At 71.0% G+C, this 57,671-nt stretch carries 47 protein-coding genes and 3 pseudogenes (1 of these 50 running past the window's edge); 25 read left to right on the plus strand and 25 right to left on the minus strand.

Translation table 11 applies throughout. The features are described 5' to 3' along the window. The 3 genes and pseudogenes from C6N75_RS31035 to C6N75_RS00080 form a co-directional block, all read right to left on the minus strand. Positions 1–308, minus strand: a pseudogene (locus C6N75_RS31035) (hypothetical protein); the annotation flags it as partial. A 655-nt stretch (positions 309–963) separates the two neighbouring features. Continuing rightward, on the minus strand, positions 964–1,392 hold the full coding sequence (locus C6N75_RS00075) for a GlcG/HbpS family heme-binding protein (protein ID WP_105866747.1): 429 nt from the start codon (positions 1,390–1,392) through the stop codon (positions 964–966). Between the two features lie 55 nt (positions 1,393–1,447). Next, positions 1,448–2,674 (minus strand): MFS transporter, encoded by a 1,227-nt coding sequence (locus C6N75_RS00080; protein ID WP_105866748.1) that lies wholly within the window; start codon positions 2,672–2,674, stop codon positions 1,448–1,450. A 151-nt stretch (positions 2,675–2,825) separates the two neighbouring features. On the opposite strand from C6N75_RS00080, the gene C6N75_RS00085 reads away from it, so the two are divergent. Beyond that, entirely contained in the window at positions 2,826–3,284 is a 459-nt protein-coding gene (locus C6N75_RS00085) for a MarR family winged helix-turn-helix transcriptional regulator (protein ID WP_105866749.1), read from the plus strand. A 44-nt stretch (positions 3,285–3,328) separates the two neighbouring features. Continuing rightward, positions 3,329–3,781 (plus strand): GNAT family N-acetyltransferase, encoded by a 453-nt coding sequence (locus C6N75_RS00090; protein WP_105866750.1) that lies wholly within the window; start codon positions 3,329–3,331, stop codon positions 3,779–3,781. A gap of 107 nt (positions 3,782–3,888) precedes the next feature. Here C6N75_RS00090 and C6N75_RS00095 read toward each other — a convergent pair whose 3' ends face one another. Continuing rightward, complete coding sequence (locus C6N75_RS00095; protein WP_105866751.1) at positions 3,889–5,298, minus strand: serine hydrolase domain-containing protein; 1,410 nt, start codon at positions 5,296–5,298, stop codon at positions 3,889–3,891. A 367-nt stretch (positions 5,299–5,665) separates the two neighbouring features. Here C6N75_RS00095 and C6N75_RS32015 point away from each other — a divergent pair. Then, positions 5,666–5,959 (plus strand): annotated as a pseudogene (locus tag C6N75_RS32015) (transposase); the annotation flags it as partial. Between the two features lie 309 nt (positions 5,960–6,268). Here C6N75_RS32015 and pdxR read toward each other — a convergent pair. The 5 genes and pseudogenes from pdxR to dnaB form a co-directional block, all read right to left on the minus strand. Beyond that, positions 6,269–7,812 (minus strand): annotated as a pseudogene (pdxR, locus tag C6N75_RS00105) (MocR-like pyridoxine biosynthesis transcription factor PdxR). Between the two features lie 270 nt (positions 7,813–8,082). Continuing rightward, entirely contained in the window at positions 8,083–8,691 is a 609-nt protein-coding gene (locus C6N75_RS00110; RefSeq protein WP_105866753.1) for a LysE family translocator, read from the minus strand. 149 nt (positions 8,692–8,840) lie between these two features. Beyond that, the gene (locus C6N75_RS00115) at positions 8,841–9,215 is read right to left on the minus strand and encodes a helix-turn-helix domain-containing protein (protein WP_105866754.1); all 375 of its coding nucleotides are present in this window, start codon (positions 9,213–9,215) and stop codon (positions 8,841–8,843) included. Positions 9,216–9,255: 40 nt separating this feature from the next. Then, positions 9,256–9,666, minus strand: a complete 411-nt coding sequence (locus C6N75_RS00120; protein WP_105866790.1) for a VOC family protein — start codon at positions 9,664–9,666, stop codon at positions 9,256–9,258. Between the two features lie 104 nt (positions 9,667–9,770). Next, complete coding sequence (gene dnaB, locus C6N75_RS00125; RefSeq protein ID WP_105866755.1) at positions 9,771–11,255, minus strand: replicative DNA helicase; 1,485 nt, start codon at positions 11,253–11,255, stop codon at positions 9,771–9,773. 442 nt (positions 11,256–11,697) lie between these two features. Here dnaB and C6N75_RS00130 point away from each other — a divergent pair, with 442 nt between their 5' ends. Further along, on the plus strand, positions 11,698–13,035 hold the full coding sequence (locus C6N75_RS00130) for an MATE family efflux transporter (RefSeq protein ID WP_105866756.1): 1,338 nt from the start codon (positions 11,698–11,700) through the stop codon (positions 13,033–13,035). Between the two features lie 248 nt (positions 13,036–13,283). Here C6N75_RS00130 and rplI read toward each other — a convergent pair whose 3' ends face one another. The 4 genes from rplI to rpsF form a co-directional block, all read right to left on the minus strand. Further along, positions 13,284–13,730 carry a 50S ribosomal protein L9 gene (gene rplI, locus C6N75_RS00135; protein WP_105866757.1) on the minus strand — a complete coding sequence of 149 codons (447 nt, stop codon included), beginning with the start codon at positions 13,728–13,730 and terminating at the stop codon, positions 13,284–13,286. Between the two features lie 18 nt (positions 13,731–13,748). Beyond that, positions 13,749–13,985, minus strand: a complete 237-nt coding sequence (gene rpsR, locus C6N75_RS00140) for a 30S ribosomal protein S18 (protein WP_005315025.1) — start codon at positions 13,983–13,985, stop codon at positions 13,749–13,751. Positions 13,986–14,051: 66 nt separating this feature from the next. Next, positions 14,052–14,636, minus strand: a complete 585-nt coding sequence (locus C6N75_RS00145; RefSeq protein ID WP_105866758.1) for a single-stranded DNA-binding protein — start codon at positions 14,634–14,636, stop codon at positions 14,052–14,054. A 71-nt stretch (positions 14,637–14,707) separates the two neighbouring features. Further along, entirely contained in the window at positions 14,708–14,998 is a 291-nt protein-coding gene (rpsF, locus tag C6N75_RS00150; RefSeq protein WP_105866759.1) for a 30S ribosomal protein S6, read from the minus strand. Positions 14,999–15,268: 270 nt separating this feature from the next. Between rpsF and C6N75_RS00155 the strand changes: the two genes are divergently transcribed. The 3 genes from C6N75_RS00155 to C6N75_RS00165 all read left to right on the plus strand — a co-directional run bounded on the left by C6N75_RS00155 (position 15,269) and on the right by C6N75_RS00165 (position 17,947). Continuing rightward, the gene (locus C6N75_RS00155) at positions 15,269–15,592 is read left to right on the plus strand and encodes a hypothetical protein (protein WP_105866760.1); all 324 of its coding nucleotides are present in this window, start codon (positions 15,269–15,271) and stop codon (positions 15,590–15,592) included. A gap of 140 nt (positions 15,593–15,732) precedes the next feature. Beyond that, entirely contained in the window at positions 15,733–16,851 is a 1,119-nt protein-coding gene (locus C6N75_RS00160; protein WP_105866761.1) for a lipid II:glycine glycyltransferase FemX, read from the plus strand. Between the two features lie 64 nt (positions 16,852–16,915). Further along, positions 16,916–17,947, plus strand: a complete 1,032-nt coding sequence (locus tag C6N75_RS00165; protein WP_105866762.1) for an alanine racemase — start codon at positions 16,916–16,918, stop codon at positions 17,945–17,947. Between the two features lie 69 nt (positions 17,948–18,016). Here C6N75_RS00165 and C6N75_RS00170 read toward each other — a convergent pair whose 3' ends face one another. Together C6N75_RS00170 and C6N75_RS00175 are read right to left on the minus strand one after the other, a co-directional pair. After that, positions 18,017–19,504 (minus strand): glycosyltransferase family 87 protein, encoded by a 1,488-nt coding sequence (locus C6N75_RS00170; protein ID WP_105866763.1) that lies wholly within the window; start codon positions 19,502–19,504, stop codon positions 18,017–18,019. A gap of 157 nt (positions 19,505–19,661) precedes the next feature. After that, positions 19,662–22,439, minus strand: a complete 2,778-nt coding sequence (locus C6N75_RS00175) for a transglycosylase domain-containing protein (RefSeq protein ID WP_105866764.1) — start codon at positions 22,437–22,439, stop codon at positions 19,662–19,664. Between the two features lie 390 nt (positions 22,440–22,829). Between C6N75_RS00175 and C6N75_RS00180 the strand changes: the two genes are divergently transcribed. From C6N75_RS00180 to C6N75_RS00190, 3 genes are all read left to right on the plus strand, one after another. Then, positions 22,830–23,510, plus strand: a complete 681-nt coding sequence (locus C6N75_RS00180) for a PadR family transcriptional regulator (RefSeq protein ID WP_105866765.1) — start codon at positions 22,830–22,832, stop codon at positions 23,508–23,510. A gap of 47 nt (positions 23,511–23,557) precedes the next feature. Beyond that, the gene (locus tag C6N75_RS00185; RefSeq protein WP_105866766.1) at positions 23,558–24,640 is read left to right on the plus strand and encodes an inositol-3-phosphate synthase; all 1,083 of its coding nucleotides are present in this window, start codon (positions 23,558–23,560) and stop codon (positions 24,638–24,640) included. A gap of 70 nt (positions 24,641–24,710) precedes the next feature. Continuing rightward, positions 24,711–25,976 carry an MFS transporter gene (locus C6N75_RS00190; RefSeq protein WP_105866767.1) on the plus strand — a complete coding sequence of 422 codons (1,266 nt, stop codon included), beginning with the start codon at positions 24,711–24,713 and terminating at the stop codon, positions 25,974–25,976. A gap of 168 nt (positions 25,977–26,144) precedes the next feature. Here C6N75_RS00190 and C6N75_RS00195 read toward each other — a convergent pair whose 3' ends face one another. Next, the gene (locus tag C6N75_RS00195) at positions 26,145–27,587 is read right to left on the minus strand and encodes a CCA tRNA nucleotidyltransferase (protein ID WP_105866768.1); all 1,443 of its coding nucleotides are present in this window, start codon (positions 27,585–27,587) and stop codon (positions 26,145–26,147) included. Between the two features lie 221 nt (positions 27,588–27,808). On the opposite strand from C6N75_RS00195, the gene C6N75_RS00200 reads away from it, so the two are divergent. From C6N75_RS00200 to trxA, 7 genes are all read left to right on the plus strand, one after another. After that, entirely contained in the window at positions 27,809–30,229 is a 2,421-nt protein-coding gene (locus C6N75_RS00200) for a DUF6049 family protein (RefSeq protein ID WP_181160270.1), read from the plus strand. 46 nt (positions 30,230–30,275) lie between these two features. After that, positions 30,276–32,444: a murein biosynthesis integral membrane protein MurJ gene (murJ, locus tag C6N75_RS00205; protein WP_105866769.1), complete on the plus strand. Its 2,169-nt coding sequence runs from the start codon at positions 30,276–30,278 to the stop codon at positions 32,442–32,444. 130 nt (positions 32,445–32,574) lie between these two features. After that, positions 32,575–34,323, plus strand: coding sequence for a protein kinase family protein (locus C6N75_RS00210; RefSeq protein WP_105866770.1), 1,749 nt, complete (start codon positions 32,575–32,577; stop codon positions 34,321–34,323). Positions 34,324–34,333: 10 nt separating this feature from the next. Beyond that, positions 34,334–35,065, plus strand: coding sequence for an RNA polymerase sigma factor SigM (sigM, locus tag C6N75_RS00215; protein ID WP_105866792.1), 732 nt, complete (start codon positions 34,334–34,336; stop codon positions 35,063–35,065). Then, entirely contained in the window at positions 35,062–36,084 is a 1,023-nt protein-coding gene (locus C6N75_RS00220; RefSeq protein WP_105866771.1) for a hypothetical protein, read from the plus strand. Before sigM ends, C6N75_RS00220 begins: the two co-directional genes overlap by 4 nt. A 151-nt stretch (positions 36,085–36,235) precedes the next feature. Then, positions 36,236–37,210, plus strand: a complete 975-nt coding sequence (trxB, locus tag C6N75_RS00225; protein ID WP_105866772.1) for a thioredoxin-disulfide reductase — start codon at positions 36,236–36,238, stop codon at positions 37,208–37,210. Positions 37,211–37,257: 47 nt separating this feature from the next. Further along, complete coding sequence (trxA, locus tag C6N75_RS00230; RefSeq protein WP_105866773.1) at positions 37,258–37,605, plus strand: thioredoxin; 348 nt, start codon at positions 37,258–37,260, stop codon at positions 37,603–37,605. Positions 37,606–37,736: 131 nt separating this feature from the next. Here trxA and C6N75_RS00235 read toward each other — a convergent pair whose 3' ends face one another. The 9 genes from C6N75_RS00235 to rpmH form a co-directional block, all read right to left on the minus strand. Next, positions 37,737–38,354, minus strand: a complete 618-nt coding sequence (locus C6N75_RS00235; protein WP_105866774.1) for a GNAT family N-acetyltransferase — start codon at positions 38,352–38,354, stop codon at positions 37,737–37,739. Between the two features lie 335 nt (positions 38,355–38,689). Beyond that, complete coding sequence (locus tag C6N75_RS00240) at positions 38,690–39,766, minus strand: ParB/RepB/Spo0J family partition protein (protein WP_105866775.1); 1,077 nt, start codon at positions 39,764–39,766, stop codon at positions 38,690–38,692. Continuing rightward, positions 39,763–40,839, minus strand: a complete 1,077-nt coding sequence (locus C6N75_RS00245) for a ParA family protein (RefSeq protein WP_105866776.1) — start codon at positions 40,837–40,839, stop codon at positions 39,763–39,765. The genes C6N75_RS00240 and C6N75_RS00245 overlap by 4 nt, the downstream gene beginning before the upstream one ends. A gap of 267 nt (positions 40,840–41,106) precedes the next feature. Further along, positions 41,107–41,817 (minus strand): 16S rRNA (guanine(527)-N(7))-methyltransferase RsmG, encoded by a 711-nt coding sequence (gene rsmG, locus C6N75_RS00250; RefSeq protein WP_105866777.1) that lies wholly within the window; start codon positions 41,815–41,817, stop codon positions 41,107–41,109. Between the two features lie 110 nt (positions 41,818–41,927). After that, a complete protein-coding gene (locus C6N75_RS00255; protein ID WP_105866778.1) occupies positions 41,928–42,437 on the minus strand; it encodes a Jag family protein in 510 nt (169 codons plus the stop codon). Positions 42,438–42,478: 41 nt separating this feature from the next. Continuing rightward, a complete protein-coding gene (yidC, locus tag C6N75_RS00260; RefSeq protein ID WP_105866779.1) occupies positions 42,479–43,726 on the minus strand; it encodes a membrane protein insertase YidC in 1,248 nt (415 codons plus the stop codon). Between the two features lie 3 nt (positions 43,727–43,729). Further along, positions 43,730–44,056, minus strand: a complete 327-nt coding sequence (gene yidD, locus C6N75_RS00265) for a membrane protein insertion efficiency factor YidD (protein WP_105866780.1) — start codon at positions 44,054–44,056, stop codon at positions 43,730–43,732. Continuing rightward, positions 44,053–44,424, minus strand: coding sequence for a ribonuclease P protein component (rnpA, locus tag C6N75_RS00270; RefSeq protein ID WP_105866781.1), 372 nt, complete (start codon positions 44,422–44,424; stop codon positions 44,053–44,055). The genes yidD and rnpA overlap by 4 nt, the downstream gene beginning before the upstream one ends. 19 nt (positions 44,425–44,443) lie before the next feature. Beyond that, a complete protein-coding gene (gene rpmH, locus C6N75_RS00275) occupies positions 44,444–44,581 on the minus strand; it encodes a 50S ribosomal protein L34 (protein WP_006348049.1) in 138 nt (45 codons plus the stop codon). 381 nt (positions 44,582–44,962) lie between these two features. On the opposite strand from rpmH, the gene dnaA reads away from it, so the two are divergent. The 8 genes from dnaA to C6N75_RS00315 all read left to right on the plus strand — a co-directional run. Beyond that, positions 44,963–46,846: a chromosomal replication initiator protein DnaA gene (dnaA, locus tag C6N75_RS00280; protein ID WP_105866782.1), complete on the plus strand. Its 1,884-nt coding sequence runs from the start codon at positions 44,963–44,965 to the stop codon at positions 46,844–46,846. A gap of 990 nt (positions 46,847–47,836) precedes the next feature. Further along, positions 47,837–48,967 (plus strand): DNA polymerase III subunit beta, encoded by a 1,131-nt coding sequence (gene dnaN, locus C6N75_RS00285; RefSeq protein WP_105866783.1) that lies wholly within the window; start codon positions 47,837–47,839, stop codon positions 48,965–48,967. Positions 48,968–49,148: 181 nt separating this feature from the next. Further along, entirely contained in the window at positions 49,149–50,033 is an 885-nt protein-coding gene (gnd, locus tag C6N75_RS00290) for a phosphogluconate dehydrogenase (NAD(+)-dependent, decarboxylating) (protein ID WP_105866784.1), read from the plus strand. Between the two features lie 96 nt (positions 50,034–50,129). Beyond that, positions 50,130–51,248, plus strand: a complete 1,119-nt coding sequence (gene recF, locus C6N75_RS00295) for a DNA replication/repair protein RecF (protein WP_105866785.1) — start codon at positions 50,130–50,132, stop codon at positions 51,246–51,248. Between the two features lie 14 nt (positions 51,249–51,262). Beyond that, positions 51,263–51,910, plus strand: coding sequence for a DUF721 domain-containing protein (locus tag C6N75_RS00300; protein ID WP_105866793.1), 648 nt, complete (start codon positions 51,263–51,265; stop codon positions 51,908–51,910). A gap of 418 nt (positions 51,911–52,328) precedes the next feature. Beyond that, a complete protein-coding gene (gyrB, locus tag C6N75_RS00305; RefSeq protein ID WP_105866786.1) occupies positions 52,329–54,413 on the plus strand; it encodes a DNA topoisomerase (ATP-hydrolyzing) subunit B in 2,085 nt (694 codons plus the stop codon). Between the two features lie 44 nt (positions 54,414–54,457). Next, positions 54,458–57,214 carry a DNA gyrase subunit A gene (gene gyrA / locus C6N75_RS00310; protein ID WP_105866787.1) on the plus strand — a complete coding sequence of 919 codons (2,757 nt, stop codon included), beginning with the start codon at positions 54,458–54,460 and terminating at the stop codon, positions 57,212–57,214. A 3-nt stretch (positions 57,215–57,217) separates the two neighbouring features. Then, positions 57,218–57,671: the 5' portion of a DUF3566 domain-containing protein gene (locus C6N75_RS00315; protein ID WP_105866788.1), read on the plus strand. The gene runs 146 nt beyond the window's last position; the window shows 454 of its 600 coding nt (coding positions 1–454); the start codon lies at positions 57,218–57,220; the stop codon falls past the right edge of the window.

Consider the following 57,671-nt stretch of genomic DNA (forward strand, 5'->3'; position numbering starts at 1 on the left):
AGGGGCGATAGCGGGGCCGGGTCGGCGGGCGACGCTCGGTGGTGCGGCGTGGCGGCCGACCGGGAGGCTCCATGGCCCACCAGGCGTATGGAGGTCAGCGGGCGACGGGTGGCGGCAGCCCGCTCCGGGCCGGCGGCGTCAGTCGGTTCCTTGGCGGCCTCCGGCTGGTGCGCAGTGGAGGCGGCCGGGTCGGCCGCGTCAGGGTGCGACGGCCCGTTCACCGGCTTGCGCGGGGTGAACCAACCGCCACCCCCGCCGCTGTCACCCGCGGTGCCGTTGTCGGCCGACGTGGTGGTCGGAGCGTCCATAGAGTGCCTCGCCTCGAACATCTTTCGGTCGGCCCGGACGCCTTCCACGGTGGGAAGGGCGCCTCGGTTCGCCGTTGCTGCCTGGTGATCACTGCCTGTCGCTCGCCCACGGTATCGCCCGAGCGTCCGGCGTATACGAGCCGCACGCCCCGAAGGACGCGCGTGGTCGGCCGCCGTGGTCGCAGCATGTCAGTCGTCGCCGGGCTGGTCGGCATGAGCGGGAAAAGCCCGGTATTCCGCCCCTGATTTCGTTAGGCTGCGTGACCGCCGTGTCCCCGGACGCGCCGTGTGGTCCTGTCAGTTCCCGGGACCCTTCCGTTGTCGGACGTGCGTGCGGACCAGCGCGGCCTGCCGGCGGGCAAGGGCCCGCACCCCGGTCAAGCAGGCGGCAGTCAAGCGATCACCGCGTCGCACATCGAATCACTGGGCCTGCCCTGGGCGTCCCCCTTCCTCGCGATCTCTGCACAAAGCCCGTTCCCGATCTTCACGCGCCAACGCCTGTAGCCGTCAGCGATCCTTCGACCGGGCCGGACGATGTTTCACGTGAAACCTCGAACGGATGCCGGGTGATGTTTCACGTGAAACATCACCATCGAACGCACCGCGTCCCCCGACCGAAGTGCCGTCGGGGGACGCGGTGGACGGGCTGCGGGCCCTAGGCGAGGGCGCGGACCGCTGCCTCGGCGAAGCCGTGGTCCTGCTCGGGTACTCCGCCGCCGACGCCGATCGCTCCGATCAGCCGGCCGTCGCGGTGGACGGGAACACCGCCCGCGATGAACAGCAGCGGCCGGTCCAGCGCCGTCGGCAGGGTGTGGAAGAGCCCGCCCGGCTGGACCGCGTCCACGAGGTCGGCGGTCGGCGCGTTGAGCTGGAGGGCGGTGTACGCCTTGCGGGTGCTGGTCTCGCCGGCGATCAGCACGGCACGGTCGTCACGGCGGAAGGCCAGTAGATGGCCGCCCGCGTCCAGGACGGTCACCGCGACGGCGACCCCGGCCTCCTCAGCCGTGCGGCGGGCGGTGTCGAGCAGGATCTCGGCATCGTGCGTGGTGAGCGGACGGACGGCGGTGGCGGTGGCGGTGGTCATGGGTGGCTCCTTGCTGCGGTAGGGGGAAGTACTGCCGGCGATACGGGAGTGGCGGTCAGGACCGGCCCGCGGGGACGGCTGCCTGCTCGGGTGCCAGCGTGCTGACGGTGACGGCGGCGGCCTGCTCCGACCGGCGGGTCTGGTCTCGCTCCAATGCCGAGGAGAGGACGGCCAGGCCCAGGGCGGCGGCGGCCAGGAGGGCGCCGACCCAGTTGGGGGCGGTGATGCCGAGCCCGGCCGCGATCACCATGCCGCCCAGCCAGGCGGCGATCGCGTTGCCCAGGTTGAAGGCGCCGATGTTCATGGCGGAGGCCAGAGTGGGCGCTGCGGCCGCCTGGTCGAGGACTCGCTTCTGCAGCGGCGGCACGGTGGCGAAGCCGAACGCCCCGACCAGCACGATGGTCACGGCTGCGGCGATCTTGTTGTCGGCGGTGAAGGTGAAGGCGACGAGCGTCAGGGCCAGCGCGGACAGCGAGACGTACAGCATCGGCATCAGCCGCCGGTCGGCGAACCTCCCGCCGATGAGGTTGCCCGCGACCATGCCCAGACCGAAGAGGACCAGCAGCCAGGTCACGGAGGACTCGGCGAAGCCGGCGGCCTCGGTCATCATCGGCGTGATGTAGGTGATGGCGGCGAAGACCCCGCCGAAGCCGAGGACCGTCATCGCCATGGCGAGCAGCACCTGGACGTTGCGGAAGGCGGCCAGTTCCTGGCTCAGCCGGGTGCCCTCGGCCCTGCGCTGCTCCGGGATCAGCTTGGCGACGCCCAGCAGACCGAGCACGCCGAGGGCGGCGACGGCGAAGAAGGTGGTCCGCCAGTCGGCGGCCTGCCCGAGGAAGGTGCCGGCCGGCACGCCGACCACATTGGCGACGGTGAGTCCGGTGAACATCATGGCGATGGCACCGGCCTTCTTCTCCGGGGCGACGAGATCGGCGGCGACGATCGCGCCGATGCCGAAGAACGCGCCGTGGGCGAGGGACGCGACGACCCGGCCGGTGAGCATCAGCCCGAAGACAGGGGCCATGGCGGACAGCAGGTTGCCCGCGATGAACAGCCCCATCAGCAGCATCAGCATGCGCTTGCGGGAGACGCGGGTGCCCAGTGCGGTCATCAGAGGGGCGCCGAGGACGACACCGATGGCATAGCCGCTGACGAGGTAGCCGGCGGTGGGGATCGACACCTGGTAGTCCGCCGCGACCTGCGGCAGCAGGCCCATGATCACGAACTCGGTGGTCCCGATACCGAAGGCCCCGATGGCCAGGGCGAGGAGCGCGAGCGGCATGGGGTAACACCTTCCATAGATTGCGACTGCGCCTTACGAGCGCCCACAATAATTGCAGACGCCGGTTAATTGCAAGCGCGGGCTATTGCGGCGGTCGTCTATCCTGGGAGCACGCCGCTCCGGACGTCCGGCGGATGGAGGAGACAGAGAGATGACAGCGACAGACCCGGCCCTCACCGCCCTCTCCCAGGGCTGGTGCGCTCTCTCGCTGCTGCACGGACGGATCGAGGCGCACATCGAGCGGGCTCTGGAGAGCGGCCATGGACTGAGCGTGCGCGAGTTCTCGCTCCTCGACGTGCTCAGCCGCCAGCACAACGGCCCCGGAGGACACCTCCAGATGAAGCAGGTGGCCGATGCCGTGGTGCTCAGCCAGAGCGCCACCACCCGCCTAGTGACCCGCCTGGAGGACCGGGGGCTGCTCACCCGGTACCTGTGCGACACCGACCGGCGGGGCATCTACACCGATGTCACCGAGGCCGGGCTGACCCTGCTCGCCGAAGCCCGCCCCACCAACGCGACGGCGCTGCGCGAGGCGTTGGACGAGGCGGCCCGGAATCCCGAGCTGGCCCCCCTGGTCAAGGCCGTCGAGGAATTGCGCGTACCGGCCTGAGAACGGCCCTGGGTGCGCCGCTCGGACAGGGCTACTCTGCGGCCATGAGTGATCTTGACATCAGGGCGGCCCGCCCGGCCGATCTGCCGGCCATCGTGGCCATGCTCGCGGACGACCCGCTGGGTGCGCAGCGCGAGTCGCTCGACGATCTCACGCCGTACAGCGTCGCGTACGAACGTCTGGCCGCCGACCCACACCAGCACCTGGTGGTCGCGGTCCAGGGGGGCCAGGTCGTCGGCACGCTCCAGCTCACCGTCATACCCGGCCTCTCCCGGCGCGGCGCTCTGCGGTCGGTGATCGAGGCGGTTCGCGTACATGCCGACGCCCGGGGGAGCGGCCTCGGCACCCAGCTCATCGAGTGGGCGGTGGCCGAGTCCCGCCGGCAGGGCTGCCGGCTGGTCCAGCTCACCTCGGACGCCACCCGCACCGACGCCCACCGGTTCTACGAGCGGCTCGGCTTCGCTGCGTCGCATGTCGGCTTCAAGCGGGCATTGTAAGGCGGGAGCGCTGACGCCGCGCCCCTCCCAGGAACACGGTGACGATGTTCACGTGCAACCGTGTGTTTCACGTGAAACATCGTCACTCGGCACCTTGAGGAACGGCGTCAGGGCTGCCCGCGCCACCCGTCCGCGTCCACTCCGCCCGGTACCGCGTCTCCCTGCTCATAGGGCTCCCGGGTGAAGACGAAGGAACCGACGTCCAGGTGGCTCACCCGGCCGTCCGGCGCGCGCACCACCCGCAGGGTCTCACCGGTGAAGTAGTCGTCCAGGCCGGTCCAGGTGCCGCCCGGTTCGGCACGGAAGCGGGCGGCGCGGCCCTTGCCCCGCAGGGGCCGCAGCTCCACCCCGCCGTCGGCGACGACCGCGAGGCCATAGGCGTAGGTGCCCCAGTACCACGGCCCGGTGAGCGCCAGCAGCTCCTGGTCCACGGCCGGCAGCGGCTGCCAAGGGGCGGGGATGCGAGGTTCGGTGTCGGCGACGATGCCCAGCAGATCGGCGGCGACCGCGCCCGGCTGGGGACCCGAGGTGGCGTTCGTCAGCACCGCGGCGGCGACCCCGTCCACCACGCTGAAGCGAAGCCCCGCCAGGAAGCCCGGCAGTGACCCGCCGTGGCCCACCAGGGTGCGTCCGGCCACCCGCTCGATCTGGAGACCGAGGCCGTAGGCCCCGTCCCACTCCCCCTCCGGCGCTGGGACGGCGGGGGCGCGCATCTCGCGTACCGTCTCGGCCCGCAGCACCCGGTCGTCGCCCTCTGCGAGGAAGAGGGCGAACCGGCACAGGTCGCCGACCGTCGACCAGAGCTGTCCGGCGGGCGCCATGATCCCCAGGTCCTGCGCGGGCTCCGGAAGGAGCACATCGGCCCAGGGATGCACCGCCCAGCCCTCTGCGTGCGGGGCGGAAGGGCGTACACCGGTCCGCAGCAGTCCCAGCGGCTCCAGGATCTCCGCGCGCAGGACGTCCTCCCAGCTCGTCCCGCGCACCGCCGCGACCAGCGAACCGAGCAGGGTGTAGCCGGTGTTGGAGTAGTGGAACCGCCGGCCGGCCGGGTGCAGGACGGGTGCGTCCCCGAGCACGTCGCCCAATCCGGGGCGCAGGGTCCCCGGGGTCCGCTCCCACCAGGGGGCGGGCGACTCGGCTGCCAGGCCCGAAGAGTGGGCGAGCAACTGCGCGACCGTCACCTCGCCGACGCCCGTACCGGGCAGGTGCTTCTCCAGCGGATCGGCCAGATCCAGCAGGCCCTCGTCGCGCAGCCGCATCACCAGCACGCCTGTGAACGGCTTGGTGATCGAGCCGATCCGGTACTGGGTGTCGGCGTCCGGTACGGGCGTCCCCTCGGCGGCGCGGCCGCCCGACCACACCACGGCGCCGTCCCGGGCCACCGCCCCCACCAGGGAAGGGGTGCGCCCCTCCGACTGGGCACGGGCGACCCTGTGCAACAGGGCGCGCTCCGTGCCGGGCAGCAGGGGTACGGGGGCCGGGAAGGGCGCCGAGGGCGAAGTGGAAGAAGTGGTCATGCGGCAGGTCTATCCGGCACGCCATGCGCCTGTCGACCGCGATACACCGGCACGCGGTGCGGTTGTCGAGCGCGATCCACCCGGCGCGCCATGCGGCTGCCCACCCGCCGCGATAGACCGGGCAGCCCGCCCTGCGCCTGTCGACCGCCGCGATACACCGTGCGCACCGCACGGCCGTCGACCGCCGCGATACACCGGGCACGCCGTGCGGCTGTCGACCGCGGTGCGTCGCCGGGACCCCCCGGGCGGAGTCACTCCCCCGCCGCCTCCCGGTGCTCGTCGCGCACCGGCATCGCCAGCGAGGTGCAGCTGCCCTGGTCGGCCGAGCGGACGAGTACCGGCTGGGTGGCATCGGCGACGTCCAGCAGTCCTCCTGGACGACGGCTGCCTCGGCCTGAGCCGCGACCTCCGCGGGCGAGCGATCACACCGCCGAGAAAATCTCGGCCGGGAGCACTTCCCAGCAGAGTCGAACAGTGGGAACGCGACCGCCACGGCCACTCTTCCGACCGCATCACCGTGGAACACGCCCTCGCCGACCACAAACGCTGGAAGCAGCAACTGACACACTGCACCCATCGCCGAGACCGCTTGCCCGACTCCTACCGCGCCATCGCCGGCCTCGTCTTTCACCTCACGGCCAATATCCGAAGACGGCTGTGAGCAAGGCAAACACACCTCACCCGCTATCACGCCGCAACTTGTACCTGTTCGTTTCAGAATGCGATTCGTTCCGGCGGTCGCGGTGACGACATCACGCAGCTTCTGTCTCTCCTCGCCAAGGTCCCGTCCGTCGCGGGCTTGGTGGGGCGGCCGCGGCGGCGACCCGACGTCCTCGATCGACGGGCCGCGCCCCGCCCCGCTCCGCCGACATGGCCCTGACCTTCTTGCGGCTGCCGCGACCCTGAGACCGGTGCGGGGCCTGGCCGCCCGCCGGCCTTCCGTGCCGGTGACGCGAGGCGAGGCGAGGCCTCAGCCCAGTGCGCGCAGCGACTCGCCGAGGACCTTCGCGCCCGCGGCGGCGACACCGGGGGGGAACGGCCGCATACCCCAGCACCAGGCCGGGCGGGCCGGGCAGCTGCCGGTACCTACCAGGACAGCGGGTGGCACTTCACGCCGCGGGCCAGCGCGGCCGCGGCCAGCTCGGTGTCCGGCACGTCCGACGCGTAACCGACGGTCAGGTGCAGCCCCGCCGCCGCGCCGTGGACGACGGCGCCCGGCAGCTGCTCGGCGAGCGCGGCGATCATCGCGTCCCGGCGTCGCCGGTGGCGTGCGCGCACTGTGCGCAGATGCCGCTCCAGCGCGCCCGACTCCATCAGGCGGGCCAGCACCAACTGCGGCAGCACGGGGTTGCCCAGGTCGGTGAAGCGTTTCGCTTCCAGGAGCCGCTCCCGCCAGCGCGGCGGCGGAACCATCCAGCCGGTCCGCAGCGCGGGCGCGAGCAGCTTGGACACGCTGCCCAGGTAGTAGACCCGCTCCGACAGCAGCGCGCGCAGCGCGGGTGCCGGCGGCCGGTCGTAGCGGTGCTCCGCGTCGTAGTCGTCCTCCAGGATCAGCCCGTCGTCCTCGGCCGCCCAGCGCAGCAGCTCCCGCCGGCGCGGCCCGCTGGTGACAACGCCGGTGGGGAACTGGTGGGCGGGGGTGAGCAGCACGACGGACGCGCCGGTGGCCCGCAGTGCGGCGACGCGCACGCCGTCGTCGTCGACCGGCACGGGCGGCGTGTCCAGCCCTCCGTACCGCAGGTGCTGGCGTACGCCGAGGGAGCCGGGGTCCTCCACCGCGACCGCCCCGACGCCGCCCGCCCGCAGGACGGGGCCGAGCAGGGTGAGCGCCTGGGCGGTCCCGGCGACGATCAGCACCTCGTCCGGCTCGACGCGAAATCCCCGGTTCCGCGCGAGCCACTCGGCGACCGCGCCGCGCAGCCGCGCCGTGCCGCGCGGGTCGCCGTATCCGAGCTGCTCGGCCGACAGTCCGGCGAGCACCTCCCGCTCCGCGCGCAGCCAGGCGGCGCGGGGGAACGCGGTGAGGTCCGGTCGGCCGGGCGTGAGGTCCACCGGGGCGGACGTGGTGCGCAGCGCGTCGAAGATCTCGTACCCGGGTGCGCCGACGAAGAGCCCGTCCGGCCCGGGGTTGGGGTCCGCGCGACGCGGTGGCGGGGTGCGGGGTGGTGCGGGCGCCGCGACGACGACGGTGCCGCCGCGCCGCCGGCCCGAGAGATGCCCGTCCTCGGTCAGCAGCCGGTACGCCTCGGTGATCACGCCCCGCGAGACGCGCAGCTCGGCGGCGAGGTGCCGGGTCGGCGGCAGCTTGCTGCCCAGCCCCAGCCTGCCGTCCCCGATCGCCCGCCGCAGCAGCGCGGCCAGCCACTCGGCCTTGCCGGCCGCCGGCACGTCACCGGCCCGCAACTGAAGGAAGTCCGACCCGGGCGGTTCGGGCCCGCCGCCCGCCGTCGGCGGTGACTGACCAGGCAGTACGGGGTCGTGGCACGCCGCCGCAGTGCCGAGGCCGGGTCTCATGTGGGCACCTGCCGCAGTACCGGGACCTGGGACCGGACGGGTGCCTGCCGCAGGGCCGGGGCCGGATAACGGGCAGGCACCTGCCCCAGTGCCGGGACCGGCTGCTGGGCAGGTGCCTGCCGCAGGGCCGGGCCCGGTTGCCGGGCGGGTGCCTGCCGCAGTGCCAGGGCCGGGTGCCGGGCGGGTGCCGCCGTTCTTCCGCCCGCCGTCCGCCTGGTCGCCGTGCGCCGCCTGCTGCTCCACGAGCGCCATGGTGTCACCGCCGCGCGCTCAGGCCGCCGCCAGGCGGGCGCTCAGCGCGACGAAGGAGGCGGCGAAGACCCGGCGCAAACCGGTCATCGCCTTCGGACGGACCAGCAGTCGGTCGCGGACCGCGGCGGCGCAGAGCGCGTAGCCGGCGAAGACGACCAGGGTCATCCTTATGAAGACGGCGCCGAGCCGGAGCATCGACCCGAGCGAACCGGCCTGCCCGGAGGGTGCGAACTGCGGCAGGAATGCGGCGAAGAACAGGGTGACCTTGGGATTGAGCAGGTTGGCCAGGATCGCGGAACCGATCGCCCGGAGCGTCGGCGTCCGCTCGGACGCCGTCTCGGCGACGGTCAGCGCGCCCTTGTTCCGGAGTATGGCCCAGGCCAGATACAGCAGGTAGCCGACCCCGGCGTAGCGGACGGTCTCGTAGGCGGCCGCGCTGGTGTGCAGCAGCGCGGAGAGCCCGGCGACCGACGCCGCCAGGTGCGGCAGGACGGAGAGGGTGGAGCCGAACGCGGCGACCAGGCCGGCCCGCCGGCCTTGGGACAGCGCGGCGGCCAGGGTGTACACCACGCCGGCGCCGGGTGTGGCCACCACGACCAGCGTGGTGAGCAGGTACGCGGAACTCACGGAGGCCTCCGAGCGGTTGGACCCGGCTCCATCGGGTCCGAGCGGTGGGGACGCCTCCACCCTGCCGGGCGCACGGACCGGTCCACAGAGCCAAAGACGGCCCGGTACACCGGTCCATATCCCGTCGACCGACCCGCGAGGGGCCCGGGTCAGACCCCGGCCGGCTCGTCGCCGGATCCGCCCCGCCCGACTGCCGGCTCGGCGAGGCGGATGTCGAAGGCGCGCGGGGACGGGCAGCCGACCGCCTGGCGGACCCCGTCCAGGCCGCGGTCGCCCCGCCGGAGCAGCGCAGTCGCCCGCTTCCTCCGTCGTCTCATCAGACAGGCGTACGGAGACGCGGCGTACGCCAGCGTGAACTGGCGGCTCAACTGCCCGGGCGGCAGGTCCACGGCACGGGCGAGCGCCAGGACGTCCAGCGGCCGCGCGTACTCCCGCTCGATCCGGTCCCGCACCCGTCGGAGCCGTGCGAGCTGGTCCAGGCGCTGCGCCGCGAGGCGGGCGCGCCCCCACGAGGGGTGGCACATCGGCGGAACCCTTCCTTCCGGACGGTGGGACGCGGCTCGCTCAACGGAGCTGCTGGATGCGGACCAGGTTGCCCGCCGGGTCGCGGAAGGCGCAGTCGCGGATGCCGTACGGCTGCTCCGTCGGCTCCTGGACCACCTCGGCGTCGCGCGCCTGGACCTTCTCGAACACGCCGTCCAGGTCGGGGGTCGCCAGCAGGATCCAGCCGTAGGTGCCCTTGGCCATCATCTCCGTGATGGTGCGGCGCTCGTCCTCGGTGACCCCGGGGTCGGCGGCCGGCGGGGCCAGCAGGATGGACGTGCCGGGCTGGCCGGCGGGGCCGACCGTGATCCAGCGCATCTTGCCCTGGCCGACGTCGTTGCGGACCTCGAAGCCGAGGACGTCCCGGTAGAAGGCGACGGACGCGTCCGGGTCGTCGTGCGGGAGGAAGGTGGTGTGAATCGTGATGTCCATGTCCACGACCCTAGGCTGGCGGGTCCGCCCGGGCTTCTCGAAAACTGACCGATCCGACGCCGCGGGAGCCGGGCGCGGGCTGCCCCCGGCGGCACGGCTGCCGGTCAGGTCTGGGCCATGTCCACGAAGCGGGAGTAGTGGCCCTGGAAGGCCACGGTGATCGTGGCGGTGGGGCCGTTACGGTGCTTGGCGACGATGAGGTCGGCCTCGCCGGCGCGCGGCGACTCCTTCTCGTAGGCGTCCTCGCGGTGCAGCAGGATCACCATGTCGGCGTCCTGCTCGATGGAGCCGGACTCACGCAGGTCGGAGACCATCGGCTTCTTGTCGGTGCGCTGCTCGGGGCCACGGTTGAGCTGCGAGAGGGCGATCACCGGCACTTCCAGCTCCTTGGCCAGGAGTTTGAGGTTACGGGACATGTCGGAGACCTCCTGCTGGCGGTTCTCCGCCCGCTTGGAGCCGCCGGACTGCATGAGCTGGAGGTAGTCGATGACCACCAGCCTGATGTCGTTGCGCTGCTTGAGCCGGCGGCACTTGGCGCGGATCTCCATCATCGACAGATTGGGCGAGTCGTCGATGTACAGCGGCGCCTGGGACACGTCGGGCATGCGCCGGGCCAGTCTCGTCCAGTCCTCGTCCGTCATGGTGCCCGAGCGCATGTGGTGCAGCGCCACCCGCGCCTCGGCGGACAGCAGGCGCATGGCGATCTCGTTGCGGCCCATCTCCAGGGAGAAGATGACGCTGGGGAGGTTGTTCTTGATGGACGCCGCCCGGGCGAAGTCCAGGGCGAGGGTCGACTTGCCCATCGCGGGACGGGCCGCGATGACGATCATCTGACCGGGGTGCAGCCCGTTGGTGAGGGAGTCGAAGTCGGTGAAGCCGGTCGGCACACCCGTCATCTCGCCGCTGCGGGAGCCGATCGCCTCGATCTCGTCGAGCGCGCCCTCCATGATGTCGCCGAGCGGCAGGTAGTCCTCGCTGGTGCGCTGCTCGGTGACCGCGTAGATCTCGGCCTGCGCCGAGTTGACGATCTCGTCCACGTCGCCGTCGGCGGCGTATCCCATCTGCGTGATCTTGGTGCCGGCCTGGACCAGGCGGCGCAGCACCGCGCGCTCGTGGACGATCTCCGCGTAGTACGGGGCGTTCGCCGCGGTGGGCACGGACTGGACGAGGGTGTGCAGGTAGGAGGCGCCGCCGACGCGGTTGACCTCGCCGCGCTTGGTCAGCTCGGCGACGACGGTGATGGGGTCGGCCGGCTCGCCCTTGGCGTACAGGTCGAGGATCGCCTGGTAGATCGTCTCGTGGGCGGGCTTGTAGAAGTCGTGGCCCTTGAGGATCTCGACGACGTCGGCGATGGCGTCCTTGGACAGCAGCATGCCGCCGAGCACCGACTGCTCGGCGTCGAGGTCCTGCGGCGGCACCCGCTCGAAGCCGCCGGCGCCGCTGTCCCAGGGGGTCTCGCCGCCGCGGTCGTGCTGTTCCTCGCGCCCCTTGCCCCGGCGGGCGAAGTCGCCGCGCTGGCGGGAGGCGGGCAGACGGTCGCCGGGACCGATGTCAGTCCACGGTTCGTCCAAGGGCTCGGGGATGCTCACCGGCCCACCTCCTCCCGATCCGCTGCCGCGGATGTCGCCGTGCCACTCATTCCTACGGCACGACACTGACAAAGCAGGGCGCCCCACTCCGCGTGCGGCGGTCCGCTTCTCGCGCGTCGAGCGCCGCACCACGTTAGGCCCGTGGGCACCGTCAGCCAATCCGGTTATCCACAGGCCCTGTGGGTGAAGGCCCGGATGCTGTGGAGAACCTGCCGATACCTGTGCACGGACCGGGGGACAGTGATGTGGACAAACTCATAGCCCCTCCCACCTCACCCGCCCTGACCTGCTATTTCTCCATCCACCGACTGTGGGGGAGAAAAAGTTTCCCGCCCAGGTCAAGATCAGGGCGAACCACCCTCGCCCGGCGGTGCGTTCCGAGCACCAGGTAAGGGTCCCATTGTGCTTGTATCCATTACCTGTGGACGATTAGATTGCCACCATGAACCAGCCGTCCACGAAGCCGCGGAGCGAACGACGACGCCACGACCGCGAGATCGTCTCCCTCGCCGTCCCGGCGTTCGGAGCGCTGGTCGCCGAACCCCTCTTCGTCCTGGTCGACAGCGCGGTGGTCGGCCACCTCGGCACTCCCCAACTGGCCGGCCTGGGCATCGCGGCGGCGCTGCTGACCACCGCGGTCAGCGTCTTCGTCTTCCTCGCCTACGCCACCACCGCGGCCGTCGCCCGGCGGCTCGGCGCCGGGGACCTGCCCGCAGCCCTCCGCCAGGGCATGGACGGCATCTGGCTGGCGCTCCTGCTCGGCGTGGCCGTCATCGCGGTCACCCTGCCCACCGCCCCCTGGCTGGTGGAGCTCTTCGGCGCCTCGGGCACCGCCGCCCCGTACGCCACCACCTATCTGCGCATCTCCTCGCTGGGCATCCCCGCGATGCTCATCGTCCTCGCCGCCACCGGCGTGCTGCGCGGCCTCCAGGACACCCGCACCCCGCTGTACGTCGCCGTCGCCGGGTTCGCCGCCAACGCCGCGCTCAACGTCGGACTGGTCTACGGGGCGGGGCTCGGGATCGCCGGCTCCGCCTGGGGCACCGTCATCGCCCAGTGTGGCATGGCCGCGGCATACCTGATCGTGGTGGTCCGCGGCGCCCGGCGGCACGGGGCCTCGCTGCGCCCGGACGCGCCCGGCATCCGGGCCAGCGCCAAGGCGGGCGTCCCGCTGCTGGTGCGGACGCTGTCGCTGCGGGCGGTGCTGCTGCTGGCCACCGCCATCGCCGCCCGCCTCGGCGACGTCGACGTGGCCGCCCACCAGATCATCCTCTCGCTGTGGAGCCTGATGGCCTACGCACTGGACGCCATCGCCATCGCCGGGCAGGCCATCATCGGCCGGTATCTGGGCGCGGACGACGCGGACGGGGCCCGCCGGGTCTGCCGCCGCATGGTCGAGTGGGGTGTGGCGTCCGGCGTGGTGCTGGGCGCGCTGCTGGTGCTGGCCCGGCCGCTGTTCATCCCGCTGTTCACCGGTGACCCGACCGTCCAGGACACCCTGCTGCCCGCCCTGTTGGTGGTGGCCCTCACCCAGCCGGTGGCCGGTGTGGTGTTCGTCCTGGACGGGGTGCTGATGGGTGCGGGCGACGGGCCCTACCTCGCCGGTGCCATGGTGGTGACGCTGGCGGTGTTCGCGCCGGTCGCGCTGCTGATCCCGGTGTGGGGAGGCGGGCTGACCGCTCTGTGGTGGGCGATGGGGCTGATGATGGGCGTCCGCCTGGTCACGCTGGCTCTGCGGATGCGGTCCGGGCGGTGGATCGTCACCGGCGCGGTCCGCTGACCCCCCGCGACCGCCACCGGGACGGCCCGCTGAACCCGCAGCCACCAGCGCGCTCCGCTGAACCCGCGACCGCCACCGGGACGATCCGCTGCCCCTCAGCCTCTCGGGCATGTTTCACGTGAAACATCCTCCCCGGGTACGAACGCGAGAAGGGGCCGCACCTTTCGGTGCGGCCCCTTCCGTCCTGCTCAGCGCCGTACTACCCAGCGCCGTACTGCTCAGCGCAGCGGTCCTCCCGAGCCGGAAGCTCAGGCGGCGACGATCTCCACGTTGACCGTCGCGGCGACCTCGGCGTGCAGACGCACGGAGACCTGGTGCGAGCCCAGCGTCTTGATCGACGAGCCGAGCTCGACGCGGCGCTTGTCGACGTCCGGGCCACCGGCGGACTTGATCGCCGAGGCGACGTCAGCCGGGGTCACCGAGCCGAAGAGCCGACCGGCGTCGCCGGAGCGGACGGCCAGGCGGACCTTGGTGCCCTCGAGCTGGGCCTTGATCTCGTTGGCCTGCTCGATGGTCGCGATCTCGTGGATCTTGCGGGCGCGGCGGATCTGCGCCACGTCCTTCTCGCCACCCTTGGTCCAGCGGATCGCGAAACCGCGCGGGACCAGGTAGTTGCGAGCGTAACCGTCCTTGACGTCGACGACGTCACCAGCGGTGCCGAGGCCGGAGACCTCGTGCTTGAGGATGATCTTCATAAGTCGGTCACCCTCTCCTTAGCGCGCGGTGGACGTGTAGGGCAGCAGCGCCATCTCACGGCTGTTCTTCACGGCCGTGGCGACGTCACGCTGGTGCTGCGTGCAGTTGCCGGTCACGCGGCGGGCACGGATCTTGCCGCGGTCGGAAATGAACTTCCGCAGCATGTTCGTGTCCTTGTAGTCCACGTAAGCGGTCTTGTCCTTGCAGAACGCGCAGACCTTCTTCTTAGGCTTGCGCACAGGCGGCTTCGCCATGGTGTTTCTCCTGTGTGATCAAGAAGTGGGGTGACGAGCCCGCTTCCCGTCCCAGGCCCGTCGGGCCTAGAAGGGGGGCTCGTCCGAGTAGCCGCCGCCGCTGGAGCTGCCGCCCCAGTTGCCTCCGCCGCCCTGCTGCTGGCCGCCGCCGGACGGGGCGCTGGTGGCCCAGGGGTCGTCGGAGGGAGCTCCGCCGCCCTGCTGGCCGCCACCCGGGGCGCCGCCGCCCCAGTTGCCGCCGCCCTGCTGCTGGCCACCGCCGCCGTAGCCGCCCTGGCCACCGCGACCGGTGGTCTTGGTGACCTTGGCCGTGGCGCTCTTGAGACTGGGGCCGACCTCGTCGACGTCCAGCTCGTAGACCGTGCGCTTGACGCCCTCACGGTCCTCGTAGGACCGCTGCTTCAGCCGGCCCTGCACGATGACGCGCATGCCTCGCTGGAGCGACTCGGCGACGTTCTCCGCCGCCTGGCGCCAGACCGAGCAGGTCAGGAACAGGCTCTCGCCGTCCTTCCACTCGTTGGTCTGGCGGTCGAAGGTGCGGGGAGTGGACGCGACGCGGAACTTCGCGACCGCCGCACCGGACGGGGTGAAGCGCAGCTCGGGATCGTCGACAAGATTGCCGACGACCGTGATGACGGTCTCGCCTGCCATGGGGTACCTCTCGGCGGGATTGCTGCTGGCTGCTTGCTGCTACTCGGACCCGACGACCGTGAGCCGGAGGCTCAGTGGGTCTCGGGGCGGAGGACCTTGGTCCGGAGGACCGACTCGTTCAGGTTCATCTGGCGGTCGAGCTCCTTGACGACCGCAGGCTCGGCCTGCAGGTCGATGACCGAGTAGATGCCCTCGGGCTTCTTCTTGATCTCGTAAGCGAGACGACGACGGCCCCAGGTGTCGACCTTCTCCACCTTTCCGTTGCCCTCACGGACGACGGAGAGGAAGTTCTCGATCATGGGAGAGACAGAGCGCTCCTCCAGATCGGGGTCGAGGATGACCATCACCTCGTAGTGACGCATGTGGAACCCACCTCCTTTGGACTCAGCGGCCACGGTCGTTCCGTGGCAGGAGGGTCGTGATGCGTACGCAACGGTAGCCGCAGCCACTGACAGTCCCCGCCGAAATCGGCGGCTCCTGCTTTCGGGCATGACGGGATACCGGTGCAGACCGTACAGAGTACCCGCACAGCCGCTTCCGGTTGAAATTCCCGGGAGGTGGCACTCACTCTGTACCCATCGAGTGTGTGCGGCGCTACCATCCGCCGTCCTCTGCGAGCCAGGAGGTCCCCCATGGCCCAGGCCTTCCAACGACCGCGTCGTCACCCCTCCTCGTCACTCTTCGCCACCGACGGCAAGCCGCACCCCCTCCAGGACACGCTGATGGCCGTCACCCTGGTGCTCGGTGCGATCGCGTTCGTCACCGCCCAGTTCCACAGCCTGCACCTGATCAGCTCCTGGACCGGCCTGATCGGCGTGGTCGCCGGCGCCTACGGCCAGTTCGTCTCGGTCACCACCCGCGAGCGCACCGGTCTGGTCATCGGCATGGGCGCCTCGGCGCTCGGCCTGGGGCTCGGTCTGGCGCACGGTGGCCTGTTCGGCGGCGTGCTCGGCTGACCCCTCCCACCCCGCCCGTGCGCCCCCCGTCCCCGTCCGGCGCACGGGCCCGTGAGGGCGCTCCGCGGTGCCAGTAGGCTTTCGGCGCGAGAGCCGGAGCCCCTGACCGATGGGGACACACCTGCCAAGGAGCGCCCCGCATGAGCCTGACCCTGAGGACCATCAGCCGCGAGCAGCATCTGGCGTACATCCAGAGCCTGCCCTCGGCGAGCCACTGCCAGGTCCCCGCTTGGGCTGATGTGAAGACCGAATGGCGCTCGGAGAACCTCGGCTGGTTCGACCAGAGCGGGCAGCTCGTCGGCGCCGGGCTGGTCCTCTACCGGCAGCTCCCCAAGGTGAAGCGGTATCTCGCGTACCTGCCCGAGGGCCCGGTGATCAACTGGTACGCGCCCAACCTGGACGACTGGCTCCAGCCGATGCTGGCGCACCTGAAGCGGCAGGGCGCGTTCTCCGTGAAGATGGGCCCGCCGGTGGTCATCCGCCGCTGGGACGCCGGGGCGATCAAGTCCGGCATCCAGGACCCGGACGTCAAGCGGCTGCGGGACGTGGAGGCCACCCACATCGAGCCGCGCGCCTTCGAGGTGTCGGACCGGCTGCGCAAGATGGGCTGGCAGCAGGGCGAGGACGGCGGCGCCGGCTTCGGCGACGTGCAGCCCCGCTACGTCTTCCAGGTGCCGCTCGCCAACCGCTCCCTGGACGAGGTCCTCAAGGGCTTCAACCAGCTCTGGCGCCGCAACATCAAGAAGGCCGAGAAGGCCGGCGTCGAGGTCGTGCAGGGCGGCTACCACGACCTGGAGGAGTGGCAGCGGCTCTACGAGATCACGGCCGTGCGCGACAAGTTCCGGCCGCGCCCGCTGTCGTACTTCCAGCGCATGTGGACCGTCCTCAACAACGAGGACCCCAACCGGATGCGGCTGTACTTCGCCCGCCACAACGGCGTGAACCTCTCCGCCGCCACCATGCTCGTCGTCGGCGGGCACGTCTGGTACTCCTACGGCGCCTCCGACAACATCGGCCGCGAGGTCCGGCCGTCCAACGCCATGCAGTGGCGGATGCTGCGCGACGCGTACGCCATGGGGGCCACCGTCTACGACCTGCGCGGCATCTCCGACTCGCTGGACGAGACCGACCACCTCTTCGGACTCATCCAGTTCAAGGTGGGCACCGGCGGCGAGGCCGTGGAGTACATCGGCGAGTGGGACTTCCCGCTGAACAAGCTGCTGCACAAGGCGCTCGACCTCTACATGTCGCGCCGCTGAACCGCGTCGCACCGACGCACCCGACCACCCCACACCGAAGCCTTGAGAAAGGGTCAGTCCGGCCATGGCGCTCTCCCTCTACGTCGACACCGCTCGCTGGCGGGCGCACCAGAAGACCGTGCTGGACCAGTTCCCGGGGCTGATCCCGGTGTGCAAGGGCAACGGTTACGGCTTCGGCCACGAACGGCTCGCGGAGGAGGCCGCCCGGCTCGGCACCGACGTGCTGGCCGTCGGCACCACCTACGAGGCCGCCCGCATCAAGGACTGGTTCAGCGGCGACCTGCTGGTGCTCACCCCGTTCCGGCGCGGTGAGGAGCCGGTCCCGCTGCCGGACCGGGTCATCCGCTCGGTGTCCTCGGTGGACGGGGTGCACGCCCTGGTCGGCGCCCGGGTCGTCATCGAGTGCATGAGCTCGATGAAGCGCCACGGCATCGGCGAGCACGAGCTGCACCTGCTGCACAACTCCATCGACGACGTACGGCTGGAGGGCTTCGCCCTGCACCTGCCGCTGGACCGCACCGACGGCACCGACGCCGTCGAGGAGGTCATCGCGTGGATGGACCGGCTGCGCGCGGCCCGGCTGCCGCTGCACACCATGTTCGTCAGCCATCTGCGTGCCGAGGAGCAGGCCCGGCTCCAGCAGCAGTTCCCGCAGACCCGCTTCCGGGCGCGGATCGGCACCCGGCTGTGGCTGGGCGACCACGAGGCCACCGAGTACCGCGGCGCCGTGCTGGACGTCACCAAGGTCGCCAAGGGCGAGCGGTTCGGCTACCGCCAGCAGCGCACCGCCTCCGAGGGCTGGCTCGTCGTCGTCGCCGGCGGCACCTCGCACGGCGTGGGCCTGGAGGCCCCGAAGGCCATGCACGGCGTGATGCCGCGCGCCAAGGGCGTCGCCCGGGCCGGTCTGGCCACGGTCAACCGCAACCTGTCGCCGTTCGTGTGGTCGGGCAAGCAGCGCTGGTTCGCCGAGCCGCCGCACATGCAGGTGTCCATCCTGTTCGTGCCCTCCGACGCCCAGGAGCCCCGGGTCGGCGACGAGATGGTCGCCCACCTGCGGCACACCACCACGCAGTACGACCGCCTGGTCGAGCGCTAGGAACCACCGCGCCGAAGGCGGCGGCCCGGTCCTCCGAGGACCGGGCCGCCGCCGTCTGCCGCAGGGGTGTCACTCGCGGGCCGCGCCCCACTCCACCCGCGTCCAGGTCGCCGTCCGCTCCGCGTGCCGGGGGGCCCGGGCGGCCTCGCCGACGGTGAAGACGTCCTCCGCCCCGTCCAGGACGCCCCCCGAGGGGTCGTCGGACCCGTCGCGGCGTACGACGTCGCGGTCCGGGCGCAGCGCGTCGCGCACGATGACCGCGCACAGGTAGAGCGTGCCGGCGACGTGCAGGACGATCGCGAACTGGTAGCCCTCGGTGGGCAGGCCCTGCTTGTCCCCGCTGGAGGTGTACGCCAGGTAGAGCCAGATGCCGAGGAAGTACAGCACCTCGCACGTCTGCCAGACGAGGAAGTCGCGCCAGCGGGGGCGGGCCAGCGCGGCGAGCGGGATGAGCCACAGCACGTACTGCGGCGAGTACACCTTGTTGGTGAGGATGAACGCCGCGATCACGAGGAACGCCAACTGGGCGAAGCGCGGGCGGCGGGGCGCCATCAGGGCGAGGGCCGCGATGCCGGCGCAGGCCAGGCCCATCAGGAGCATGGCGTAGGTGTTGACGTCGGCGGGTTCGATCTGCCCGCCGGTGCGCTGGGTGATGACCAGCCAGAACGAGCCGAAGTCGATGCCGCGTTCCCGGCTGAAGGCGTAGAACTGCTTCCAGCCCTCCGGCGCGAACAGCAGCACCGGTACGTTGACCGCGAGCCAGGCGCCGGCCGCGCCCAGCAGGGCGGTGGTGAACGCCCGCCACCGCCAGGCCCGCCAGCACAGCAGCAGCAGCGGTCCGAGCAGCAGCGCCGGGTAGAGCTTGGCGGCCGTGGCCAGCCCGAGCAGCACGCCGAAGGCCAGCGGCCGCTCGCGGGACCACATCAGCATCGCGGCGGCGGTCAGCGCCAGGGCGAGCAGGTCCCAGTTGATGGTGGCGGTGAGCGCGAGGGCCGGGGCCAGGGCGACCAGCAGGCCGTCCCAGGGCCGGCGGCGGTGGGTGCGGGCGGTGCAGACCGCGGTCACCACCGCGCACACCATCAGCATGGCGGCGTTGAGCAGCCAGTACATCTGCTCGCGGTACATCAGGTCCCCGTCGAAGGGGAGCGTCAACCAGGATGCGACCTGCATGAACAGCCCGGTCAGCACCGGGTACTCCAGATACGGCATGTCGCCGCCGAGCCGGTCGAAGTACGGCACCAGCCCGTCGGCGAAGCCGCGCCCGACGAACAGGTGCGGAATGTCGGAGTAGCAGGCGTGGGTGTACTGGGAGCTGGTGCCGCGGAACCAGGCCCAGTTGTAACAGGGCAGCTTCTGCACCATGCCGAGGGCGAACATGCCGATCACCGTCAGGGCGACGACCCGTACCGGGGACAGCGCGAAACCGCCGGGCCGCGCCCAGCGGCCGAACCGCCCGCCGACCAGCTCGCTGGCGGCGGCGGCGACCTCGTCGTGTCGGGTCGGGGCCACGACGGACCGGTCGCGTGGCGCGCTCGTCGTCTTCTCCGGGATCGGCATGGGGGACATCCTGCCGTACGGCGCTGTGCGCCCCCGCCGCTGGCGTGACGCGGGTACGGCCCGGATACGGCGAGGGCCGCCGCGCCCCGCCGGCCCACCGGTGGGGGGGGGTACGCGGGGCGCGGCGGCCCTGGTGCCGGGTGCGGGGGAGTGGTGGTCAGCCGTCCTGGCCGCCGAGCCAGCCTCCGCCGCCGGTCTGGCCGCTGGTCTGGCCGCTCGTCTGACCGCTGCTCTGACCGCCGTTGGCTTGCCCGCCGTTGCTCTGGCCGCCGTTGCTCTGGCCGCCGTTCGTCTGGCCGCCGTTGCTCTGGCCCTCGGTGACGCCGCCGTCGGTGGCGCCACCGTCCTGGCCCTCGGCGGTGCCGCCGTCGTCGCCTCCGCCGGTCTGGCCGCCGTTCGGGTCGCCACCGCCGTTGTCACCGTCGTCGCACGTCCAGTCCAACGGACCGCAGGTGGACGGGGAGGGGCTGGTCGGCTCCTTCGACGGCTCCTTGGACGGAGAGGGGGACGGCTTGCTCGGCGTCGGGCTCGGCGACGGGCTCTGCGTCGAGGGCTCCGGGGACGGGGTGGGCTCGGGGCTCTTCGCGCCGCCTCCGTACACGGTGTCGGCGTCCAGGTCCTCGGGCTCGGGGAACCGCATGACCTTCTCGCCGTCGAGCGCCTTGGACATGTACGCCTGGAAGATCTGCGACGGGAACGACGAGCCGTGGATCTTCGGCTGGTCACCGGTGCCGAACATCTCCTCGAACTTGCGGTTCTTGTTGGCCGCGTTGTCGTCCAGCCGGTACATGTCGATCGCGGTGGAGAGCTGCGGGGTGTAGCCGACGAACCAGGCCGACTTGTTTCCGTCGGTGGTTCCGGTCTTGCCGGCGACCGGCCGGCCGGGCAGCCTGGCGTTCTTGCCGGTGCCCTTCTTCACGACGTCCTGGAGCACGTCGGTGACGTTGCTGGACACCGCGCTGGAGAACGCCCGCTTGGACTTCCCGCCGTCGTGCGTGTAGACGGTCTCGCCGAGCCGCTCCACCTTGGTCACCGAATAGGGCTCGCGCTGCTTGCCGTTGGCGGCGAAGGTGGCGTATGCGCCGGCCATCCGGATGGCGCTGGGGTCGGAGATGCCGATGGAGAACGACGGCACGTCGGCGCCGATCAGGCTGTCCTCGCGCAGACCGGCGTCGACCGCAGCCTCCCGGACCTGCTTGATGCCGATGTCCATGCCGAGCTGGACGAACGGCGAGTTCGCCGAGTGGATCATCGCCTCACGCAGGTTGATGTCCCCGTAGTCGGTGTGCTCGTCGTTGGTCTGGTTCCACTCCTTGCCGTTCTCGTCGTGCCAGACGCTGCCGTCGTAGTTCTTGATCTTCAGGCCGTCGTCGCCGTTGTAGATCGCCGTGTCCGGGTCGATGATCCGGCGCGTGTCCGAGCCCTGCTCGAAGTCACCCTCGGGGTCGCGCACCCCGTCCCGCATCGCCGCGGCCAGCACGAACGGCTTGAACGTCGAGCCGACCGCGGCACCGGTCTTGTCGGCGTTGTTGGTGTAGTGCTTGGTGGCGTCCTGGCCTCCGTAGATGGCGACGAGGGCGCCGGTCCTGGGGTCGACCGAGGCGCCGCCGAACTGGACGTGGGTGTCGGTCTCCGGGCGCTTCTTCGGGTCGATGTGCTTGTCGTAGACCGCCTGCACGGACTTCTCGAGCTTGTCGACCTTCGTCTTGTCAAAGGTCGTGTGGATCTCGTAGCCGCCCTCGGCGAGGTCCTTGGCCGTGATGCCCTGGTCGTTGTTGTTGATGAAGTTGGCCTTGGCGGTGTCGACCAGGTAGCCGATCTGCCCGCCGAGCTTGGCTTCCTTCTTCGGCTCCTCGGGCATCGGGAACTCGGTGAAGTCGGCGCGCTCCGCCGCCGTGAGGTGGCCGTCCTGCACCATCTGATCGAGGATCCAGCCCCAGCGCTCGGTGGCCCGCCGGGTGTTCTCCTCCCGGGTGGCGCCCTTGGGGTCGATCTCGGGGGCGCCGGCCGGGTCGAAGTAGGTGGAGCCCTTGAGGACGGCGGCGAGGAAGGCGCACTGGCTGGCGTTCAGGTCCTTCGCGCTCTTGCCGTAGTAGGCGCGGGCGGCGGCTTGCAGGCCGTAGGCGCCGCGGCCGTAGTAAGAGGTGTTGAGGTAGCCCGCCATCACCTCCTCCTTGGTTCTCTTCTGGCCGACCTTCACGGAGATGAAGAGCTCCTTGGCCTTACGGGAGAGGGTCTGGCTCCGGTCGTCCAGCATGGCGTTCTTCACGTACTGCTGGGTGATGGTGGAGCCGCCCTGGGTGTCGCCGCCGCTCGCCATGTTGTAGAAGGCACGCCCGATACCCTTGGGGTCCACCCCCCAGTCGTCCCAGAACGACTTGTTCTCCGCGGAGACGACCGCGTTCTGCATGTTCTTGGGGATGTCTTCGTACGCGAGGTTCTGCCGGTTGATCTCGCCGCCGGTCGCGGCCATCTGCTTGCCGTCGGCCCAGTAGTAGACGTTGTTCTGCGCCTTGGCGGTCTTCGCCATGTCCGGCAGGTCCACCCAGGCGTACGCGATCGCCGACGCGCCCAGCACCGACACGACGAACCCGAGGAACAGCCCGCCGACCAGCTTCCAGGACGGCGTCCAGCGCCGCCAGCCGTACTTGTCGTGGCGGGGGTAGTCGATCAACCGCTTCTTGCCGGGAGGCCCGCCCGCCGCGGCGGCGGCCGCCGCCGGAGCGCCACGCCGGCGTCCACCGCGCTGCGCGGCCCGCCGGGCCTCGGCGCGGCCGCCGTAGGCCGGCTGCTCCTCGCCGTGGGATCCGTGCTGCGGCTGCGGGTCCGGACGGCCGGGAGCCGCCCGGCGGCCGGATGACTGCTGGGCGGCTCGTCTGGCCGCGGCACGCCCGCCACCCTGGGGCTGCGGCGGTTTGCGACGGTGCTCGCTCATCGAACGACTACTCCTCGGGCAGGCACTGCGGCCTGGAAGCGGCGCTTGAGTTCCGGTCCCCCGACATGGATACGGACGAGCACATGCCGGGGCTCATCCGCAATGCACCCAGGGAGAGGACGCTTCCCGTGGTCACGCGGTTCCCAGTGGTGTGCATGCCGCACAGACTACGCAGACCGCCAAACCATGGCGGACCGAAGTTCCCCCCAAATCAGGCAAGTCGTTTACTGCGTTCCGCGTATGTGATGCCGCTCACCCAGGTCGCCCTTGTCGCACCACCGCCCCACCCCTATCGTCGGGATGTATCGGACCGATACATCGGATCGGCATAGCGCGCCGATACGTGGGCACCCGGCAGCGCGTGACGGGCGGCGGAAGAGGAGAAGACGGGTGAGCAGACGCTCCGGCATCCTCGAGTTCGCCGTCCTCGGTCTGCTCCGGGAAGCGCCGATGCACGGGTACGAGCTGCGCAAGCGGCTCAACACCTCGCTCGGGATCTTCCGGGCCTTCAGCTACGGGACGCTGTACCCCTGCCTCAAGACGCTGGTCGCAAACGGCTGGTTGATCGAGGAACCGGGCAGCGCCCCGGAGGAGGCGCTGGCCGCGTCGCTCGCCGGCCGCCGCGCCAAGATCGTCTACAGGCTGACGGCGGAAGGGAAGGAGCACTTCGAGGAGCTGCTCTCCCACACCGGTCCCGACACCTGGGAGGACGAGAGCTTCGCCGCCCGTTTCGCCTTCTTCGGGCAGACCGAGCGCGAGGTGCGGATGCGGGTGCTGGAAGGCCGGCGCACGCGTCTGGAGGAGCGCCTGGAGAAGATGCGCTCCTCGCTGGTCCGCACCCGTGAGCGCCTGGACGACTACACGCTGGAGCTGCAACGGCACGGCATGGAGTCGGTGGAGCGCGAGGTGCGCTGGCTGAACGAGCTCATCGAGAGCGAGCGGGCCGGGCGGGACCGACGGCACACCGCTCCCGGCGGTTCCGTCCGGCAGGACGACACATCTGACACGGGCGGCCTGCCCCGGCACGGGGGCAGCACCCGGCCGGATCCGTCCGACGACACCGAAAAGTGAGGTCCCGCATGCAAGCGGGCCTCGAACGAACACAGGGAGCAACCGGAATGGGTTCGGTTCGCGTAGCCATCGTCGGCGTGGGCAACTGCGCCGCCTCGCTGGTGCAGGGCGTCGAGTACTACAAGGACGCCGACCCGGCGGCCAAGGTGCCGGGTCTCATGCACGTGCAGTTCGGCGACTACCACGTCAAGGACGTGGAGTTCGTCGCCGCCTTCGACGTGGACGCGAAGAAGGTCGGCCTGGACCTCTCCGACGCCATCGGCGCCAGCGAGAACAACACCATCAAGATCTGCGACGTGCCCTCGACGGGCGTCCAGGTCCAGCGCGGCCACACCCTGGACGGGCTCGGCAAGTACTACCGGCTCACCATCGAGGAGTCCGCCGAGGAGCCGGTCGACGTCGTCCAGGTCCTCAAGGACAAGCAGGTCGACGTCCTCGTCTGCTACCTGCCGGTCGGTTCCGAGGACGCCGCGAAGTTCTACGCGCAGTGCGCCATCGACGCCAAGGTCGGCTTCGTCAACGCCCTCCCGGTGTTCATCGCCGGCACCAAGGAGTGGGCCGACAAGTTCACCGAGGCCGGTGTCCCGATCGTCGGCGACGACATCAAGTCGCAGGTCGGCGCCACCATCACGCACCGCGTGATGGCCAAGCTGTTCGAGGACCGGGGCGTCGTCCTGGACCGCACGATGCAGCTCAACGTCGGCGGCAACATGGACTTCAAGAACATGCTGGAGCGGGAGCGGCTGGAGTCCAAGAAGATCTCCAAGACCCAGGCCGTCACCTCCCAGATCCCGGACCGGGACCTCGGCGAGAACAACGTCCACATCGGCCCCTCGGACTACGTGGCCTGGCTGGACGACCGCAAGTGGGCCTACGTCCGCCTGGAGGGCCGCGCCTTCGGTGACGTCCCGCTGAACCTCGAGTACAAGCTGGAGGTGTGGGACTCGCCGAACTCGGCGGGTGTCATCATCGACGCGCTGCGCGCCGCGAAGATCGCCAAGGACCGGGGCATCGGTGGCCCGATCCTCTCGGCGTCCTCGTACTTCATGAAGTCCCCGCCGGTGCAGTACTTCGACGACGAGGCCCGCGCCAACGTCGAGAAGTTCATCAAGGGCGAGGTCGAGCGCTGATCCGCGCCTCCCGCTGAAGGTCCCCGTGGCTCCTGCCCGGGGACCTTCGCCGTGTGTGACCCTTGTCGCCATGTCCGTCGTGCGCGATCTGCGGGTGCTGCTGCGACTGGGGGACTTCCGCAGGCTGCTGGCCGTGCGGTTGCTCTCCCAGTGCGCCGACGGCGTCTTCCAGGTGGCGCTGGCCGCCTATGTCGTCTTCTCTCCCGAGAAGCAGACCTCGCCCGCGGCCATCGCCTCGGCCATGGCCGTGCTGCTGCTGCCGTACTCCCTGCTCGGACCGTTCGCCGGCGTCCTGCTCGACCGCTGGCGGAGGCGCCAGGTGCTGCTGTACGGGAACCTGCTGCGGGCCACCCTCGCCGGCGCGACGGCGCTGCTCGTCGTCGCCTCGGTCCCGGACTGGCTCTTCTACGCCTCCGCGCTCTCGGTGACCGCCGTCAACCGGTTCGTGCTGGCCGGGCTCTCCGCCGCGCTGCCCCGGGTGTTGGACGCCGACCGGCTGGTGATGGCCAACTCGATCTCCCCGACCGCCGGCACGCTCGCCGCCACCGCCGGCGGCGGCATCGCCTTCGCCGTCCGGCTGGCGGGAGCAGACTCGGATGCCGCGGTCCTGCTGGTGGGCGCCGTCCTCTACCTCTGCTCGGCGCTGGTCTCCCTGCTGCTTGGGCGCGAACTGCTCGGCCCGGACCCCGAGCAGGTGCAGTCCCGGCTCCGGGCCGCCCTGCTCTCCACCGCCCGCGGGTTGCTGGACGGGCTGCGCCATCTCTCCGAGCGGCGCGCGGCCGCCCGGGCGCTCGCGGCGATGACGGTGGTGCGCTTCTGCTACGGCGCGCTCACCGTGATGGTGCTGATGCTCTGCCGGTATGCCTGGTCGTCCACCGAGTCGCAGGGGCTCGGCCTGCTGGGGCTGGCCGTGGGCGTTTCGGGAGCGGGCTTCTTCGCGGCGGCCGTGCTGTCCCCGTGGGGGATCGGCCGCTGGGGCCGGGCGGGCTGGATGACCGGCTGCACGGTGTCGGCCGCCGTGCTCACTCCGGCGCTTGGTCTGCCGTTCGCGCTCGTCCCGATGCTCGCCGCGGCCTTCGTGCTGGGACTGACCACCCAGAGCGTGAAGATCACCACCGATACGGTCGTCCAGACGCAGGTGGACGACGCCCACCGCGGCCGGGTCTTCTCGCTCTACGACGTGCTCTACAACACGGCCTTCGTCGCCGCAGCCGCGGTCTCCGTGCTCCTGCTGCCACCGGATGGACGGTCGGTGCCCATCGTCCTGCTGGTGACCGCCCTCTACGCACTGGTGGCGGCCCTGCTCCTGCGCTGGCGGGCCCGGCAGGCACTGTGAGCGGAGGTCTCGGCATGAGAGCGGGGCGATGTTTCACGTGAAACATCGCCCCGCTTGCCGCGTCCCCAGGCTTGGGGAGGGATGTTCCACGTGAAACATCCCACCTGAGCCCGCCGGCACCGCCCTCCCGTCGATGTTTCACGTGAAACATCGACGGAAGCTTCCGCCTCACTCCTGGGCGGCCCACCACTCCTTCAGCGCTGCCACGGCGTCGTCGTACGCCATCGGCCCGTTCTCCAGGCGGAGGTCGAGCAGGAAGGCGTAGGCCCGGCCGACCGCGGGGCCCGGCGTGATGCCGAGGACCTGCTGGATCTGGTTGCCGTCGAGGTCCGGTCGGATGGCGTCCAGTTCTTCCTGCTCCTGGAGGCGGGCGATGCGCTCCTCCAGACCGTCGTAGGCGCGGGAGAGCGCGGACGCCTTGCGCTTGTTGCGGGTGGTGCAGTCCGACCGGGTCAGCTTGTGCAGCCTGCTCAGCAGCGGACCGGCGTCCCGGACGTAGCGGCGCACCGCCGAGTCGGTCCACTCACCGGTGCCGTACCCGTGGAAGCGCAGGTGCAGCTCCACCAGCTTCGAGACGTCCCGTACCAGCTCGTTGGAGTACTTCAGCGCCGTCATGCGCTTCTTGGTCATCTTGGCCCCCACCACCTCGTGGTGGTGGAAGGAGACCCGGCCGTCCGGCTCGAAGCGGCGGGTGCGGGGCTTGCCGATGTCGTGCAGGAGCGCCGCCAGCCGCAGCACCAGGTCGGGGCCGTCCTGCTCCAGGTCGATCGCCTGGTCCAGCACGGTCAGCGAGTGCTCGTAGACGTCCTTGTGGCGGTGGTGCTCGTCCCGCTCCAGGCGCAGCGCCGGCAGTTCCGGCAGGACGCGCTCGGCGAGCCCGGTGTCGACCAGCAGGCCCAGGCCCTTGCGGGGGTTGGCGGACAGCAGCAGCTTGTTCAGTTCGTCACGCACCCGCTCGGCGGACACGATCTCGATCCGCTCGGCCATTCCCGACATCGCCTCCACCACCTCGGGTGCGACGTCGAAGTCGAGCTGGGCGGCGAAGCGCGCGGCCCGCATCATCCGGAGCGGGTCGTCGGAGAACGATTCCTGCGGCGTGCCGGGGGTGCGCAGCACGCGCTGGGCCAGGTCCTCCAGTCCGCCGTGCGGGTCGATGAAGTCCTTCTGCGGCAGGGCCACGGCCATGGCGTTGACGGTGAAGTCGCGCCGGACCAGGTCCTCCTCGATGGAGTCGCCGTAGGAGACCTCGGGCTTGCGCGAGGTGCGGTCGTACGCCTCGGAGCGGTAGGTGGTGATCTCGATCTGGTAGCCGGCCTTCTGCGAGCCGACGGTGCCGAAGGCGATGCCGACGTCCCATACCGAATCGGCCCAGGGCCGGACGATCTTCAGTACGTCCTCGGGGCGGGCGTCGGTGGTGAAGTCGAGGTCGTTCCCGAGCCGGCCGAGCAGCGCGTCGCGTACCGAACCTCCGACCAGCGCGAGGCTGAACCCGGCCTCCTGGAAGCGGCGGGCGAGATCGTCGGCGACAGGGGACACGCGCAGCAGTTCACTGACGGCGCGGCGTTGCACCTGACTCAGGGCGGTCGGGGTCTCTTCGTTGGCGTTCGGCACAACAGAAAAGGGTACGTGTCGCCGCCCTGGGCACCGCCCGGTATTCGGCTCTCGGGAGCCGCACCCCGCGCCGCTCCGGTCGCGATCTTGTGGAGCAGTCCGCGGCACTCGGCGGCCGCGGTGCTCGTTACCATGCCTGGACGCAAGGAACCCGCACCACGCCAGGACGCAAGGAATCCGGCGATCAGGGACCGCGACAGACGACGAGGACGGGCGAGCACGTGGCCGAGGCGGCAGATCTCCAGGGGACGACCGGTCCCGGGCCTGCCCGGCGCCGGCTGCGGCGGATGGCCGCGGTCCTGGCCGGGGCACCGCTGCTGGCGGCTCTGCTGACCATGCCGCCGGCGCATGCCGCCCCCGCCGCCCCGCAGCAGCCGGCGAGGCTCGCCGCCGCGAACGCCGCCGCGAAGGCCCCCGAGCGGGGGTCGGTGGATGTGGCGATCGACACGCTCTCGCCGAACACGCCCATGGAGGGTGACACCCTCACGGTCAGTGGCACGGTGACCAACCGCGGCAAGGAGACGGTCGGCCCGGCCACGGTGGACGTGCGACTGGGCTCACGGATGTCCAGCCGGGGCCAGATCGACGCGGTCGCCAAGCGCGGCGCGTTCCGGTCCGGCGCGGACGGCGAGGCGCTGGGCGGCTCCTATCGGGTGCGGATCCCCGCGCTGCCCTCCGGGGTGAGCCAGGACTTCAGCCTGCGGGTGCCGGTGGACGAGCTGGGACTGGACGGCGAGGGCGTCTACCAGCTCGGGGTGACGCTCTCCGGGCGTACCCCGAGCGAGCCCTACGACCAGGTCCTGGGCATCGAGCGGACCTTCCTGCCGTGGCAGCCGGAGGCCACGGAGAAGAAGACGCAGCTCACCTATCTCTGGCCGCTGGTCTCCTCCGCCCACCTCTCCGCCGAGACCGGGACGGACGACCAGCAGACTCCGGTGTTCGAGGACGACAAACTGGCCGCGGAGCTGGCCCCGGGCGGCCGGCTGGAGCGGCTCGTCTCCCTGGGCGCGGAGCTGCCGGTGACCTGGGTGATCGACCCGGACTTGCTGGCCACGGTCGAGGCGATGACCAACAGCTACCAGGTGAAGAACGGGGATCAGCAGGTCGCCGGGAAGAACCAGGCCGTCGCCGAGCGGTGGCTGGACTCGCTGGAGAAGGCGGTACAGGGCCGCAAGGTCGTCGCGCTGCCCTACGGGGACCCCGACCTGGCCTCGCTGGCGCACCGGGGCAAGGAGGTGTCCGGCTCGCTCAGCCACCTCCGACCCGCCACGGACGTCGCCGAGACCGCCGTGGAGACCATCCTTCACGTGAAGCCGTCGGTGGATTTCGCCTGGCCCGTCGACGGGGCCGTCGACCCCTCGATCGTCGACGTCGCCACCTCGGCCGGTGCGGACAAGATCATCGCCCGTGGCGACAGTCTGCGCGACGACCTCTCCTACGCGCCGAACGCCGCCCGGCCCATCGGCGGCGGGACCACCGCCGTGGTCTCGGACGCCTCACTGTCCACCGCCTTCCAGGGCGACATGACCCGAGCCGACTCCTCCACCCTCGCGGTCCAGCAGTTCCTGGCGCAGACCCTCGCCCTCACCCACCAGCAGCCGGGCAAGGAACGCAACATCGTCGTCGCCCCGCAGCGGATGCCCAGCGCCGCGCAGGCGCAGTCGATGGCGACCGCCCTGCGGGCCCTTTCCGCCCAGCGCTGGAGCCAGCCCAGCGACCTGGTCGCGGCCGCTGCCGCCAAGCCGGATCCCGGCGCCGCCACCCAGGTACCGGGTGAGCGGCGCTACCCGGGTCGGCTGCGTGCGGCGGAGCTACCGGTGGCGACGTACCGCGATGTGCGCACCACCCAGGAGACGCTGGACGACTTCGCGGGCATCCTCACCCAGCCGGACCGGGTGGTGACGCCGTTCGGCAACGCCATCGACCGGGGGATGTCGACGTCCTGGCGCGGTCAGGCCGAGGCAGCGAACGGCTACCGGACCGGGGTGCTGCGCCATCTGAAGAACCTCACGGCCGAGGTGCAGTTGATCGACAAGTCCGATCTGACGCTGTCCGGCCGCAGCGCCACCATCCCGGTCACGGTGCAGAACCAGTTGGTCCAGGGCATCGACCGGCTGACCTTGCGGCTGACCTCGACCAAGCCGACCCGGCTGAAGCTGAACGGCGACTCCTCGGTGGCCGAGCTGCCGGTGCGCATCGATGGTGGGCACAGCCAGTCGGTGAAGTTCACCGCGTCCGCCGCCGCCAACGGCCGGGTCCCGGTGACCGCACAGCTCTTCACCCCCGACGGCAAGCGGTACGGCCGGCCGATGACCTTCACCGTCGAGGTCTCGGAGATCACGCCGACCGTGATGCTGGTGATCGCCGGCGGTTTCCTGCTGCTGGTGCTGGCCGGGGTGCGGATGTACACCCAGCGCAAGCGCGCCGCGGCGGACGGCGGCGGCGAAGCCGACGACGCACCCACCGACGGCGGTCCGGGCCCCGAGGGCGGCGACGGCGGACCGGTCGGGGCCGGTTCCGACTCCGCCGAGGACGACCGTCCGGGGGCCGCGTCCGGCCCCGGGCAGCCGAGTGACCCCGCGCCGGACACCGCGGCGCAAAGCACCGCCGCGCCGGGCCAGGGTGAGAAAGTGGACCGTTGAGCGATGTCGTGGCCGGTCGGCCGGGGACGATGAGGGTGGGTAAACCATGAACGCGCCGTACGACGGTGACCGCGGTCCGGGCGCGGGCGGAGGCGGCACGCCCCACGACGGGGCGGCCCCCGAGCCGGTCCCGTACCCGCCGGAGCTCGCCGCGCCCGATCCGTACCTCCAGCACGCCTACGACCAGGACCCCTACGGCAGCCGCGACCTGGCCGCGCAGGACCCGGTCGGGGAGGCGCTGTACGACCGGGCGGCGCACCCGCCGCCGCCTCCCGGCACCTACCCGGAGCCCCAGCCGCTCTACCAGCAGCCGGTGGCCCCGCAGTACGCGCCCGACCCCCGGGTGTGGGCGCAGACCCCGGCGCCCGAGCCCGACGGCCCCTCCCGGCACCTGCCCTACGGCGACGACGCCCGCACCGTGCAGTTCACCGGTGTGGACGACCTCGTCACCCGGGCCGGCGAGGAGCATCCCGAGCCGGACGCCTTCGCGCACCTGTACCGCGACCAGCAGGGGCAGGGCGGGCAGCCCGCGCCGGCGGAGCCCGAGGAGGCCCCCGGACCGGCCCCGGCCGTCAAGAAGTCCGGCGGCCGTGCCTCCGGCCTGCTGAAGTCCAGCGCCGTGATGGCCGCCGGCACTTTGGTCTCCCGGCTCACCGGCTTCGCCCGCACCCTGGTCATCACCGGCGCGCTCGGCGCCGCCGTGCTCGGTGACGCCTACACGGTGGCCGCCACCCTGCCGACGATGATCTACATCCTAACCGTCGGCGGCGGACTGAACTCGGTGTTCGTGCCGCAGCTCGTCCGCTCCATGAAGAACGACGAGGACGGCGGCGAGGCGTACGCCAACCGGCTGCTCACCCTGGTCATGGTGGCGCTCGGCGTGATCGTCGCGCTCGCCGTGATCGGGGCGCCGCTGCTGGTCAAGGCGATGTCGGATCCCATCGCGGACGACGTCGCCGCCAACAGCGTGGCGGTCACCTTCGCCCGGTTCTGCCTGCCCACGATCTTCTTCATGGGCGTGCACGTGGTGATGGGGCAGATCCTCAACGCCCGCGGCCGGTTCGGCGCGATGATGTGGACCCCGGTCCTGAACAACATCGTGGTGATCTTCACCTTCGGCATGTTCATCTGGATCTACGGCACCTCCGCCGCGTCCCGGATGGGCGTGGAGACCATCCCCGCCGAGGGCGTGCGGCTGCTCGGCATCGGCACCCTGCTGGGCCTCGTCGTCCAGGCCCTGGCGATGCTGCCCTACCTGCGGGAGGCCGGCTTCAGGTTCCGCCCCCGGTTCGACTGGAAGGGCCACGGCCTCGGCAAGACGGTGAAGCTGGCCAAGTGGACGGTGCTGTTCGTCCTCGCCAACCAGGCCGGCGTGGTCGTCGTCACCCAGCTCGCCACCGCCGCCGGCAAGGCCTCCGGCCAGGACGGCGCGGGCATCATGGCCTACTCCAACGCCCAGCTCATCTGGGGCATGCCGCAGGCCATCATCACCGTCTCGGTGATGGCCGCGCTGCTGCCGCGGATCTCCCGCGCCGCACACGACGACGACCCCGGGGCCGTCCGCGACGACATCTCGCAGGGCCTGCGCAACTCCGCCGTCGCCATCGTGCCGATCTCCTTCGCCCTGCTGGCGCTGGGCCTGCCGATGTGCACCCTGCTGTACGCCTCCGCCAGCGATCAGGCCGCGACCGGGATGGGCTTCATCCTGATGGCGTTCGGCCTCGGCCTGATCCCCTACTCGGTGCAGTACGTGGTGCTGCGTGGCTTCTACGCCTACGAGGACACCCGCACCCCCTTCTACAACACGGTCATCGTGGCCGCGGTCAACGCGGCGGCCTCCGCCGTCTGCTACCTCGTCCTGCCGGCCCGGTGGGCGGTGGTCGGCATGGCCGCCGCCTACGGCCTGGCCTACGCGGTCGGCGTCGGCGTCGCCTGGCGGCGGCTGCGCCTGCGGCTCGGCGGCGACCTGGACGGGGCGCACGTGGTGCGCACCTACGCCCGGCTGTGCATGGCCTCGCTGCCCGCCGCGGTGGCCGGCGGCGCCGTCGCGTTCGGCGTCCTGGAACTGCTCGGACGCGGCGCGGGCGGATCGCTGATCGCCCTGCTCGTCGGCGGGCTGGTGCTGCTGATGGTCTTCTACGTGGCGGCCCGGAAAATGCGGATCGCCGAGCTCAACGCCATGGTGGGCATGGTCCGCGGCCGGCTCGGCCGCTGACCGGGAGATCGAACCGGGGCCGGTCGCACAACCATCGCCCAGGGCCGCGTGTCGTGCATAGCACCGGACTGTGGGCACAATTGGCATGGCTGTCAGACATGGCGCTACGGATGGGGAGGCAGGAACGACGGTGGCGGAACGGAGCACGGCTGCCGTCGACGTGGCCGACAACAGCGGTGACGAGCCGCTGACCGCGAAAGCGGAGAAGGCCGCGACCGACGGGGTGGAGCAGGCGCAGGATCCGACGGACACGTCCGCGGAAGACGGCGACCGGGCGCCGGGTGAGCCACCCGCCCCCGCCGCCCCGGAACTGCACAGCGGGTACAAGATCGCCAGACGGTACCGGCTGGAGGAGTGCGTCACCCGTCTGGACGGCTTTAGCAGTTGGCGCGCAGTCGACGAGAAGCTGCGCCGCGCGGTCGGCGTCCATGTCCTGCCCGCCCGTCACCCCCGGGCCCGGTCGGTGCTGGCCGCCGCCCGCTCCTCCGCCCTGCTGGGCGATCCGCGGTTCGTCCAGGTCCTCGACGCGGTCGAGGACAGCGAACTGGTCTACGTGGTCCACGAGTGGCTGCCCGACGCCACCGAGCTGACCAACCTGCTGGCGGCCGGCCCCATGGAGGCCCACGACGCCTACCAGTTGGTCAGCCAGGTCTCCCAGGCCATGGCGGCCGCCCACCGCGAGGGCCTGGCCCACCTGAGGCTCACCCCTGGAGCGGTACTGCGCAGTTCCACCGGCCAGTACCGCATCCGCGGCCTCGCGGTGAACGCGGCCCTGCGCGGCATCAGCGCCGAGCGCCCCCAGCGCACCGACACCGAGGCCATCGGGGCGCTGCTGTACGCGGCGCTCACCCAGCGCTGGCCGTATGAGAACGACGCCCACGGACTGTCCGGGCTGCCCAAGACGATCGGCCTGCTGCCTCCGGACCAGGTACGGGCGGGGGTGCACCGGGGCCTCTCCGAGATCGCCATGCGCGCCCTGGTCAACGACGGCGCCACCGCCTCCCGGCAGGAGCAGCCCTGCACCACGCCGGACGAGCTGGCCAAGGCCGTCGCGGCGATGCCCCGGATCCGGCCGCCCGAGCCGGAGTTCCCCACCGCCGCCGAATACCAGCAGGGCACCACCTATCAGCAGGGGTTCAGTCGGGGCACGGGGCACCACGCCGGCCCGGTCGCCCCGCTGCCGCCGCTGCCGCCTCCGCCGCTCCAGACCCGCACCGGCAAGGCGCTGAAGTGGGTGGTCTCGGCGCTACTGATCGCCGCGCTGGGGCTGGGTAGCTGGCAGATCGCCGACAAGCTCCTCGGCCGTCAGGACGCCGCCGACGAACCCAACCCCTCGCAGTCCACCACGACCACCACCGGCGGCGGCGAGGAAGATGACAAAAAGCCCGGCGTCCCGGTGCCGCTGAAGGTGCAGGACGCCCAGGAGTACGCCCCGGACGGCGTCGCGCAGAAGCCAGAGGACGTCGCCGACACCTACGACGGCGACCAGGAAAGCCACTGGCGCACCAAGTACTACGTGGACGGGCCGGAGTTCGCCCCCACGGTGAAGCGGGGTGTGGGCATCGTCTACGACCTCGGCGCCGAGAAGGACGTGTCCACCGCCACCCTGGCCCTGCGCTACGGCGGCGACCACACCACGGTTGCCCTCTACGCCACCGATTCGCTTTCCCCGGGCGGCAGTTCGGGCGACCCGGTGGGCTCCCTGAAGCAGATCGCGAAGGGCACCACCAGCGGCACCACGCTGGACCTCAAGGCGGAGAAGCCCGTCAAGAGCCGCTATGTGCTGATGTGGATCACCGCCATGCCGTACTCGGGCCAGGACGGCTACAGTTCGCCCGGATACAAACAGGGTGTCGCCGACGTGCGCTTCACCGGCTGACGCCATCGCCATGAGCAGCCAGGGAGGGGGCGCACCCTTGGAAGCCGACGAGCTGGGCACGGTGGACGACCGCGATCTCCTGGCGCGGCATGTCGCCGGCGACCCGGACGCGTTCAGCGAGCTGGTCCGACGCCATCGCGACCGGCTCTGGGCCGTGGCGATGCGGACCCTGGGCGACCGGGAAGAGGCCGCCGACGCCGTCCAGGACGCACTGGTATCCGCGTTCCGTGCTGCCCACACCTTCCGTGGTCAGTCGGCGGTCACCACCTGGCTGCACCGCATCACCGTCAACGCCTGCCTGGACCGGGCCCGCAAGGCGGACTCCCGCAAGACCTCCCCGGTGGACGACACCCAGAAGCTGGAGCAGCTCCTGGAGCCGCACGAGTCGGCGGAGGCCCCCGCCGAGCGCCACGACCTCCACCGGGAGCTGCTGGCGGCACTGGGCAGGCTGCCGGCCGAGCAGCGGGCGGCATTGGTGCTGGTGGACATGCAGGGCTATCCGGTCGCCGAGGCCGCCGCGATCCTCGGCGTCCCCACCGGGACGATCAAGAGCCGCTGTGCGCGGGGCCGGGCACGCCTCCTGCCCATGCTCACTCATCTGCGCGGCGACAACGGGGATAGCGCGACCAGCGACCGGGGAAGGAACCGGACGCCAGGGACATCCGTCCCACCGGCGTCGGGACCGAGGGATGCGGGACCGCACGATCCTGCAGCAGTGAAGGGCGGAGGTGGGCGCGCATGACATCCACGACCGACACGACCCGGCACCCGGATGTCTCGGAGATCTCCGATCTCACCGAGGGCCTGCTGCCGCCGTCCCGTACGGCCGCCGTCCGGACCCATGTGGACGCCTGCCCGCTCTGTTCCGATGTCCGCTCCTCGCTGGAGGAGATTCGCGGCCTGCTGGGCACCCTGCCGGGGCCGACCCGGATGCCCGCCGACGTCGCCGGCCGGATCGACGCGGCCTTGGCCGCTGAGGCACTGCTCGACGCGACCGCCCCCTCGACCGGCGATGTTGCACGTGAAACAACGCCGGCGGACGAGCCGTCGGGTGGGGAGCCGACCGCTGATGTCGCAACCGCTGATGTTTCACGTGAAACATCAGCGGCCGCTCCGGCTTCCACCACCGCATCGGACGAGCGGCCTCGGTCCGGTGCCGCCGATCGTCCGGCCGGGCGCTCCGCCGCCCCGACCGCCCCCGGCGGCACTGCCGGGCCGGGGCGCGGTCAGCGCTCGACGCGCCGGCGGCGCGGGGCCGTGCTGGGCGCCGTGCTCGGGGTGGCCGCCGTCGGCATGAGCGTCTTCGTGCTACAGGCGATCCAGCCTGCCGATGCTCCGCCCACCGCCGCCCGTGCCGACCGCTCGGCGGCTTCCGCCCAGCAGGAGACGTTCGCCGGTGCGCCGGTGGGCAGCCAGGTCAAGGAGCTGCTGGGCCCGGCCGCGAAGAGCAGCCAGGAGAGCGCCCAGCAAGGCGAGGCGGAGAAGTCTCCTCGGTCCCCGCGCAGCGCCGACGCCCCCTCCACCTTCCGCACCGAGGGCGTCGCCGTCCCGCCGTGCGTCCAGGAGGGGACCGGTAGGAGCGAGACCGCGCTCGCCGCCCGGCAGGGCAGCTACCAGGGCTCGGCCGCCTATCTGGTGGTCATGCCGCACGCCCGGGACCCGAAGCTGGTGCAGGCGTATGTGATGGACGCCTCCTGCACCCAGCTGCCGGACGGCGACAAGGCGACTGTCCTGCTGACGCACGACTACCCGCGCCCCTGAGACCGCTCCTCGTCCCTGCTGCCCGCCGGCCGTCTCCGGGCCGCGTTCCCGACCCGGGAATGCATCGCCCGTAGTATCCGTTGCGTGGGGTGAGAGTCCTTGGACCCGCCCGTAGGCAGTAGTGCAGTCTGCAGAGACGAGGAAGAAACCCGTGAGCGACGTCCGTAACGTGATCATCATCGGCTCCGGGCCCGCCGGCTACACGGCAGCGCTGTACACGGCGCGCGCCTCGCTGAAGCCGCTGGTCTTCGAGGGTGCCGTCAGCGCCGGTGGCGCGCTGATGAACACGACCGACGTGGAGAACTTCCCGGGCTTCCGCGACGGCATCATGGGCCCCGACCTGATGGACAACATGCGGGCTCAGGCCGAGCGCTTCGGCGCCGAGCTGATCCCGGACGACGTGGTCTCGGTGGACCTCACGGGTGAGATCAAGACGGTCACCGACACGGTGGGCACCGTCCACCGCGCCAAGGCCGTGATCATCACCACCGGTTCCCAGCACCGCAAGCTGGGTCTGCCCAACGAGGACGCTCTGTCGGGTCGGGGCGTGTCCTGGTGCGCCACCTGTGACGGCTTCTTCTTCAAGGACCAGGACATCGCCGTGGTCGGCGGCGGCGACACCGCCATGGAGGAGGCGACCTTCCTCTCCCGGTTCGCCAAGTCCGTCACCATCGTGCACCGCCGGGACACCCTGCGGGCGTCCAAGGCGATGCAGGAGCGGGCCTTCGCCGACCCGAAGATCCGGTTCGCCTGGGACAGCGAGGTGGCCACGGTCCACGGCGAGCAGAAGCTCTCCGGGCTGACGCTGCGCGACACCAAGACGAGCGAGACCAGTGAGCTGCCGGTCACCGGCCTGTTCATCGCCGTCGGCCACGACCCGCGCACCGAGCTGTTCAAGGGCCAGTTGGAGCTGGACGACGAGGGCTACCTGAAGGTGGACGCCCCCTCGACCCGCACCAACCTGGCGGGAGTCTTCGCCGCCGGTGACGTGGTCGACCACACCTACCGGCAGGCCATCACCGCCGCCGGCACCGGCTGCTCCGCGGCCCTGGACGCCGAGCGCTTCCTCGCGGCCCTCTCGGACAGCGAGCAGACCGCTGAGCCCGAGAAGACCGCGGCGATCTGACCCATCCCATTCCCACTCACACACCCCGCGAAGTGAAGGAGGCCGCCGTGGCCGGCGACCTGAAGAACGTGACCGACGCGTCCTTCGAGGAGGACGTCCTCAAGAGTGACAAGCCCGTGCTCGTCGACTTCTGGGCCGCCTGGTGCGGACCGTGCCGCCAGATCGCCCCGTCGCTGGTGGCGATCGCCCAGGAGCACGGCGACCAGATCGAGGTCGTCAAGCTGAACATCGACGAGAACCCGGCCACGGCGGCGAAGTACGGGGTCATGTCGATCCCGACGCTCAACGTCTACCAGGGCGGCGAGGTCGCCAAGACCATCGTCGGCGCCAAGCCGAAGGCCGCGATCGTGCGCGACCTGGAGCCCTTCCTCGGTGACGCCACCGCGAAGGCCTGAGCCGGACGTCTCCTCATCCAGGGCCCCAGCATGGGACCACGTTTCACGTGAAACATCCGGCCGATGTTTCACGTGAAACATTGAACGGCCCATCCCTCCACGGGGTGGGCCGTTCAACATGGGCGGGGCGGCTACAGCGGCCGCAGGGCCGGCTCCTTCTTCACCCCGCCGAGGAGCCGATCCAGGGCCAGCTCCACGTCCTCCTTCCAGGAGAGCGTGGAGCGCAGCTCCAGCCGAAGCCGCGGATACACGGGATGGGGCCGCACCGTCTTGAACCCCACCGAGAGCAGATGCTCGGCCGGCAGCAGACAGGCCGGCTCCTTCCACCGCGCATCGCCGAACGCCTCGATGGCCCGGAAGCCCCGGCGGAGCAGATCCTTGGCGACCGTCTGCACCAGGACCCGGCCGAGCCCCTGCCCCTGATGGCCGGGGACGATCAGTGCGGTGATGAGCTGGACCGCGTCCGGCGAGACCGGGCTGGTCGGGAAGGCCGTGGCCCGGGGCACATATGCCGGGGGAGCGTAGAGCACGAAGCCGGCCGGGGCGTCGTCGACATAGACGACGCGTCCGCACGATCCCCAGTCCAGCAGGACGGCCGAGATCCAGGCTTCCTTCTCCTGATCCGCCGTGCCTCCTCTTACTGCGGCTTCTCCACTGACGGGATCAAGCTCCCAGAAGACACAGGTGCGGCAGCGCTGGGGGAGATCCGGGAGGTTGTCCAGCGTGAGCGGTACGAGCCGACGCCCCATGAGGGGTGATCCTCACTTCCTTCGTCAGCCGCGTCGAGTGCGGCTGCCAGCGTGCTCCGCTCCCGAAGCAGACTGCCGATGAACCCTCCGACGACACCCAGTCCCAGTGTCGCTGTCACCACTTGGCTGCGGCTCATCTCTCGCATGCCAGGGCTCTCCCTCCGCGGCGGATCAGGCCGGATGCGCATACCAGAACGCATCGTATCGATGGGGTGATGAGGCGCATACAGGAACAGGCCACCGGGGCGGGTCCGCGTCCCCCAGGGGCGTGCCCTGGGGACCTGGACCCGCCCCGGGTAAAAGGTCCCTACCGCCCGGTCGCCGGGGGCCGGCGACTACGCCGGGGAGTCGGGCTCGGCCTCGCCGCGCGGGAGCACCGGGCCCTCCTCCGGCGCGAGCGTGGAGAGGATGCGCTCGAGGTCCTCCATGGAGGCGAACTCGACGACGATCTTGCCCTTCTTCTGGCCCAGGTCGACCTTGACCCGGGTTTCGAAGCGGTCGGAGAGACGGGTGGCCAGCTCGGACAGGGCCGGAGACACCCGGGCGCCGGCCCGGGGGCCCTTGCTCTTGGGCGCGGCGGGCTCGGAGCCCATCAGCCGCACGATCTCCTCGACATTGCGCACCGTGAGCCCTTCCGCCACGATGCGGCGGGCCAGCTCTTCCTGGGCCTCGGGGTCTTCCACGGGCAGTATGGCCCGGGCATGACCGGCCAGGATGGTTCCGGCGGCGATCCGCTTCTGCACGGTGGGTGCCAACTTCAGCAGCCGCAGGGTGTTGGTGACCTGGGAGCGGCTGCGTCCGATGCGGTCGGCGAGCTGGTCGTGGGTGCAGTCGAAATCCTGGAGGAGCTGGTCGTACGCGGCGGCCTCTTCCAGCGGGTTGAGCTGGGCTCGGTGGAGGTTCTCCAGCAGGGCGTCCAGGAGGAGCTTCTCGTCCTCGGTGGCCCGGACGATCGCGGGGATGCGCTCCAATCCGGCCTGCTGGGACGCCCGCCAGCGGCGCTCGCCCATGATCAGCTCGTAGCGGTCGGCGCTCAGCTCTCGCACCACCACGGGCTGGAGGAGGCCGACCTCCTGGATGGAGGTCACCAGCTCGGCCAGCGCGTCCTCGTCGAAGACCTTGCGCGGCTGGCGCGGGTTGGGAGTGATGGCGTCCAGCGGCAGCTCGGCGAAGTAGGCGCCTTCGGGTGCCGTGTAGGCCGGCTCGGGCGCCGTCGGGGAGCCGTCCACCGGGGCGCTGCTCTGCGGGATCGAGGTCACCTTGGCGGCGGCCACTCCCCGCTCGGCGGTCAGGGTGGACCCCGTACCCGGGGCAGCGGAGTGCGCTCCCGTCGTGGGGGCGGACCGTTCCTGGGGTGCGGCGGGGATCAGCGCACCGAGTCCGCGTCCCAGACCCCTTCGTCGTTCGCTCATGTGGTCCCCTCCGACATGCTGTGCTGGTTGTTCTGGTTGCCCAGATGGGTGGCTTGCGCCTCGTAGCTGAGGCCGACGCCGCGCAGGGCGATCTCGCGGGCAGCTTCGAGGTAAGAGAGCGAACCGCTGGAGCCCGGGTCGTAGGTCAGGACGGTCTGGCCGTAACTGGGCGCCTCGGAGATGCGGACGGAGCGCGGGATGCTGGTGCGCAGGACCTCGTCGCCGAAGTGGCTGCGGACCTCCTCGGCCACCTGGGAGGCAAGCCGGGTGCGTCCGTCGTACATGGTGAGCAGGATGGTCGAGACGTGCAGCGACGGGTTGAGGTGGGCGCGGACCAGTTCCACGTTGCGCAGCAACTGCCCCAGTCCTTCTAGCGCGTAGTACTCGCACTGGATCGGGATGAGCACCTCGGCGCCGGCCACCAGGGCGTTGACGGTGAGCAGGCCCAGGGACGGCGGGCAGTCGATCAGGACGTAGTCCAGCGGCTGCTCGTACGCCTGGATCGCCCGCTGGAGACGGCTCTCCCGAGCCACCAGCGAGACGAGTTCGATTTCCGCGCCGGCCAGGTCGATGGTGGCCGGGGCGCAGAAGAGTCCTTCGACGTCCGGGACCGGCTGCACCACATCGGAGAGCGGCTTGCTGTCGACCAGGACGTCGTAGATCGACGGGACTTCCGCGTGGTGGTCGATGCCGAGGGCGGTGGAGGCGTTGCCCTGCGGGTCAAGGTCGATCACCAGGACCCGGGCCCCATGCAGGGCCAGCGATGCGGCCAGGTTGACCGTGGTGGTGGTCTTGCCGACCCCACCCTTCTGGTTGGCGACCACGATGATGCGGGTCTGCTCCGGCCGGGGGAGACCCTGACCCGCGCGGCCCAGTGCCTCGACCGCCAGGTGGGCGGAGCGTCCCACGGGCGCGTCGTCCATCGGGGGCGGTGTTTCACGTGAAACATCCTCCCCCGCCGATTCGGTGCGGGGACCGGGGACCGGGTCGGTCATCGCGCCCGCGATGTTGGCGTCGGACCGCAAGGATTCACTCTCCTCGGCTTCAGGCTCGCAGTGGGGAGAGCCTGTCATGGTTTCGGGGTCGTGAACCAGCGAGGTCGGTCGTTCTGTGGACAACTCCACCTCTGTGGACAACCGGGCCACCCGCGCGGGCGGCTTGCGGTCTCGCGGTGCGGCAGCCGCGCGACCGCGGCCGATGATTCCCTGCAGCAGTGGGCGACGTTTCACGTGAAACATTGAGGCACTCGCCGCGGGGGCCGGGAGTCACGACACTCCGGCATGCACACATACGGGACGCCCACCGCCAGTGCGGCGGGCGTCCCGGTGACACCGACCAGGTCAGCGGCGGCGGCGTGAGGTGCGGGCGGCCTTGGCGCGCTTGGCCGCGAAGCGGACGCCGCCGGGGCTCTCGCCCACCTCGACCCGGACCACCGTGGACAGGGGATCGACCAGGCCCTCGCCGACCTGGAGCACCGAGGTGTTCACGACGCCGAGCTTGCTGAGGGCGGCACGGGCGCCCTGGATCTCCTCCGCGGCGGTGTCGCCCTTGAGCGCCAGCATCTCGCCGTAGGGGCGCAGCAGCGGGACGCCCCAGCCGGCCAGCCGGTCCAGCGGCGCCACCGCGCGGGCGGTGACGACGTGCACGGGCGGGAGCTTGCCCATGACCTCCTCGGCCCGGCCGCGCATGACGGTCACATGGTCCAGGCCCAGCAGCTCGACGACCTCCTGGAGGAAGTTGGTGCGGCGCAGCAGCGGCTCCAGCAGGGTGATCTTCAGGTCGGGACGGACCAGGGCGAGGGGGATGCCGGGCAGCCCGGCACCGGAGCCGACGTCGCAGACGGTGACCCCTTCGGGCACCACCTCGGAGAGCACCGCGCAGTTCAGCAGGTGGCGCTCCCACAGCCGCGGCACCTCGCGCGGGCCGATCAGGCCGCGCCGGACGCCCGCGTCGGCGAGGAGCTCGGCGTACCGGACCGCCTCCGGGAAGAACTCGCCGAAGATCTTCCGCGCCTCCGGGGGCGCCTGGGGAAGCTGTTCTGCTTCCGTCACGGGAAACCGTCCTTCCGTACCGCTGTCGCTTTACCGAGGCTAAGGGAGATGGGCTGGCTGACGAACGCGGCCCCGCCTGCGAGCAGACGGGGCCGGGTCGGTGCGGAGGGTCAGGCGGGGAGCACGACGACGAAGCGCTGCGGCTCCTCGCCCTCGGACTCGCTGCGGAGACCGGCAGCGGCCACCGCGTCGTGGACGACCTTGCGCTCGAAGGGGGTCATCGGCTCCAGCCGGACCGGCTCGCCGCTGTTCTTGACGTCGTCGGCGGCCTGGGCGCCGAGCTCGGCCAGCTCGGTGCGCTTCTGGGCGCGGAAGCCGGCGATGTCCAGCATCAGCCGGCTGCGGTCGCCGGTCTCCCGGTGCACGGCCAGCCGGGTCAGCTCCTGGAGCGCCTCCAGCACCTCGCCGTCCCGACCCACCAGCTTCTGCAGGTCGCGGGCGTCCACGTCGCTGACGATGGAGACCGCGGCACGGTCCGCCTCGACGTCCATGTCGATGTCACCGTCGAGATCGGCGATGTCAAGCAGGCCCTCCAGGTAGTCGGCCGCGATCTCACCCTCCTGCTCCAGGCGGGTCAGGGTGTCGCCACCCTCAGCGGTGGAGGTCGTGGCTTCCGTCACGGATGGGCTCCTTAGGTACGTCGTGGTGCTGGTGGGCGGGCTTACTTCTTGGACGAGGGGTGCTTGGGCCGCTGCTGGCCCTTGCGCTGTCCGGACTTGGCCTGCTGACGGGCGCCGGCGGGCTTGGCGGCCTGCTTGGGCGTGGCGCCGGAGGGAGCGTCGGGCTTCTCCAGCGACACCGCCTCGTCGGCATCCTGGGAGCCGGTCGGCTGGGTCCCGGCCTGCTGGCGCTTGGCCTTGGTCTGCCGCTTGGGCTGCTGGCGGCGGGCGCCGGACAGCTCCGCCTCGGCGGTGGCGGGGTCGACCTTGGTGACCGTGCCGTCGGCCTGCGGCGAGAAGCCCGCCTTGGCCAGGCTGGAGATGAACTTGCGCTCGTTGTCGTTGCGGTCGGGGCCCTTGGCCACGATGGCGCGCAGGATGTTGCGCCGGCGACGGCCGCGGATCTCCCCGTGCGTGGACACGCTCTTCAGCAGCCGCTCCAGGTACTGGTCCTGCGCCTTGCTGCCCGGGGTCGGGTTCTGGTTGATCACGTACATCTGCTGACCCATGGTCCACACGTTGGTGGTCAGCCAGTAGACGAGGACGCCGACGGGGAAGTTGATGCCCATGACGGCGAAGATCACCGGGAAGATGTACATCAGCATCTTCTGCTGCTGCATGTACGGGGTCTTCACCGTGAGGTCGACGTTCTTCTGCATCAGCTGGCGCTGCGTGTAGAACTGCGACAGCGACATCAGCACGATCATGATCGCGGTGACGACGCGGACGTCGACGATCGAGGCGTTGAGGCTGGCGACCTTCTCGGCGCTGTCGGTGAAGGTGGCGGCCAGCGGAGCGCCGAAGATGTGCGCCTGACGGGCGCTGGCGAGCAGCGGCTCGTCGATGACGCCGATGGTCTTGCCCGAGGCGATGCTGGAGAGCACGTGGTAGAGGGCGAAGAAGAACGGCGACTGCGCCAGGATGGGAAGGCACGAGGACAGCGGGTTGGTGCCCGCGTCCTTGTACAGCTTCATCATCTCTTCTTGCTGGCGCTGGCGGTCGTTCTTGTAGCGCTCCTGGATCGCCTTCATCTTCGGCTGGAGCACCTGCATGTTCCGCATCGACTTGATCTGCTTCACGAAGAGCGGGATCAGGCAGATACGGATCAGCACCACGAGGGACACGATCGACAGACCCCAGGCCCAGCCCGTGTCGGGCCCGAAGATCGCGCCGTACAGACTGTGGAACTGGACGATGATCCACGAGACGGGTGTGGTGATGAAGCTGAACAGACTGGCAATCGTGTCCACTAATCAGGCTCCTTGAGCATGGGGCGAGGTCTCGTCGGCCGGGCTCGTCTCGGCGGAGGGCCCGCCCTTGCCGCCGCACAGTCGGTCGCGCAGCATTTCGTGCCACCGGGGGCGCTTACGTGGGGGTACGTGGTCGACGCCGCCCGGCGACCAGGGATTGCACCGCAGGATCCGCCAGGCGGTCAGGGCGGTGCCCTTGAGCGCGCCGTGGCGGTCGATCGCGGTGAAGCCGTAGTGCGAGCACGAGGGGTAGTACCGGCAAACCGGGCCCAGCAGTGGGCTGATCGTCCACTGGTACAGCTTGATCAGGGCCAGCAGCGGGTACTTCATCGCGCGCCCCCTCCCAGCAACCGCTGAAGTGCGGCATCCAGGTCTCGGGCCAGTTCTGCGTGGTCGGCGTCGCCCGCTCCGGGCAGCGCCCGTACTACCACCAGGCTACCGGGGGGCAGCGAGGCCAGCCGGTCCCGTATCAGGTGGCGCAGTCGGCGCTTGACGTGGTTGCGGACCACGGCGCCGCCGACGGCCTTGCTGACGACGAAACCCGCACGGGTCGGGGAAGCGTTCTCCCCCAACGCGTGCGGGTCCGTGGCACCGCTTCGTAGATGGACGACGAGGAGCGGGCGACCGGCCCGGCGTCCTCGGCGTACCGCGGTCGCGAAGTCCTCGCGCCGCCTCAGCCGATTCTCGGTAGGCAGCACGTCATGACCTGCGCGCGGTTCAGGCGGACAGGCTCGCGCGACCCTTGCTCCGGCGGGACGCGAGGATCGCGCGGCCGGCGCGGGTACGCATGCGCAGACGGAAACCGTGGGTCTTGGCACGACGACGGTTGTTCGGCTGGAAGGTGCGCTTGCTCACTCGGGGGCTCCAGAAGGGAATCGTGGGTGGCGGGACATCGCCTGGCTGTCACCGTGCGCCCACGAGTAGCTCGCAATACGCCCGAGTGCACCGCTAACCGATCACCGTGATGATCTTTGCCCATCGGAGGCAGGCGGCAGCAGCCATCGACAACTCGACCTGGTTACGGTACGCGCGGCTACGCCATCCGGTCAAACCAGCTCCCTACCCGCATGCCGGGTCCGGGACGCCTCCGGGTCGCTATACACAGGCTGTGGACAACAACTTGAACGACGTGAGCCCGCCCGACTACCGTGGCTGAACTCGGATTCTTTTCCTGCCTGTCCTTCCGCCCCGTCCCGAGAACCACACATTCGTGGGACCTGTGAGAGAGCGTGCCCTGTGGCTGACGTACCCGCTGATCTTGCCGCAGTGTGGCCGCGAGTGATCGACCAGCTCCTCGGCGGCGACGGCCAGCAGAGCATCGAGGCCAAGGACCGGCAGTGGATCGAGCGGTGTCAGCCGCTCGCCCTCGTCGCCGACACCGCGCTGCTCGCCGTCCCCAACGAATGGGGCAAGCGGGTGCTGGAGGGCCGGCTGGCCCCGCTCATCAGCGAGACGCTCAGCCGCGAGTGCGGCCGCACCATCCGGATCGCGATCACGGTGGACGACTCGGCGGGCGAGCCCACCGCCCCGGCCGGCGCGCCGCCGCACGGCCAGGCGCGGTACGACGAGCGCGGGCCGCAGGACGGCTACGGCGCCCCGGACTCGTACGACAAGCCGTACGACCGCCCGTATGACAAGCAGTACGACAAGCCGTACGAGGGTTACGACGGCGGGGGCTACGGACACCAGCCGCTGCCGGACGACGGGCTGCCCGCGGTCCGCCCGGCCTACCCCGATTACGAGCGGCAGCGCCCCGACCCGGGCGCCTGGCCGCGCACCCAGGAGGACCTGTCCTGGCAGCAGCAGCGGCTCGGCGGCTTCCCGGAGCGCGATCCGTACGCCGCGACCCGCCAGCCGCAGGCCCACCGCGACTACCGCGGGCCGCAGGGCGGGGACTCCTCCTACGACCCGGGCCCCGGCGACCGCCGGGAGCAGCCTGGCGGCGGACCGGGGATGTCCGGCTCCGGCATGCCCGGCCCCGGGATGCCGGGTGCGGGGATGCCGGGAGCCGGCGGAAGCGGCAGCACCGCCGGCACGGGCGGCCCGGGCGGCACGGCGGGGGCGGGCGCCGGCCGCCCCGGCGAGCCGCACGCCCGGCTGAACCCCAAGTACCTCTTCGACACCTTCGTCATCGGCTCGTCCAACCGGTTCGCGCACGCGGCCGCCGTGGCGGTCGCCGAGGCGCCTGCCAAGGCGTACAACCCGCTCTTCGTGTACGGGGAGTCGGGGCTCGGCAAGACCCATCTGCTGCACGCCATCGGGCACTACGCGCGCAGCCTCTACCCGGGCACCCGGGTGCGGTACGTCAGCTCGGAGGAGTTCACCAACGAGTTCATCAACTCGATCCGCGACGGCAAGGGCGACACCTTCCGCAAGCGCTACCGGGATGTGGACATCCTGCTGGTGGACGACATCCAGTTCCTGGCCAGCAAGGAGTCGACCCAGGAGGAGTTCTTCCACACCTTCAACACCCTGCACAACGCCAACAAGCAGATCGTGCTCTCCTCGGACCGGCCGCCCAAGCAGCTCATGACGCTGGAGGACCGGCTGCGCAACCGCTTCGAGTGGGGCCTGACCACGGACGTCCAGCCGCCCGAGCTGGAGACCCGGATCGCGATCCTGCGCAAGAAGGCGGTGCAGGAGCAGCTCAACGCCCCGCCGGAGGTACTGGAGTTCATCGCCTCGCGGATCTCCCGCAACATCCGGGAGCTGGAGGGGGCGCTGATCCGGGTGACGGCGTTCGCCAGCCTCAACCGGCAGCCGGTGGACCTGGGGCTCACCGAGGGCGTGCTGAAGGACCTCATCCCGGGCGGTGAGGACGCGGCACCCGAGATCACCGCGGGCGCGATCATGGCGGCGACGGCGGACTACTTCGGGCTCACCGTCGAGGACCTGTGCGGGTCCTCGCGCAGCCGGGTGCTGGTGACCGCCCGGCAGATCGCGATGTACCTGTGCCGGGAGCTGACCGACCTGTCGCTGCCGAAGATCGGCGCGCAGTTCGGCGGACGCGACCACACCACGGTGATGCACGCGGACCGCAAGATCCGCGCGCTGATGGCGGAGCGGCGCTCGATCTACAACCAGGTCACCGAGCTGACCAACCGCATCAAGGCGGGCTGAGGCACCGCGGCACCGCGGGCCGGGCGGCCGTGGGAGGGCGGGCCCGCCGGGTCTGCGCCTCGCGGCCACGCCGCGCCTCGCCCGGCCGTGCCTGCGGCACGTTCCCGAAGAGGGCGTCTCCAAGAACGGAGGCGCCCTCTTCGGCGTACGCGGGCCGGGTCGGAAAGCCCGGAGCGGGCGCTCGCAGGCCGCTCGGCGGGGTCCACGGGGGAGACGACGGCTGCTCGGCGGCGGGGGCTGCTCGGAGCCGGCGGTCACTCGGCGGCGTCCTCCACAGCCTGTGGCGTTCGAATAGACGACCTGGTCACGGCGTCGTCCACAGAAAACCGGCCGATGGTCCGTCCACACCCTGGGGACTGCCGAGTTGTCCAGATCCTGTCCACAGAGGACCCTGGGGAGAGTGGATCACCGCACGTCAGCGGGGTGTGGATTTGTGGCTGACGGGATTCCACAGGCTGTGGACAACTTGGTTGCCCGCAGCACCGGCCGGAGGTTGTCCACCGGCGGCCCACAGGTTGGGGGCCGTGATCCACAGCTTCTCCACAGCCCTGTCCACTGTTCGGCAACCTCTCCGGCCCGGTTACCGCTTCGAGTGAAAGCGGTCACACGAAGTTGCCGGGTTGCCCTGTGGGCAAGCGGGGTAAAACTGGGGACGGAGCTGTGGGGAACTCGGGCCGGTCTGTGCATCGAGTGTGGACAAGTCCCCGGCATCCACAGAAGGGGCGAGTTGTCCACCGGTTCCGCCCACAGGGGCAGTGGATAAAAAATCGGTGTTGACCTGGGCAAACGAGGTTATCCACGGTTTCCACAGGCCCTACTACTACTGCCACTCATAGTTAGCTCGGAATCCGCTTCGAAGCAGGGCCTGTGCACAACTGGCCGCCGACCGCCGGATCGCGATTTGACCCCGAGCCGCACCGGCTGTCGGCGGCGTGCGTCAGACTGGTCCGGCAGTCGACGAGAGCCAGCAACAGCAGGAGGCGGTTTCCGGTGAAGATCCGGGTGGAGCGCGATGTACTCGCGGAGGCGGTGGCCTGGGTGGCCCGCAGCCTCCCGGCCCGTCCGCCGGCGCCCGTCCTCGCGGGCCTTCTGCTGAAGGCTGAGGACGGCGCCCTCAGCTTCTCGAGCTTCGACTACGAGGTGTCCGCACGGGTCTCGGTCGAGGCCGAGGTGGAGGAGGACGGCACGGTCCTCGTCTCCGGCCGCCTGCTCGCCGACATCTGCCGCGCCCTGCCCAACCGCCCGGTGGAGATCTCCACAGACGGTGTACGGGCGACCGTCGTCTGCGGCTCCTCCCGCTTCACCCTCCACACCCTGCCGGTGGAGGAGTACCCGACGCTGCCGGAGATGCCCACCGCCACCGGCACCGTCCCCGGCGAGGTGTTCGCCTCCGCCGCCGCCCAGGTCGCCATCGCGGCCGGCCGGGACGACACCCTCCCGGTGCTCACCGGCGTGCGCATCGAGATCGAGGGCGAGACGGTCACCCTGGCCTCCACCGACCGCTACCGCTTCGCGGTCCGCGAGTTCCGCTGGAAGCCCGAGGCGCCCGACGTCTCCGCCGTCGCCCTGGTGCCCGCCAAGACGCTGCTGGACACCGCCAAGGCGCTCACCAGCGGCGACACCGTCACCCTGGCGCTGTCCGGCTCCGGCAAGGGCGAGGGCCTGATCGGCTTCGAGGGCGCGGGCCGCCGCACGACGACCCGGCTGCTGGAGGGCGACCTCCCGAAGTACCGCACCCTGTTCCCCACCGAGTTCAACTCGGTCGCGGTGATCGAGACCGCCCCCTTCGTGGAGGCCGTCAAGCGCGTCGCGCTGGTCGCCGAGCGGAACACCCCGGTGCGGCTCACCTTCGAGCAGGGCGTGCTCATCCTGGAGGCCGGCTCCAGCGACGACGCACAGGCTGTGGAAAGGGTCGACGCCCAGCTGGAGGGTGATGACATCTCGATCGCCTTCAACCCGACCTTCCTGCTGGACGGCCTGAGCGCGATCGACTCCCCGGTCGCCCAGCTCTCCTTCACCACCTCCACCAAGCCGGCGCTGCTGGGCGGCAAGCCCGCGCTGGACGCCGAGGCGGACGAGACCTACAAGTACCTGATCATGCCGGTGCGGCTCAGCGGCTGACGCCCGGTCGGCACGGCAGTGGAGAGCGCCGCGAGGCGCTGCGCCGGGCGGCTGACGGCCGTCCGATGAGCGGCTGACCCCACAGGTGTGCGCGGGGGTCCGGGCGTAGGCTCGGGCGCGGGTAGGAAGCCCCGGCTGCACCCCTGGCAACTCTCCGCACACAACGATTGAGGAATGTCTGATGGAGCTCGGTCTCGTCGGTCTCGGCAAGATGGGCGGCAACATGCGCGAGCGCATCCGCCGCGCCGGCCACACCGTCATCGGGTACGACCGCAACCCGGACCTCGCCGACGTGAACAGCCTGGAGGAGCTGGTCGGCGCCCTCAAGGGCCCGCGGGTCGTGTGGGTCATGGTCCCGGCCGGCGCCGCGACCCAGGCCACCATCGACGAGCTCGCCTCGCTGCTCTCCCCCGGCGACGTCGTGGTGGACGGCGGCAACTCCCGCTGGACCGACGACGAGAAGCACGCCGTCGAGCTGGGCCTGAAGGACATCGGCTTCGTCGACTGCGGCGTCTCCGGCGGTGTCTGGGGCCTGGAGAACGGCTACGCGCTGATGTACGGCGGCACCGCGGAGAACGTCGCCAAGGTCCAGCCGGTCTTTGACGCGCTCAAGCCCGAGGGCGACTTCGGCGCGGTGCACGCCGGCAAGGTCGGCGCCGGCCACTTCGCCAAGATGGTCCACAACGGCATCGAGTACGCGATGATGCAGGCCTATGCCGAGGGCTGGGAGCTGCTGGAGAAGGTCGACTCGGTCACCGACGTGCGCGAGGTCTTCCGCTCCTGGCAGGAGGGCACGGTCATCCGCTCCTGGCTGCTCGACCTGGCCGTCAACGCGCTGGACGAGGACGAGCACCTGGAGCAGCTCCGCGGCTACGCCCAGGACTCCGGCGAGGGCCGGTGGACGGTCGAGGCCGCCATCGACAACGCGGTGCCGCTGCCGGCGATCACCGCCTCGCTGTTCGCGCGGTTCGCCTCCCGGCAGGACGACTCGCCGCAGATGAAGATGATCGCCGCGCTGCGCAACCAGTTCGGCGGGCACGCGGTGGAATCCGCGAAGCAGAAGTAGGCGCGCGCGGGCGTTACGCCGCCCGCGGGCGAAGCAGTCCACAGGCTGTGCACGGAGACGTGTACGGCCATGCCGGGGGAAGGTCGGCGCCACACCATGCACGTCACGCATCTGTCGCTGGCCGACTTCCGCTCCTACGCCCGGGCCGAGGTGCCTCTCGGTCCGGGCGTCAGCGTCTTCACCGGCGCCAACGGGCAGGGCAAGACCAATCTGGTCGAGGCGGTCGGCTACCTCGCCACCCTCGGCAGCCACCGGGTGTCCTCGGACGCCCCGCTGGTGCGCACCGGCGCCGAACGCGCGATCATCCGGGCCTCGGTCACCCAGGGCGAGCGCTCGCAGTTGGTCGAGCTGGAGTTGAACCCGGGCCGCGCCAACCGGGCCCGGATCAACCGCTCCTCGCAGGTGCGGCCCCGGGACGTGCTCGGCATCGTGCGTACGGTGCTGTTCGCCCCCGAGGACCTCGCCCTGGTCAAGGGCGACCCCGGTGAGCGCCGCCGGTTCCTGGACGAGCTGGTCACCGCCCGCTCCCCGCGGATGGCGGGGGTGCGCTCGGACTACGAGCGGGTGCTGCGGCAGCGCAACACCCTGCTGAAGTCCGCCGCCATGGCCCGTCGGCACGGCGGCCGCTCCATGGACCTGTCCACGCTGGACGTGTGGGACCAGCACCTGGCGAGGGCCGGCGCGGAGCTGCTGGCCCAGCGGCTGGACCTGGTGGCCACGCTCCAGCCGCTGGCGGTCAAGGCGTACGACCAGCTCGCCCCCGGCGGCGGCCCGGTTGCCCTGGAGTACCGGGGCGCCGCCACCGGCGTGCGGCCGCGCGAGGAGCTGTACGAGCTGCTGACGGCGGCGCTCGCGGAGGCCCGCAAGCAGGAGATCGAGCGCGGGGTGACCCTGGTCGGTCCGCACCGCGACGACCTGCAACTGAAGCTGGGCGAGCTGCCCGCCAAGGGGTACGCGAGTCACGGCGAGTCCTGGTCGTACGCGCTGGCGCTCCGCCTGGCCTCGTACGAGCTGCTGCGCACCGAGGGCAACGAGCCGGTGCTGGTCCTCGACGACGTCTTCGCCGAGCTGGACACCCGGCGCCGGGAGCGGCTGGCGGAACTGGTCGCACCGGGCGAGCAGGTGCTGGTCACCGCGGCCGTGGACGGCGACGTACCGGGGGTGCTGGCCGGGGTGCGCTACGACGTGGCGGACGGGGAGGTGGCGCGGCGGTGAACCGGACCCCTCCCCTGCCGGAGCCCTTCGGTCCCCTCGGCTCCCCCGGTCCCGCGGGCGCCCCTCCTGCCGGCCCTGCTCCTGCCGGTCCCGCGGGCGCCCCTCCTGCCGGCCCTGCTTCTGCCGGTTCCCCTCCCGCCGCCCCGCAGCCCGAGGCCTCCGGCGTGGACCTGGCCCGGGTCGCCCTGCGAGCCGCCAAGGAGCAGGCCCGGGCCCGCGGGCAGGCCGCCCGTGACCGGAAGCAGGCCCGCCGGGGTGGCGGGCTGCGGTCGGGCGCCCGGGCCGACGGCCGCGACCCGCTGCCGCTGGGCACGGCGATCAACCGGCTGATCACCGAGCGCGGCTGGGAGGCCCCCGCGGCGGTCGGCGGGGTGATGGGCCGCTGGCCCCAGATCGTCGGAGAGGACCTGGCCCGGCACTGCGTACCGCTGCGCTACGACGAGGAGCCGGACCAGCGGGTGCTGACCGTGCAGTGCGACTCCACGGCGTGGGCCACCCAGCTCCGGCTGCTCGCCCCCAAGCTGGTGGCCCGGCTCAACGACGACCTGGGCCAGGGCACGGTCCGGATGATCAAGGTGCTGGGCCCCGGCGGCCCCCGCCGCGGCTACGGCGGCCCGCTGCGCGCGCCCGGCAGCACCGGACCGGGCGGCGACTACGGCTGACTGGGCCAGGCGGCGAGCGGCTGCCTGGTCCGTCCTGTGGGCGATGTTTCACGTGAAACATCGCCCACAGCCGTCTGCGCTTCCCACTTGATCGGATACCCCCGCCCGGTCCCGCACACCCCCCTCGGACGGCCCTGTTCCCGGGGTTCGCGGGGTGCCGTACCCGCCGGTCGGTACGCGGGGACGGGGGTGGTCGCCATGAGCTGCCGGGCCGAAGCGCTGAGTGGCGGTGTGAGCCTCCTGGAGCCCCGCCCCGTATATGGGGAGTCGGGCGGCGGCGGTTCAGGGCGGCACATGCGTACTCAGGCACCCGCAAACGGCCACGAGTGTCAGTGCTACCGGTAGACTGGTAAGTAATCCCGCCCCCGCGGAAATGTCGAACGACGCAGCCGCTCCCGGAGAGTCCGAGAGACGGCTTGTGCTGTGCCAGAAAGGGCGCTTCGTGGCCGATTCCGGCAACCCCAACGAGAACCTTCCGTCCACTGCCGCCGGCCAGAGCGGCGAGGCCCCCACACCAGGGGCCTCGTCCTATGACGCCAGCGCCATCACCGTCCTCGAAGGGCTGGACGCGGTCCGCAAGCGGCCGGGCATGTACATCGGCTCCACCGGTGAGCGCGGTCTGCACCACATGGTGCAGGAAGTCGTGGACAACTCCATCGACGAGGCGCTGGCCGGGTACGCGGACACCATCGACGTCACGATCCTGGCCGACGGCGGCGTGCGGGTGGTCGACAACGGCCGAGGCATCCCGGTGGGCATCCACCCGGTGGAGAAGAAGCCGGCCGTCGAGGTCGTGCTCACCGTGCTGCACGCGGGCGGCAAGTTCGGCGGGGGCGGGTACGCCGTCTCCGGCGGTCTGCACGGCGTCGGCGTCTCCGTGGTCAACGCGCTGTCCAGCAAGGTCGCGGTCGACATCAAGACCGACGGCTTCCGGTGGACCCAGGAGTACAAGCTCGGCGTCCCGACCGCCCCGCTGGCCAAGCACGAGGCGGTGCAGGACACCGGCACCACGGTGACCTTCTGGGCCGACCCGGACGTCTTCGAGACCACCGAGTACTCCTTCGAGACGCTGTCGCGGCGGTTCCAGGAGATGGCGTTCCTCAACAAGGGCGTCACCATCAACCTGACCGACGAGCGCGAGTCGGCCAAGGCGACGGTGAACGCCGACGACCCGGACGCGGCGGAGGCCACCGAGGAGCAGCCGGCCCGCACGGTGTCGTACTACTACGAGGGCGGCATCGTCGACTTCGTGAAGTACCTCAACTCGCGCAAGGGCGAGCTGATCCACCCCACCGTCATCGCGATCGAGGCCGAGGACAAGGAGCGGATGCTCTCGGTGGAGATCGCGATGCAGTGGAACTCCCAGTACACCGAGGGTGTCTACTCCTTCGCCAACGTCATCCACACCCACGAGGGCGGTACGCACGAGGAGGGCTTCCGGGCCGCGCTGACCGGTCTGGTCAACCGCTACGCGCGCGACCGCAAGCTGCTGCGGGAGAAGGACGACAACCTCACCGGCGACGACATCCGCGAGGGCTTGACCGCGATCATCTCGGTCAAGCTGGGTGAGCCGCAGTTCGAGGGCCAGACCAAGACCAAGCTGGGCAACACCGAGGTCAAGACCTTCGTGCAGAAGGTGGTGCACGAGCACCTGACGGACTGGTTCGACCGCAACCCCAACGAGGCCGCGGACATCATCCGCAAGTCCATCCAGGCCGCCACCGCGCGCGTCGCCGCCCGCAAGGCGCGCGACCTCACCCGCCGCAAGGGCCTGCTGGAGTCCGCCTCACTGCCGGGCAAGCTGAGCGACTGCCAGTCCAACGACCCGACCAAGTGCGAGATCTTCATCGTCGAGGGTGACTCGGCCGGCGGCTCGGCGAAGTCCGGCCGCAACCCGATGTACCAGGCGATCCTGCCGATCCGCGGCAAAATCCTGAACGTCGAGAAGGCCCGGGTCGACAAGATCCTTCAGAACACCGAGGTCCAGGCGCTGATCTCGGCCTTCGGCACCGGGGTCCACGAGGACTTCGACATCGAGAAGCTCCGCTACCACAAGATCATTCTCATGGCGGACGCCGACGTCGACGGCCAGCACATCAACACCCTGCTGCTGACCTTCCTCTTCCGCTTCATGCGGCCGCTGGTCGAGGCCGGTCACGTCTACCTGTCCCGCCCGCCGCTGTACAAGATCAAGTGGGGCCGGGACGACTTCGAGTACGCGTACTCCGACCGCGAGCGCGACGCCCTGGTCGAGCTGGGCAAGCAGAACGGCAAGCGCATCCGCGAGGACTCCATCCAGCGCTTCAAGGGTCTCGGCGAGATGAACGCCGAGGAGCTGCGCGTCACCACGATGGACGTCGACCACCGGGTGCTCGGCCAGGTCACCCTGGACGACGCGGCCCAGGCGGACGACCTGTTCTCGGTGCTGATGGGCGAGGACGTCGAGGCCCGGCGCTCCTTCATCCAGCGCAACGCCAAGGACGTCCGCTTCCTCGACATCTGAGTCGGTCTCGGCTGAGTACCGCACGAAAGGACTGATCACCGGCCATGGCCGACGAGAACACGCCCGACCCCACCGACCCGACCCCGGTCGCCGCCGAGGTGGCGGCCGTCGTCGAGCAGGAGACTCAGCTCCGCATCGAGCCCGTCGGGCTCGAGACGGAGATGCAGCGCTCCTACCTCGACTACGCGATGTCCGTCATCGTCTCGCGTGCGCTGCCGGACGTCCGGGACGGCCTCAAGCCCGTGCACCGCCGGGTGCTGTACGCGATGTACGACGGTGGGTACCGCCCCGAGAAGGGCTACTACAAGTGCGCCCGCGTCGTCGGCGACGTGATGGGCACCTACCACCCGCACGGCGACACCTCCATCTACGACGCCCTGGTCCGGCTCGCCCAGCCCTGGTCGATGCGGATGCCGCTGGTCGACTCCAACGGCAACTTCGGCTCCCCGGGCAACGACCCGGCCGCGGCCATGCGCTACACCGAGTGCAAGATGGCGCCGCTGTCCATGGAGATGCTCCGGGACATCGACGAGGACACCGTCGACTTCCAGGACAACTACGACGGGCGCAACCAGGAGCCGACGGTCCTGCCGTCCCGCTTCCCGAACCTGCTCGTCAACGGCTCGGCCGGGATCGCGGTCGGCATGGCGACCAACATCCCGCCGCACAACCTGCGCGAGGTCGCGGCCGGCGCCCAGTGGGCGCTGGACCACCCCGACGCCAGCCACGAGGAGCTGCTGGACGCGCTGATCGAGCGCATCAAGGGCCCCGACTTCCCCACCGGCGCGCTGGTCGTCGGCCACCGGGGCATCGAGGAGGCGTACCGCACCGGGCGCGGCTCCATCACCATGCGCGCGGTCGTCGAGGTCGAGGAGATCCAGAACCGCCAGTGCCTGGTGGTCACCGAGCTGCCCTTCCAGGTCAACCCGGACAACCTCGCGCAGAAGATCGCCGACCTGGTCAAGGACGGCAAGGTCGGCGGCATCGCCGACGTCCGCGACGAGACCTCCTCGCGCACCGGGCAGCGCCTGGTCATCGTCCTCAAGCGGGACGCGGTCGCCAAGGTCGTGCTGAACAACCTCTACAAGCACACCGACCTTCAGACCAACTTCGGCGCCAACATGCTGGCGCTGGTCGACGGCGTGCCGCGCACCCTGTCGCTGGACGCGTTCATCCGCAACTGGGTGACGCACCAGATCGAGGTCATCGTCCGGCGCACCCGCTTCCGGCTGCGCAAGGCCGAGGAGCGCGCACACATCCTGCGCGGTCTGCTCGCGGCGCTGGACGCCATCGACGAGGTCATCGCGCTGATCCGGCGCAGCGACACCGTCGAGGTGGCCCGCCACGGCCTGATGGACCTGCTCCGGATCGACGAGATCCAGGCCAACGCCATCCTGGAGATGCAGCTCCGCCGGCTCGCCGCCCTGGAGCGCCAGAAGATCATCCAGGAGAGCGAGGAGCTGGAAGCCCGGATCCGCGAGTACAAGGAGATCCTGGCCTCCGACGCCCGCCAGCGGCAGATCGTCAGCGAGGAGCTGGCCGCGCTGGTGGACAAGTTCGGCGACGACCGGCGGACGAAGCTGATCCCCTTCGAGGGCGACATGTCCATCGAGGACCTGATCGCCGAGGAGGACATCGTCGTCACCGTCACCCGCGGCGGCTACGTCAAGCGGACCAAGACGGACGACTACCGCGCCCAGAAGCGCGGCGGCAAGGGCGTGCGCGGGACGAAGCTGCGCGAGGACGACATCGTCGACCACTTCTTCGTCTCCACCACCCACCACTGGCTGCTGTTCTTCACCAACAAGGGCCGGGTCTACCGGGCCAAGGCGTACGAGCTGCCCGACGCGGGCCGTGAGGCGCGCGGCCAGCACGTCGCCAACCTGCTGGCCTTCCAGCCGGACGAGCAGATCGCCGAGATCCTGGCGATCCGCGACTACGAGGCCGTCCCCTACCTGGTGCTCGCCACCAAGGCCGGCCTGGTCAAGAAGACCCCGCTGAAGGACTACGACTCGGCCCGCTCCGGCGGCGTCATCGCGATCAACCTTCGCGAGATGCCGGACGGCCGCGACGACGAGCTGATCGGCGCCGAGCCGGTCTCCGCCGAGGACGACCTGCTGCTCATCAGCAAGAAGGCCCAGTCGATCAGGTTCACCGCGACGGACGACGCGCTGCGCCCGATGGGCCGCGCCACCTCGGGCGTCAAGGGCATGAGCTTCCGCGAAGGCGACGAGCTGCTCTCGATGAACGTCGTCCGGCCCGGTACGTTCGTCTTCACCGCCACGGACGGCGGGTACGCCAAGCGCACCCCCGTCGACGAATACCGCGTCCAGGGCCGTGGCGGTCTGGGCATCAAGGCTGCGAAGATCGTGGAGGACCGCGGGTCGCTGGTCGGCGCGCTGGTGGTGGAGGAGTCCGACGAGATCCTCGCCATCACCCTGTCCGGTGGTGTGATCCGCACGCGCGTCAGCGGAGTGCGCGAGACCGGCCGTGACACCATGGGCGTCCAACTGATCAACCTGGGCAAGCGCGACGCCGTCGTGGGCATCGCCCGCAACGCCGAGGCGGGCCGCGAGGCCGAGGAAGTCGACGGCGGGATCGACGCCGAGGGAACCGATGGGCCCTCCGGCGTCGACTTGACCGATGGCGCCGGCGGGAGTGACGCGACCGGCGGCGCCGCGGCGGACGCACCGGCTGGCAGGGCCGGCGGGGACGCCGACACCGGGGACGCCGCACCGAGCGGCGCCACGGAAGCAGCGGCCGAGGACACGGAGTCCCCGGCCGGGGAGCACGAGGAGTAGATCGTGAGTGGAGCCAGGGGCGCCGGATCGGCCGCCACCGGAACGGACGGTGCCCGCGGCTCCGCCGCGGACTCCCAGGCGGGGACGGGGACCGCGTACGACGACGGTCCCCTTCCGGCCGAGCGCCCCGCCGGCCGGGAGTCGGGCCAGCCGTTCCACCCGCCGCAGGCGTACGCCGCCGACGACGGCAGCGCCGTGCGCCGGCCGCGCACCGGCGCCAAGACGACGCCGAGGACCCGCAAGGCCCGGCTGCGGGTCGCCAAGGCGGACCCGTGGTCGGTGATGAAGGTGAGCTTCCTGCTCTCCATCGCGCTCGGCGTCTGCACGGTGGTGGCGGCGGCGGTGCTGTGGATGGTCATGGACGCCATGGGCGTCTTCTCGACCGTCGGCGGCACCATCAGCGAGGCGACCGGCTCCACCGAGAGCACCGGCTTCGACCTCCAGGCGTTCCTGTCGC

The sequence above is a fragment of the Streptomyces solincola genome, from assembly GCF_002982015.1.
Classification (GTDB): Bacteria; Actinomycetota; Actinomycetes; order Streptomycetales; family Streptomycetaceae; genus Streptomyces; species Streptomyces solincola.

Excerpts from the sequence above, each read along its gene's own strand:
- rpsF (WP_105866759.1), bottom strand. The coding sequence starts at position 14,998 with ATGCGTCACTACGAGGTGATGGTCATCCTCGACCCCGATCTGGAGGAG.
- rpsR (WP_005315025.1), bottom strand. The coding sequence starts at position 13,985 with ATGGCGAAGCCGCCTGTGCGCAAGCCTAAGAAGAAGGTCTGCGCGTTC.
- sigM (WP_105866792.1), top strand. The coding sequence starts at position 34,334 with ATGAGCAGCCAGGGAGGGGGCGCACCCTTGGAAGCCGACGAGCTGGGC.
- gyrA (WP_105866787.1), top strand. The coding sequence starts at position 54,458 with ATGGCCGACGAGAACACGCCCGACCCCACCGACCCGACCCCGGTCGCC.
- C6N75_RS00090 (WP_105866750.1), top strand. The coding sequence starts at position 3,329 with ATGAGTGATCTTGACATCAGGGCGGCCCGCCCGGCCGATCTGCCGGCC.
- C6N75_RS00120 (WP_105866790.1), bottom strand. The coding sequence starts at position 9,666 with ATGGACATCACGATTCACACCACCTTCCTCCCGCACGACGACCCGGAC.
- C6N75_RS00165 (WP_105866762.1), top strand. The coding sequence starts at position 16,916 with ATGGCGCTCTCCCTCTACGTCGACACCGCTCGCTGGCGGGCGCACCAG.
- C6N75_RS00245 (WP_105866776.1), bottom strand. The coding sequence starts at position 40,839 with ATGACAGGCTCTCCCCACTGCGAGCCTGAAGCCGAGGAGAGTGAATCC.
- C6N75_RS00220 (WP_105866771.1), top strand. The coding sequence starts at position 35,062 with ATGACATCCACGACCGACACGACCCGGCACCCGGATGTCTCGGAGATC.
- C6N75_RS00235 (WP_105866774.1), bottom strand. The coding sequence starts at position 38,354 with ATGGGGCGTCGGCTCGTACCGCTCACGCTGGACAACCTCCCGGATCTC.
- gnd (WP_105866784.1), top strand. The coding sequence starts at position 49,149 with ATGGAGCTCGGTCTCGTCGGTCTCGGCAAGATGGGCGGCAACATGCGC.
- C6N75_RS00085 (WP_105866749.1), top strand. The coding sequence starts at position 2,826 with ATGACAGCGACAGACCCGGCCCTCACCGCCCTCTCCCAGGGCTGGTGC.
- C6N75_RS00075 (WP_105866747.1), bottom strand. The coding sequence starts at position 1,392 with ATGACCACCGCCACCGCCACCGCCGTCCGTCCGCTCACCACGCACGAT.
- yidD (WP_105866780.1), bottom strand. The coding sequence starts at position 44,056 with ATGAAGTACCCGCTGCTGGCCCTGATCAAGCTGTACCAGTGGACGATC.
- murJ (WP_105866769.1), top strand. The coding sequence starts at position 30,276 with ATGAACGCGCCGTACGACGGTGACCGCGGTCCGGGCGCGGGCGGAGGC.
- C6N75_RS00095 (WP_105866751.1), bottom strand. The coding sequence starts at position 5,298 with ATGACCACTTCTTCCACTTCGCCCTCGGCGCCCTTCCCGGCCCCCGTA.
- recF (WP_105866785.1), top strand. The coding sequence starts at position 50,130 with ATGCACGTCACGCATCTGTCGCTGGCCGACTTCCGCTCCTACGCCCGG.
- rplI (WP_105866757.1), bottom strand. The coding sequence starts at position 13,730 with ATGAAGATCATCCTCAAGCACGAGGTCTCCGGCCTCGGCACCGCTGGT.
- C6N75_RS00145 (WP_105866758.1), bottom strand. The coding sequence starts at position 14,636 with ATGGCAGGCGAGACCGTCATCACGGTCGTCGGCAATCTTGTCGACGAT.
- C6N75_RS00160 (WP_105866761.1), top strand. The coding sequence starts at position 15,733 with ATGAGCCTGACCCTGAGGACCATCAGCCGCGAGCAGCATCTGGCGTAC.
- C6N75_RS00130 (WP_105866756.1), top strand. The coding sequence starts at position 11,698 with ATGAACCAGCCGTCCACGAAGCCGCGGAGCGAACGACGACGCCACGAC.
- C6N75_RS00240 (WP_105866775.1), bottom strand. The coding sequence starts at position 39,766 with ATGAGCGAACGACGAAGGGGTCTGGGACGCGGACTCGGTGCGCTGATC.
- C6N75_RS00175 (WP_105866764.1), bottom strand. The coding sequence starts at position 22,439 with ATGAGCGAGCACCGTCGCAAACCGCCGCAGCCCCAGGGTGGCGGGCGT.
- C6N75_RS00155 (WP_105866760.1), top strand. The coding sequence starts at position 15,269 with ATGGCCCAGGCCTTCCAACGACCGCGTCGTCACCCCTCCTCGTCACTC.
- C6N75_RS00190 (WP_105866767.1), top strand. The coding sequence starts at position 24,711 with ATGTCCGTCGTGCGCGATCTGCGGGTGCTGCTGCGACTGGGGGACTTC.
- C6N75_RS00115 (WP_105866754.1), bottom strand. The coding sequence starts at position 9,215 with ATGTGCCACCCCTCGTGGGGGCGCGCCCGCCTCGCGGCGCAGCGCCTG.
- C6N75_RS00170 (WP_105866763.1), bottom strand. The coding sequence starts at position 19,504 with ATGCCGATCCCGGAGAAGACGACGAGCGCGCCACGCGACCGGTCCGTC.
- C6N75_RS00185 (WP_105866766.1), top strand. The coding sequence starts at position 23,558 with ATGGGTTCGGTTCGCGTAGCCATCGTCGGCGTGGGCAACTGCGCCGCC.
- C6N75_RS00080 (WP_105866748.1), bottom strand. The coding sequence starts at position 2,674 with ATGCCGCTCGCGCTCCTCGCCCTGGCCATCGGGGCCTTCGGTATCGGG.